Genomic DNA, 56,925 nt, shown 5'->3' with positions numbered 1-56,925 from the left:
TGCGTGTGGGCCCGGGGCTGGAGGCTGGCTCGCAGCTCGGTCCGCTGATCGACGACGCGGCCGTGGCCAAGGTCGAGGCCCACATCGCCGATGCCTGCGCGCAAGGTGCGCGCGTCGCCCACGGCGGCGGGCGGCATGCGCTGGGCGGCCACTTCTTCCAGCCCACGGTGCTGGTCGGCGCCACGCCAGCGATGGCCGTCGCACGCGAGGAGACCTTCGGCCCGCTGGCGCCGGTGTTCCGCTTCGACACCGAGGCCGAGGCGCTGCAGATGGCCAATGCCACCGAGTTCGGTCTGGCGGCCTATGTCTACAGTCGCGATGCCGCACGCCTGTGGCGCGTGTCGGCCGGGCTGGAGTCGGGCATGGTGGGCATCAACTGCGGCCTCATCTCCAACGAGGTGGCGCCCTTCGGCGGGGTCAAGCAGAGCGGCCTGGGCCGCGAGGGCTCGCGCCACGGCATCGACGAATTCGTGGAGATCAAGTACCTCTGCTGGGACGGGCTCGTGCCCGCGGGCGGCTGAGGGCGCAGCCCGACCACGACAACGACCGACAACGACGGAGACACACCATGACAGCCCACCCTTCCCTTCTTCGCCGCTCGCTGCTGCTGGGCCTCGGTGCCCTGGCCTGCGGGCCGGCGCTGGCCCAGTCGCAGGCCATCAAGATCGTCGTGCCCTTCCCTCCGGGCGGCGTGACCGACGTGGCCGCCCGCGCGCTCGCCGAGCGCATGTCACGCCTGCTGGGCGAGACGCTGATCGTCGAGAACCGCCCCGGTGCCGGCTCGCGCATCGGCATCGATGCCGTGGCACGGGCGGTGCCGGACGGGCGCACGCTGCTGTTCACCAACACCAGCTACAGCATCCTGCCCATCGTCGATCCGACGGCGCGCTACGACCCGACGCGGCTGCTGGCGCCCCTGGCGATGGCCGGCACCTACGGCCTGCCGGTGGTGGTGAGCAACAAGCTGCCGGTGACCGACCTGCAAGGACTGATCGACTATGCCCGCAGCCACCCGGGCAAGCTCAGCTACGGCAGCGCCGGCCAGGGCAGCGGCACCCACTTCGGCGGCGAGTATTTCAAGCTGCTGACCGGAACGAACATGGTGCACGTGCCCTACAAGTCCACCGCGGCCGCGGCGGCCGATGTGGCCGCGGGCCTGCTGGACCTGACCTTCGATGCGGCGTCCAAGGCCTATGCGGACGCCGGCAAGGTGCGCATCATCGCGGTCACCGGTTCGCGGCGCGACCCACGCCTGCCCAACGTGCCCACGGTGGCCGAGTCCGGGCTGCCCCGGTTCACGCTCGACTCCTGGGTCGGGCTGCTGGCGCCGCAGGGCCTGCCGCAGCCCGCGATGGAGCGGCTGCAGCGGGCGGCGGCCACTGCCCTGGCCGATCCGGGCCTGCGCCGTACCCTGGAAGACCTGGGCCTCAATCCCGCCAGTGGCGAGCCGGGCCAGCTGGGCCGCGCCATCGCCGAGGACATGACGCTCTACCGGCGCATCGTGGCCGAGGCCAAGATCCGGATCGAATGAGCGATGCGCAGGCTGCCCGGTCCTGCGCGCCGCCGCGCCCCGGGCGCCGACCGCTCATTCGGCGGTGATGTGGTTGTCCTTGACCACCTTGGCCCAGGCCCGCGCGTCCTCGTCCAGGAACTTGCGGAAGGCCTCGGGGCCTTCGCCCACGGGCGTGAGGCCGTAGTCGATGAGCTTGGCGCGGAAGGCCGGGTCGGCCATCACCTTCTGCGAGGTGGCCAGCAGCGCCGCCTGCACGGCGTCGGGCGTGCCCCTGGGCACGAAGATGCCGTGCCACGAGTCGCCGACGAAGCCGGGGTACAGCTCGGCGATGGCGGGCACGTCGGGCAGGCCCGCGATGCGCTGCGCGCTGGTCACGCCCAGGGCCCGCACCTTGCCGGCGCGCACCTGCGGGATGGCGCCGGTGCTGGCGTCCAGCGCCACGTCGATGCGGCCGGCGATGACGTCGGGCACGAACTGGTCCTTGTAGGGCACATGGGTCATCTTCAGGCCCGCCTGGTTCAGCCAGCGCGCCAGCGCCACATGCGTGCCCTGGCCGATGCCGGCGCTGGCATAGCTGAGCGCATCGGGGCGGGCCTTGGCCTCGCGCACCAGGTCCTGCAGCGTGCGGTACTTCGAGTCCACCGAGGTCACGAGCACATAGGGCACCGACAGGATGCGCGTGACGGGCACGAAGTCCTCGGCCTTGTACGGCAGCTTCTTGTAGACGTAGGGGTTGATCGAGAAGGTGTTGTTGACCGTCCAGAGCAGCGTGTAGCCGTCGGCCGGCGCATTCGCCACGGCCTGCGCGCCGATGATGGTGCTGGCGCCCGGGCGGTTCTCGACCACCACCGGCTGGCCGGTGAGGCGGGTGAAGCCCTCGCCCCACAGCCGCGCGATCACGTCGGGCGAGACACCCGGCGGGAAGGGCACGACCAGCTTGACGGCCTTGGTGGGATAGGGGGACTGGGCCAGTGCCGCGGTGGGCAGGCCGACGGCCAGCAGGGCTGCCGCGGCCAGGGCGCAGTACTGGCGGCGGGAAGGTGTGGAAAGGCGCATGTGTGTTGTCTCGGATGGTTGATTGAAGAGGCTGCGCGGCACGGCGGCGCGGCGGCGGGCGAGTCGACGCCCTTCGACCCTTCGGCAAGCTCAGGACAGGCCAAGCTCAGGGCGAACGGGGGTCGATTCAGGCCTTGATGTCCAGCCGCTTCACCAGCGGCGGAAAGTCGGCCATGTCCTGCCGGATCAGCGCCTCGAAGGGCGCGGGGCCGCCACCCGCCAGTTCCCAGCCGTTGACCTGGGCGCGGGCCTTCATCTGGGTGTCGGCCAGGGCGGCGTCGAGTGCCGACGACAGTCGCGCGATGACGGCGGCCGGCGTGCCCTGCGGCACGGCCAGGCCGATCCAGAACGACGCATCGAAGCGCGGAAAGCCGCTCTCGATCAGGGTGGGCACCTCGGCCATCGAGGACAGCCGCCTCAGGCCCGTCTGCGCCAGGGGCACGACGCTGCCGCCCTTGAGCGCCGGCTGCGCCGACGCGAAGTCCAGCAGCGCCAGCTGCACCTCGCCCGCCATCAGGCCGGTGATGAGCGGGCCGGAGCCTTTGTAGGGCACGTGCACGAGGTCGATGCCGGCCAGCGCCTTGAACTGCTCCAGGGCGATGTGGTTGGTGGCGCCGATGCCGGCGCTGCCGTAGAAGAGCCGGCCCGGCTGGGCCTTGGCCGCGGCCACCAGCTCGCGCAGGCTGCGCCAGGGCGAGCGCGCGGGCGTGGACAGGATGCCGACCGCCCGCAGCGCCAGGCCCACCGGCACCAGGTCGCGCGCGGGCTGCACGGTGGCGCCCTGCTGCACCAGCGGCGCAATGATGTGGTTGGAGCGCGAGGTGACCAGCACCGTGTAGCCGTCGGCCGGCGCGGCGGCCGCGGCGGCGGTGCCGATCAGGCCCGCGGCACCGGGCCGGTTGTCGATCACCAGCGGCTGGCCCAGGTTGGCGCGCAGGCTCTCGGCCAGGAAGCGCGCCACGATGTCCGAGGGGCCGCCCGGCGGCTGGGGCACCACCAGCTTGATGGGGCGCTGCGGGTAGGCGCCCTCTTCCGCTGCGGCCGTGGCCGTCGGAAAGGCGAGCGGCAGGGCGAGGGGCGCGAGGCCGGCGAGGAAGTGGCGGCGGGTGGATGTCATGGCAATGTCTCCTTGTCGTTCTGGCTCAGCGTGCGGCGGCTGCGGCGGTGCGCCCGCCCAGCGTCTCGGCCACCCAGTCGGCGATGTAGGCGCCGGCATTGGCCGAGTTGTCGAAGCTGGAATGCTGGGCGCCGCCTTCGCGGTCGGTGAAGACCTTCAGCTCGCGCTTCGGACTGTTCACCAGTTGCGCGTAGGTGCGCTCGGCCCACTTGAGCGGAATCTGCGAATCCTTCTGTCCATGCGTGACCAGGAAGGGCACGCGGATCTTCTCGACCACGCCGTCCAGGTGCACCTGCTCGGCGATGCGCATGAAATCGTTCATGTCCTTCGCGCCCCAGACCCAGCGCACATGCTCCCAGTAGTGCGGCACGGGAAAGCTGCCTTCCTTCTCCAGCCGGCGCTTCTGCACATCGCGCCAGTCGTGGTTGGCGCCCCAGACCACGCCGCAGGCAAAGCGCGGCTCGAAGGCCACGGCGCGCGGGCAGTAGTAGCCGCCCAGCGACACGCCCTCGCAGCCGATGCGCTGCGGGTCGATGTCCTCGCGCGCCTGCAGCCAGTCGACCACGCGGCTGGCCCAGTGCTCGGCGTCGAAGCGGGCGGTCATGCCGTGCAGGCGCAGCGCCTCGCCGGTGCCGGGCTGGTCGAGCACCAGCGAGGAGACGCCGCGCTGCGCCAGCCAGTGCGGCAGGCCCACGCGGTACTTCATCTCCTTGGTCGAATCCAGGCCGTTGAGCTGCAGCAGCACCGGCGCGCGGCCGGACACGCCCTGGGCGCGCACGTACAGCCCGGCGAGCACGCCGCCCTCGTAGGGAATCTCCACGCGCTCGCAGTTCTCGCCCGCCAGCGCGATGCCCCGATCGAAGGTGTCCAGGAAGCGCCGGTACAGCGCGGCACGGCCCGGCGCGCCATGGGCCTGGAGCCGCTCGGCGGTGATCAGATAGGTGGCCGCGCGGCCCAGCTTGTCGCCGGCCGAGATGAGGCGGCCGCGGGCCTCATCCTCGGCCGCCAGTTCGCACAGCCGGTCGGCCATGGCCTCCCAGCTGTGGCGGAAGGCCAGCGTGGCCGCCGCATCGGGCTGGCGTGCCGCGTCCTGCAGCGGGGCGCACATGGCCTCGATCTCGCCGATGCGCGCGCCCATCTCGATGGCGAGGTCGACCGAGAGGTTCCAGACGTAGTTGGTGGGGAAGTACTTGAACATGGTTGCCTGTCTCCTGCCTCTTGGATGAGGCCTGCTGTAGGGATGGTCGGCGCGCGGGTCAGCTGCCGTCCGAGATGAGCGTGCCGCCGTCCACCACCAGCGTCTGCCCGGTGATGAAGCCGCCGGCCGCCGAGGCCAGCATCACGGCCACGCCGGCCACCTCGTGCGGCTCGCCGACACGGCGCAGCGGCGTGGTGGCCAGGCGCCGGGCCATGAAGGCGGCGTTGGCCATCAGGCCGTCGGCCAGGGGCGTGCGGATCAGGCCCGGTGCGATGGCGTTGACGCACACGCCGCGCGGACCCCACTCCACAGCCAGGTTGCGGGCCATCTGGGCCAGGGCGGCCTTGCTCAGGCCGTAGAGTCCGATGGCGCCGTTGCCGCGCAGCGCGGCGATGCTGGCCATCAGGACCACGCGGCCATGGCCGCGTGCGCCCATGGCCGGCACCAGCGCGGCGCACAGCGCATGGGCACTGGCCAGGTTGACCTGGAACACGCGCGCCCAGTCCTCGGCCGGCACCGCCAGCAGCGGTCCGGCCGGGCCCTGCATGCCGGCATTGCAGACCAGCAGATCGATGCGGCCGAAGGCGGCCTGGGCCTGTTCGGCCAGGCGCTGCACCTGCGCGGGCTCGGCGAGGTCGGCGGCCACGGCGTGCACGGCAGCGCCGAGCGACGCGCACTGGGCGGCCACCTCGTGCAGGCCGTCGCCCTCGCGGTCAGACAGCACGAGCCGCGCGCCGTGCTGCGCATAGGCCAGCGCAATGGCCCGGCCCAGGCCGCCGGCCGCGCCGGTGACGAGGGCTACCTGCCCGTCCAGTGCGAACAGGCGCGGTGCCGGCGAAGCCTCACTCAAGCTTCACCCCCACCTGGTGGATCACCTGGCCCCAGCGTGCGGTCTCGGTGCGGATCAGTTCGGCGAATTCGGCACGCGAGCTGGGCGCGACGATCAGGCCCAGGTCGGTGTAACGCTGCACCACGTCGGGCGCGGTCACGGCCTTGACCAGCTCGTCGTGCAGCCGGTTGGCGATGGGCTCGGGCGTACCGGCACGCACCACCATGCCTGTCCAGCCGGGGATGTTGAGCGCGGGCATGCCCAGCTCGGCGATGGTGGGCACCTGCGGCAGCTGGGGCAGGCGCTTGTCGCTGCCCACCACGGCCAGGGCGCGGGCCTTGTTCTCGCGCACCAGCGGGATGGCGCTGGGCGACACGTCCAGCAGCGCGTCGATGTGGCCGGCCATCAGGTCCTGCACGGCGGGGGCGCCGCCCTTGTAGGCCACATGCGTGAGATTGCCCTTGATCTGGCCGCGCAGCATCTCCATCCAGATGTGGGGCTGGCTGCCCATGCCGTAGGAGCCGTAGTTCAGGCCTGCGCCGCCAGCCTGTGCGGCGCGCACGAAGTCGGCAAAGCTCTGGTAGGGGCTGGCGGTGGGCACCAGCAGCACGGTGGGTGAGACCAGCAGCCGCGTGAGCGGCATGAAGTCCTTGAGCGTGTCGTAGCTCAGCTTGGGGTACAGCCCTGCGTTCATCGAGAAGGGCCCCAGGTCGCCATAGAACAGCGTGTGGCCGTCGGCCGGCTGCTGCTTGACGAAGTTGGCGCCGATCTGACCGCCCGCGCCGGGCCGGTTGTCGATGACCACCGGCTGGCCCAGGCTGGCCGACAGCTTCTGCGCCAGCATGCGCGACAGCGCGTCGCCGAAGCCGCCGGCTGGATAGGGCACCACCCAGGTGATGGGGCGCGAGGGAAAGCCGGCCTGGGCGTGGGCGGCCGTGCCGGCCAGGCCCAGTGGCGCGGCGGCCAGGGCCGCGGCGCCGCGCAGCAGCGTGCGCCGGGTGGGATGGGCGAAGGGCGAGGCGGAATCGGTCATCGAAGAAGGTCTCCTGAACGGGGGTGCTCAAAAATCGTGGGGATCGCCGGCCGGGGCGAGCGCCCGGCGCACCAGCGCCCGTGCATCGCCGTCGTCGCGCAGGCCGAGGGCGCGGGGAATGCGGTCGTCCAGCGGCGGATAGCGGCCGAACACGGCCTCCACGGCCGGCTGCGGCGCATGGCGCACCAGGGCCCGGCCGTCCACGCCGAACTCGGCCGACAGCGCCTGCACGATGTCGTCCATCGACAGGTGCAGCACGGGCAGCGGCCAGGCGCGGGCCGGGTCGTCACCGACCGGCATGGTGGCGGCCTGAACCAGGTTCCAGGCGCAGCGTCGCGCCGACATCCACCAGGCCGTGGCCTGCGGCCCCACGGGCAGCGTGATGGGCTCGCCGGCCGCCAGCGCATGCAGCAGCTCGCTCATGAAGGCCGACACCAGGCCCGAAGGCGCGCGCGGCCGGGCCACGATGCCGGGCAGGCGCAGCGCGCGGCCATCGAGCCGGCCGCGGCGGGAGAAGTCCGCCAGCAATACCTCGCAGGCCAGCTTGTGGGCGCCGTAGGCCAGCGGGGGCCGCAGCGGCGTGTGCGGCGTCACCACCTCGGGCAACGCGCTGCCGTAGACAGCGATGGTGCTGGCATAGACCACGACGGGCGGCGCATGGCCGGCGTCGGCCGCGGCCAGCGTGTCGAACAGGTCCAGCGTGGTGTCGAGGTTGACGCGGCGGCTCAGCGCCGGGTCGGCCTCGGCCGCACCGCCGGGCACGGCCGCCAGGTGGAAGCACACGTCGGGCGCGAGGGCGGCGATGCGCGCCAGCACCTCGTCGCTGCCCAGGTCGCCTTCCAGCCCGAGCACGCCGTCCGGCAGCGCGCCCAGCCGCTGGTCTGCGGCGGCCAGGGTGTCGATGCGCTGGCCGCCCATCTGGCCCTGGCGGTGCAGCAGCGCGAGCACATGCGCGCCGATGAAGCCACCGGCGCCAGTGACCAGGATGTTCATCGGGGCATCCTCCCGCGCGCCAAGGCAGCGGCCGGCGCGCCATCGCCGGCACGGGGCGTGTCGCCCTCTCCCCTCGCGGGAGAGGGCCGGGGAGAGGGGGCGGCAGCGCGCGCGGGGTGACAGGTTGTCGCGGTGGACGAGCCCCCTCTCCCCAACCCCTCTCCCACGAGGGGAGAGGGGCTCACGGCAGCGCTTCGGGCAGGACGCTTCACCTCAATCCTCGAAGATCGCCACGGCCCGCGTCCAGCCCGCCGAGGCGCCGCGGATCTTGTGCGGGAAGCAGCAGATGGTGAAGCCGTGGCCGGGCAGCGACTCCAGGTTGTGCAGCTTCTCCAGGTGGCAGTAGCCGATGTCGCGGCCGGCCTTGTGGCCTTCCCAGATCAGCGCGGTGTCGCCGGTCTCGGCGATGCGCTGCGCGGTGTACGAGAAGGGCGCGTCCCAGCTCCAGGCGTCGGTGCCGGTCAGGCGCACGCCGCGCTCCAGCAGGTACATGGTCGCTTCATAGCCCATGCCGCAGCCGGTGTTGACGTAGTCGGGCTGGCCATAGCGGCTGCCGGCGCGGGTGTTGACCACCACGATGTCCAGCGGCTGCAGCACATGGCCGATGCGGGCCAGCTCGGCCTCCACCTCGGCCGCGCTCACCACATGGCCGTCGGGCAGGTGGCGGAAGTCCAGCTTCACGCCGGGGCGGAAGCACCAGTCCAGCGGAATCTGGTCGATGGTCATCGACGGCCGGGCGCCGCCGGCCTTGGCGTCCTGCGTGGCATGAAAGTGCCAGGGCGCGTCCAGGTGCGTGCCGCTGTGGGTGGTCAGCGTCACCCATTCGACGGCGGCGGCCTGGCCCTGGGGATAGTCCTCGGCGCGCGTGCCGGGGATCAGCTGCAGGAACTCGGGCAGCGTGTCCTGGTGCGTCTGGTAGGTGATCTTCGGCGCCAGCGGCGGCGGGTCGGAGAGCACATCGTTTTCGAGGTAGATCGACAGGTCGACGAAGCGGGGCATGGCGGTGGTTCCTTCAGGCGGTGGGCGGCAGGGCCTGCACCACGCGCTGGTCGATGGCACCGAACACCGGTGCGCCCTGCCATTGCGCTTCCATGCGCACCCGCTCGCCGAAGTGCAGGAAGGGCGTGCGGCTGGCGCCGTGTTCGATCAACTCCATGGCGCGCCGCTCGGCGATGCAGGCCGAGCCACGCTGGCCCCCCGCGTTGGAGACGGTGCCCGAGCCCACGATGGTCCCGGCCGTCAGGCGGCGCGTGAAGGCCGCATGCGCGATCAGCTGGTCGAAACCGAAGTTCATCTCGCCGCCGTTGGGATGGCCGAAGCGCTCGTCGCCGCGCATCACGGTCAGGTCCAGGTGCACCCGGCCGTCCCGCCAGGCCTCGCCGATCTCGTCGGGCGTGACGGCCACCGGCGCGAAGCTGGAAGAAGGCTTGGCCTGGAAGAAGCCGAAGCCGGTGCGCATCTCGCGCGGGCCGAAGCCGCGCAGGCTCACGTCGTTGATCTGCACCAGCAGGCGCACATGGCGCAGCGCCAGCGCGGCAGGACAGCCCAGCGGCACGTCGCCGACGATCACGCCGAACTCGCCCTCGAAGTCGATGCCGTGGGCCTCGTCGGGCAGCGGCAGGTCGTCGTGCGGGCCCAGCAGGTCGTCGGAGCCGCCCTGGTACATCAGCGGGATGCGGTCCGAATCCGGCGCGGGCTCGATGTTGAAGGCCTTCTCCATCAGCCGGGCATGGTTGAGGAAGGCCGAGCCGTCGCACCACTGCGGCGCACGCGGCAACGGCGCGGCGGCCTGGGCCGGGTCGAAGGCGAAGGCGCCCTCGGCCGTGCCGGCATTGAGCTGCGCGTACAGGGCCAGCAGCGGTGCCTCGGCCTCGTGCCAGCGCTCCAGCGCGTCGAGCAGGGTGGGCGCGATGGCCGCGACATCGACGGCCTGCCGCAGGTCGCGCGAGACGACGACCAGCCGGCCGTCCTTGCGGCCGTTCTTGAGGGTGGCGAGTTTCATGCGGGAAAGTCTTCGTTCCAGTGGATGGGGGCCTGGCCGGCCACGGGGGCGCGGAAGCTGGGCAGGGTGGTGCCGCGCAGGCTGCCGAGGTAGACGGTGCGCAGGTCGGGGCCGCCGAAGCTCAGGCTGGCCATCCAGGGCGCCAGCGTGCCGTGGGCGGCGGCCATGATCTCGGGCGTGAGGGTGCGGGCCTCGAAGTGCGCATCGAGCGCGCGCGTGGCCTCGGCGTTGCCGTCGTCCAGCAGGGTGAGCAGCTCGCCGTCGGGCGTGATGGCCACCAGCCGGTCGGTCATGATCAGCGTCACCCACAGGTTGCCGAACACGTCGAAGGCGAAGCCGTCGGGAAAGCCGGGCAGCCGGGCCGGGCCGTAGACCTCGCGTTCGCCCAGCGTGCCGTCGGGCCGCACGCGCAGGCGCGAGATGCGGCGGGCGTTGCTCTCGACCACGTACATCCATTCGCCGGCGTCGTCCAGGCGGATCTCGTTCGTGCCCTCGAAGCCGTCGGCCACGATGCGTGCGTTGCCCTGCAGGTCGAACAGCGCGATGTAGCCGTCGGTGGCGCGGGCGTTGATGGAGTCGGTCCACGGCTGCATGCGCGTGGTGACCGTGAGGTAGAGCCGGCCGTGGCGGTCGCGCAGCGGGAAGTTGGCCTTGCCCAGCGGCTGGCCGTCGATGCGGTCGAACAGGCGGCGCACGCGGCCCTGGCGGTCCATCACCTCCACCGCGTCGGTGCCCCAGTTGGCGATCAGCAGCTCGCCGTTGGCCAGGAAGGTCATGCCGTTGGGCAGCGAGCCTTCGCTGCGCACATAACGCTGGTCGAAGTCGATGGCGTCCGGCTGGGCCGGTGCGGCCGGCGCCAGCAGTTGCTGGCTGCCGTCGGGTGCGATACGCATGGCGCCGCCGCGGGCGTCCGCCGCCCACACGGTGCCGTCGCGCTGGCACAGGATGCATTCGGGCCGCTGCAGGTCGCGGCCGACATGGCGGATGGCGGCGCGGTCGACCTGCCAGCCGCGCAGGGGGTTGTCTCGGGTCATGGGGAATCTCGAAGCGGGCCGCAGTGTGTTTCGGCGCCGCCACGAAGACCAACAGATTCGGCCGATGCCAGCCATCGGCCGGCGCGATGGATCGGCCCCCGCCATATGCGTGCGCAGCCCGGGCCCGCCTTCGCGAGGCGCCTCCTTATGATCGGCGCCCCACCGGAGACGACCTGCATGCGCTACCAACGCATCGACCTCAACCTGCTCGCGGCCCTCGACGCGCTGCTGGCCGAGCGCAACGTGACCCGCGCCGCCGAGCGGCTGCACATGACGCAGTCGGCGATGAGCGGCGTGCTGGCGCGCCTGCGCGACTATTTTGGCGACGCCCTGCTCGTGCCCGTCGGGCGCACGCTGCAGCTCACGCCGCGGGCCGAGGCGCTGATCGCGCCGGTGCGCCAGATCATCCTGCAGGTGGATGCCACGCTGGGCGTGCAGCCCGAGTTCGATCCGGCCACGGCGCGGCGGCACTTCACGGTCATCGCCTCCGACTACGTGGTGCAGGTGCTGATGGCCGAGGCCCTGCGCCGCATCGCGCAGATGGCGCCGGGCCTGAGCTTCGACGTGCGGCCCACGCATGCCGCCATGGCGCAGGACCTGGACCAGGGCCGCGTGGACCTGCTGGTCACACCCGCGCACCTGACGCTGGCCGACCATCCGCAGGAGCTGCTGTTCGAGGACACCTACCACGTCGTCGCCTGTGCGCAGAACGACGCCTTGGCCGATGGCATCAGCGCCGCGCAATATGTGGAACTCGGTCATGTTGTCTACCAGGCCGACCTGGGGGCCAACCCCTGGTTCGAGCAGTGGTATGCCAACGAGCATGGCGGCAACCGTCGCGTCGAGGTGGTGGCCCACGGCTTCCTGCTGATGCCGCGCTTCATCGTGGGCACGCGGCGCATCGCCACCATCCAGACGCGGCTGGCCCAGCAGTTCGTACAGGCCATGCCGCTGCGGCTGCTGTCGCCGCCCATGCCCACGCCGCGACTGACCGAGGTGCTGCAGTGGCACCGCCTGCGCGACGACGACCCCGGCGTGCGCTGGGTGCGCGAGCAGATCGTCGCCGTCGCGCAGCAGATGCCGCCGGTAAGCTGAACGCAGGCTGACCATCCGGGGCGCGGCGGCCCCGCCTGCGCGGTGGATGACACGGGCTGGCCGTCTGGCCTACGCCGCGGGCGCGCCCGGGACGACGCGGCGATGCGTGAGGCGGTCCGACGCTCGTGCGATGACCCGAAGTTCCACCGATCCCCAAGAACCCATGGCCGCCGGCGGCTGGCAGTCGCTGAAGGCCGTGGCCCGCTACACCCTGGAAGAAGGCAACGTCGCGCTGATCACGCGTGCCCTGCTCCAGCAGAACAAGACGGATGGCTTCGCCTGCGTCAGCTGTGCCTGGGCCAAGCCGGCCGAGCCCCGGGTGGCCGAGTTCTGCGAGAACGGCGCCAAGGCCACGGCATGGGAGCTGACCTCGCGTCGCCTGTCGCCCGAGTTCTTCGACGCCCATCCGGTGAGCGAGCTGCGCGGCTGGTCGGACCATGATCTCGAAGCCGGCGGGCGGCTGACCGCGCCGATGCGCTACGACCGGGCGACCGACCGCTATGTCGAGGTGAGCTGGGACGAGGCCATCGCCGACATCGCGGCCCGCCTGCGCAGCCTGCGGGCCGAGGACCCGACGTCCGCCGTCTTCTACGCATCGGGCCGCGCCTCGCTGGAGACCAGCTACGCCTGGCAGCTGTTCGCGCGGGTCTACGGCAACAACAACCTGCCCGACAGCTCGAACATGTGCCACGAGAGCACCTCGGTCGCGTTGCCGCAGAGCATCGGCGTGCCCATCGGCACGGTGCACCTGGAGGATTTCGCGGAGGCCGACTGCCTGCTCTTCGTGGGGCAGAACCCCGGCGTCAACAGCCCGCGCATGCTGCATTCGCTCAAGGAGGCGCGCGAGCGGGGTGTGCCGATCATCAGCTTCAACCCGCTGCGCGAGTCGGGGCTGGTGCGCTTCATCGATCCGCAATCGCCGACGCAGATGCTCACGCCGGCCTCGACCACGGTCTCGACCCAATACCTGCAGGTGAAGGTGGGTGGCGACCTCGCGGCCATGACCGGGGTCGCCAAGGCCCTGCTGACGGCCGCGGCGGCCGGCGGGCAGGGCCTGGACCACGAATTCATCGCGCAGCACACGCACGGCTTCGATGAATTCGCGGCCTGGGTGACGCAGCAGTCATGGGAAGACATCGAGCGCGAATCGGGCCTGCCTCGCGCGGCACTGGAGCGCGTGGCCGCCACGGTGGGCGGCGCCAAGTCGGTGATCGCGGTCTACGGCATGGGCCTGACGCAGCACCGCCTGGGTGTGAAGAACGTGCAGATGCTGTGCAACCTGCTGCTGATGGGTGGCCACATCGGCCGTCCGGGTGCGGGCATCTGCCCGGTGCGCGGCCACTCCAACGTGCAGGGCCAGCGCACCGTGGGCATCACCGAAAAGCCCGAGCTGGCGCCGCTGGACCAGTTGGCCCGGCAATACGCCTTCGAGCCGCCGCGCGACAAGGGGCGTGACACGGTGGGCGCTTGCGAAGGCGTGCTCGACGGCAGCGTGCGGGCGATGCTCAACCTCGGCGGCAACCTGCTGCGCTCGGTGCCCGACAGCACGCGGCTGGAGCCGGCCTGGGCGCGGCTGGCGCTCACCGTGCATGTGGCGACCAAGCTCAACCACACGCACCTGGTGCCGGGCGAGATGAGCTACCTGCTGCCGTGCATCGGCCGCATCGAGATCGACCGGCAGGCGGGCAAGGAGCAGCGCGTGTCGATGGAGGACTCCACCGGCTTCATCCACGCCTCGCAGGGCGTGGGCGAGCCGGCAGACGCGCGGCTGCGCTCCGAGCTGGCCATCGTCAGTGCGCTGGCGCAGGCCGCGGTGGGCGATGCCGCCCAGGTGCCCTGGGCCGAGTGGCGCGAAGACTATGCCCGCGTGCGGGCGGCCATCGAAGCCACCTATCCGCAGATCTTCCACGGCTTCGAGACCCGCTTCGTGCAGCCCGGCGGCTTTCCCAAGCCCAATGCGGCGCGCGAGAGGGACTGGAAGACGCCCACCGGCAAGGCCAACTTCATCGTGCCGGGCTCGCTGGTGGCCGACCCCGATGCGCCCGGCCGTCCACCGCAGACCCTGCGCCTGATGACGGTGCGCAGCGACGACCAGTTCAACACCACCATCTACAGCCTGGACGACCGCTTCCGCGACGTGAGCGGCACGCGCCACGTGCTTCTCATGAACGAGGCCGACATCGCCAGTCATGGCCTGCAGCCCGGCCAGCGCATCGACGTGCGCACCGCCGTGGACGACGGCGTGCCGCGCGAGGTGCGCGGCCTGACCGTGCGCGCCTACGACATCCCCGAAGGCTGCGTGGCCGGCTACTACCCCGAATGCAATCCGCTGGTGCCGCTGTGGCATCACGCGGAAGGCAGCCATGTGCCGGCCTACAAGTCGGTGCCCATCCTCGTCCAACCGGAGACCCTTGCCCCATGACCCCACCCGCCGCCGCCGTCACGCCCTTGCCCTATCGGCCCGAGTTCGAGCAGACCGAGGAGGACGAGCTGCAGACTGCGCGCGAGCTGGTCGAGACGATGATCCAGGTCGCACAGAAGGTGCACCGCGACGAGGGCCATGCCTATCGCAGCGTGCATGCCAAGTCGCATGGCCTGCTGCGCGCCGAGGTCGAGGTGCTGGACGGCCTGCCGCCCGCGTACGCCCGGGGCTTGTTCGCCACCGCCGGGCGCTACCCGGCCGTGATGCGTCTGTCGACGCCGCCGGGCGACCTGCTCAGCGACAAGGTGTCGACGCCGCGCGGCGTGGCCCTGAAGCTGGTGGGCGTGCCGGGCGAGCGCATGGAAGGCTCCGAAGGCGAGGTGACGCAGGACTTCATCATGATCAACGGGCCCGTGTTCAGCACGCCCAATGCGAAGAAGTTCCTGGGCAACCTCAAGCTGCTGGCCGCCACCACCGACCGTGCGCCCAAGGCGAAGGAGCTGCTCTCGGCGGCCCTGCGCCGCGTGGAGAAGACGCTGGAGGCCGTAGGCGGCGAGAGCGGCGCGCTCAAGGCCATGGGCGCGCATCCGCTCACGCATCTGCTGGGCGAGACCTTCTTCACCCAGGTGCCGGTGCTCTACGGCCGCTACATGGCCAAGCTGCGCATGACGCCGGTGTCGCCCGAGCTGCTGGCGCTCAAGGACCAGGTGCTGGACATGGGCGACAGTCCCAACGCCATCCGCGACGCGGTGGTCGAGCACTTCCGCACGCAGGGCGGCATCTGGGCGCTGCAGGTGCAACTGTGCACCGACCTCGACACGATGCCGATCGAGAACGCGACGGTCCAGTGGCCGGAGGACCGCAGTCCCTACGTCACGGTGGCCCGCGTGATGGCCGGGCCGCAGAACGCCTGGAGCGAAGCGCGGGTCAAGGCCGTCGACGATGGCATGGCCTTCTCGCCCTGGCACGGGCTTGCGGCGCACCGGCCGCTGGGCTCCATCATGCGGGTGCGGCGCATCGCCTACGTGGCCGCCGCGGCATACCGCGAGACGGGCAACCGCACCTCGGTCGCGCAACCCACCACGCTGGACGGTCTGCCCGACTGAGGGCGAAGACTCGGCGCCGCGGGTAGCGGCGCGGTCACCGCATGCGCCGTGACGCTTCGGCCCAACCCGAAGCATCTGCCCGCACGCGGCGCCTACGCTCGGGGCACTTCATCAGTTCGAGTGCCCATGACCCTCACCTGCTTCATCCGCTACGAGATCGACCCCTTCCAGAAGGAGGCCTTCCGCCTCTATGCCTAGGCCTGGGGCCGCATCATTCCCCGCTGCGGCGGCCAGCTGCTGGGCTACTTCCTGCCGCACGAGGGCTCCAATGTCGAGGCCTGGGGCCTCGTCGCCTTCGACAGCCTGGCCGCCTACGAGGCCTACCGCGCCCGCCTGCCCGACGATGCCGAGGGCCGCGCCAACTTTGCCTATGCCCAGCGCGAGCGCTTCATCCTGCGGGAGGAGCGGCGCTTCCTGGAGGTCGTGCCGGAGGCCTGGCTGCGGCCGGCCGAGCTGCCGCAGCCTGCCGTTGGAGCAGCAGCATGATCGCCGTCATCTTCGAGGTCGAGCCGCAGGACGGCCGCACGGACCAGTACCTGCAGATCGCCGCAGGGCTGGCGGCTGAGCTGCGCGGCATCGACGGCTTCATCGCCGTGGAGCGCTTCCAGAGCCTGTCCGTGCCCGGCAAGCTGTTGTCGCTGAGCTTCTGGCGGGACGAGGACGCCGTGCGGCAGTGGCGAAACCAGCCTGCCCACCGCGGCGCGCAGCAAGTCGGGCGCGGCGGCCTGTTCCGCGGCTACCGGCTGCGCGTGGCCCAGGTGCTGCGGGATTACGGACTCGATGAACGTGCCGAGGCGCCGGCGGACTCCGGCGAGGCGCACCCCATGCACCACGCGCACGACGCCGCGCGCTGAGAAGATCGCAGGATGACCTCCCCCACCGACGAACCCCGCATCGCCCGGGTCGCGGCCCAGATCGCCGAGCCCGCCCGCGCCCGCATGCTGACCTACCTGATGGGCGGCGACCTAGGGATGCGCTTCACGAATGCGCGCGCCGTGGGCATCTGCGGACTCGGGCGATCTGCGTCGTTGCAAATGCTCGCAATAGCTGGGCTATTGCTGCGCTTTGCGCCTCGCAGCTCATCCCGATCCGCAGCGCCCACTTGCCGCTCGATTCGTGAAGCGCATCCCTGGCCAGCGCCGGCGAGCTGGCGCGCGCGGCCGGCGTGGCGGCGTCCACTGCGAGCGGCCACCTGGCCCGGCTGGAGGCCGAAGGCCTGGTGACGGCCGAGGTGCGCGGCCGTCACCGTTACTTCCGGCTCGCGGGCGAGGACATCCTGCGCGTGCTGGAGGCGCTGGCGCTGGTGGCCGAGCGTGAAGGCCACGCACGGGCCTGGTCCAGCCCGGCGCGGCTGCGCCTGCGCTGTGCGCGCAGCTGCTACGGTCATCTGGCCGGCCGCCTGGGCGTGCAGATGCTGGACGCGATGCTGCGGCAGGGCTGGTTGCGCAGCGTGCCGGGCGGCTACGGGCTGACCGCGGCGGGCGGTGAGGCGCTGGTGGCCATGGGCGTGAAGCTGGACGGGCTGGAGGCCAAGCCGGCCGACGCCGCCATCGCCAAGCCATGCCTGGACTGGTCGGAACGCCGCGACCATCTGGCGGGGCCGCTGGCCAATGCGCTGCTGCGCCATTGCCTGGACGCCGGCTGGCTGCGCCGACGCGACGGCGAGCGCTCGCTCGCGGTCACACCGCCCGGTCTGCAGGCCCTGGGTCGGTGGATGACGGTGCCCGAGACTTGAGCGTGCGGCCGTCGGGGCGACGTGGCGCCGCAGCGTCGTGGCGAGCCGTCAGGCGATGTCCTGCGCCGGCACGGGTGCGCTCATGCCGACCGCCATGCGGTTCCAGCTGTTGATCTGGGCGATGGCCCAACTGAGCTCGACGATCTCCTGCTCGCTGAAATGCGCGCTCAGCTGGTCGAAGACCTCGTCGTGGCCTGCGTGGCCATCGGGCAGGTGCGTCAGGGCTTCGGCCCAGGCCAGCGCGGCGCGCTCCCGTTCGGTGTAGAGGCGCGCGTCGCGCCAGGTGACCAGGCTGTTGATGCGCTGCCAGGGCTCGCCCAGCTTGCGCAGGTCGCGCACATGCATGTCGAGGCAGAAGGCGCAGCCGTTGATCTGCGAGACGCGGGTCTTGATCAGCTCGATCAGTACCGGGCCGAGGGAGGACTCGGCCAGCGTGGCGCCGGCGGCGATCATGGCCTGGTAGGGCCTGGGCGCGATGCGCATCCAGGAAAGGCGGGGTTGGGCGTGCAGGGTCATGGCGGTCATCTCGAAGAGGGGTGGAACACACCCTCAAGACGAGCGGGAGACGGCCCCTGTGACAGCGGCCAGCGGCCGGCCCAATGCGGCGGCGATGCGGGCCAGCTTGTCGGGATTGCGCTGGGTATGGACGACCTGGATGCGCCGACCGTCGGTCTGGAAGGTCTGGGCCGATTCGAGCGCCTCGTCGATGAAGCGCAGCACGCTCCATTGGCCGCTGAGCACCGCCACCTCGTAGCGCACGCGTGCGCCATGGCGCCGGTGCACGGCCCAGTAGAGCTGGGCGATGCGGCGCGATCCCACGAGCGGAACGCCGAAGCTGGGCACCTTGCCGCCGCCGTCGCTGACCAGCTGCGCATCTTCGGCCAGCAAGGCCTGCAGGTCGGCGAACTGACCGCTGGCAGCCGCGTCGGCGAAGCCGCGCAGCAGGCGCAACTGGTGCTCGGGCGGCACATGATGGCGGGGCCGTGCGTCCTGCAACTGGGTGCGGGCCCGGTGCACGATCTGCCGGCAGGCGGCCTCGCTCTTGTCCAGGGTGCGGGCGACCTCGTCGTAGCCCGCATCGAAGACCTCGCGCAGCAGGAAGGCCGCGCGGGCCTCCGGGGCCAGGCGTTCGAGCACCGCGAGGAAGGCGACCGAGAGGTCGTCGGCCCGTTCCAGCAGGGCCTCGGGCGAGGGCGCGGCCCCGTCGGCCATCAGCGGCTCGGGGAGCCAGGTGCCAACATAGCGCTCGCGCTGGTGTTGGGCACTGCGCAGCCGGTCGATGGCCAGGCGCGTGGTGATGGTGACCAGCCAGGCCTCGGCGCTTTCGAGCGCATCGTGCGGGCTGGACTGCCAGCGCAGCCAGGCGTCCTGTACCACGTCCTCCGCCTCGGCGGGCGAGCCGAGCATGCGGTAGGCGATGCCATGCAGCCGGGGCCGCAGGCGCATGAACAGGTCGGTCGTGTCGCTCATGTCCGGCAGACGGATGGGCCGGGCCGTTTGTGACAGGTCGTGGCGAGGGCGCTGCCGAAAGGATGCGCTCAGCGGCGGGGAAGCACGTCGCGATGGGTGCGGATCGCGTCCTCGAAGGCGGCGGCCAGCGTGTCGCACTCGGCGTCGCCGAAGGGCAGCGAGAGCGCGATCATCCCGCGGCGGGCCATGAAGATGCCGCGTTCGAGCAGAGCGAAGAAGACGAGGTCCTTGGCGCGGCCGTCCGTGCCGGCCAGGTCGGCCGGCGAGTGCACCGGCCGGGCCGTGGCATGCAGCGTCATCAGCGAGCCGAGACCAGTGAACTGCATGTCGACGGCCTGGTCCGCCAGCGTGGCGTTCAGGCGCTCGCGCAGCGCATCGCCGCGGCGGTTGAGCGCATCGAGCGCCTCGGCCGTGAGTACCTGCGTCAGCCCGGCCAGGCCGGCTGCCATGGTCAGCACGTTGTTGTTGAAGGTGCCGGCATGGGCCAGGGCATCGGGCCGGCGCGGGTCGAAGGGGGCCATGACTTCGGCCCGGCCGCCGAAGACGCCGAAGGACAGGCCGCCGCCCAGGTACTTGCCGGCGGTGGTCAGGTCGGGCGCGATGTCGAGCAGCGCCTGGCGTCCGCCGAAGGACAGGCGCGAGGTCATGACCTCGTCGAAGATGAGCTGCACGCCGTGGGCGGAGGCCAGGGTGCGCAGGCCACGCAGGAAGGCGGGATCACCCGGGATCGTGCCGCCGGCGCCCAGCATCGGCTCGACCAGGATGGCGGCCACATCGGGCCCATGGGCGGCGAGCAGCGCCTCTACGCTGCCCAGGTCGTTGTACCGCGCGAAGACGAAGTCGTGCGGCACGTTCATGGGCGAGGGGCCGCCGCCGAAGGTCAGGACGCCGCCGTGGTACGCACCCTCGAACACCATGACCTTGCTGCGGCCGGTGTGGGCCTTGGCGGCGGCCAGAGCCAGCAGGTTGGCCTCGGTGCCCGAGTTGGCGAAGCGCAGCAGCGCCATGCCGGGGAAGCGGCGCTGGATCTCGCGGGCCAGCGCCGCCTCGCGCGCCGTGTGGGAGGAAAGGTTCAGACCTGCCGACAGCGCCTCGGCGATGGCTGCGCGGATCTGCGGGTTGGAGTGCCCGTAGAGCGCTGCGGTGAACTCCCCCAACGCATCGAGATAGACGTGACCGTCCTCGTCCCACAGGCGGCAGCCCTCGCCCCTGCTCATCGCGAGCGGAAACGGTGGGTGAAAGAGCACGCTTCGCGTATTGCCGCCGGGCATGGCGGTGGCGGCTTCGTCGAGCAGACGGCGGCTGATGGGGTTGTTGGCCGCGTAGCGGTCGATGGCGGCTTCGAGGGATTGGGAGAGGGCGTCGGTCATGTCGGGCGCAAAAACGGTGTCGGGGCGAACGGATCATCTCAGGTCGCAAGGGGTGCACGCTCGCACAACTCGGCCTCATACCGAAGGATTGGCCCTCAGCTCGCGGCTTGATCGTTCTGCTGCCGCGACGGCTCGTCGGCGCCCTCCTCCCGCTTGATGAAGCTGATCTTGCCGTTGGGTTCAAGCACGGCCCATGCCACCTCGCGCATCGATGCGATGCCCGCCAGGCGCATCTCGGATTCGATCTCCGAGCGCGTCAGGCGGTCACGGCGCAAGCTGTGCTGCAGCAGGCGGCCATGTTGGATGAGAACTCGCGGCTCGCCCTCCAGAAGCCGTTCGGCCTTGGGGGACAGATAGGAGGCCCAGCTCAGCACCACACCCCAGAAGGCGAAGGTGCTGATCGCCAGCGTGGCGCCGGTCAGGCTGAAGTCGTTCTGCGTGATGCCCTGCTGGATCAGGTCGCCCACCACGACCATGACGATGAATTCGAAGGGGGTCATCTGTCCCAGTTCGCGCTTGCCGAGGACCCGCACCAGCAGGTATACGACCGCGAACATGGCGGTGGCGCGCAGGACGACTTCCATCAGGGCAGCACCCGCAGTCGGCGCGGCGCACGCACCAGGACACGTTCGCCATCGCGCAGTTCGAGGTCGCCTTCGAGGACGCCATGCAGGCGCGGGTTGACCTGGGCCGCGATCTTGATGCGCATCTCCTTGCCGGCGCGAAGCGGGCCGAAGTCGAAGGTGTAGGCCTCGCCGTCTGCGCTTTCGGACTCGGGCTGAGGGACCATCGCGTTGACGGTGATCTCCCGCCACAGGCCGACCGGTACCGCCAGGGTGAGCTTGCCGATGTCCGCGCCGGCCTTGACGTGCAACCGCGTCTCGAAGAAGTCGCCGGTGCGGATCACCACGGGCATCTCGACATCAAGGGTGTGGGACGGCGTGTCGCTGCGGTACGTGTCGCGGTCCATTCCTGCATGACCGAGGAGGCCCGATACGCCCAGCAGCAGCACCCCGCCCAGTACCAGCAGTGACAAGGGGCTGGCATGCCGGACCAGTCCTTTGTGCGGCAATGTGTGGGCCCGGACGATGCCGTCAGGCGCCCGGGTCATGGGCAGCGGGTTGTTTTCTTGGGACATGGATGCGGGTGGTTACCGCGGGTGATCGTCCCGGATTGGGGAGGTTTGTACGTCAGCGGGCGTTGACGGGCCGTGCCAGCCATCGGTGGGGGAGCCGGCAGGGTGCCCAATAAATAAGTTAACGGCAAACCTAACACCACATCAAGCCAGCCTCCAATCCAGGAGACACTTCGACCGTTAACTTATTTTCTGTGGCGTCTCCCCTCCCATGATCGACACGTCCCTTCCCCCGATCTCCGTGGACTTCCAGCATGCCTTCGAGGCATGGGCTGCCGACCAGCAGGGCGCCGGCGTGCTGCGCAAGCCAGGGGCCCACGAGGTCTACCGCGCGATGTGGGAGAGCTTTGCCACCTGGTGCATCGGCCAGTCCCCCGCCGTCCGGCTGGACACCGTCGACCCGCGCGACCTGCATGCCTTCCAGGCGGCGCGTTATGGGCGCAAGGCGTCGGACCAGTCCCTCTCGCCCCGCTACGCCCTGCGGCTGATGCGGCTGATCGAGCGGGTACTGGCCCACCATGCCAGCCGCACCGGCCGCCGTCCCAATCGCGCCCCTGCAGACTGGGTCCGCGCGAATCCCCAGGTGCGCTATGCCGAATCGCAACAGGCCGACCCGCCACCCGAGGTGCTGACGCCCCAGGAGGCCGGGCAGCTGCTGACCCACCTGTCCGCCGCTCGGCCCCGCCCGGGCCAGGACCTCGCCGCCCTCGCCAGCCTGCCCTGGCAGGAGGTGCGCAACCGCGCCTCCGTCGCGCTCCAGTTGGGTGCCGGGCTGGCGCCCAGCGACGTGCGCGCGCTCACCCTGGCGTCCCCCGTGATGAATGGCGTGGGACCGAAGGCCCGCACCTGGAAGCTGCGCGTGCCCGCGAACGGCACGATCCGGGCCCGCGAGACGCCGGTCGCGCCCTGGGCGGCCGAGTTGCTTCACCATTGGCTGGAAGTGCGCGCGGCCTCGCGCATCGCTGGCGAGTTCCTGTTCCCCTCCACCCGCACCGGCAAGCCGTGGCTGGCCGATTCGCAGTACCAGTGCGCACGCAAGGTGCTCGAAGCCGCCGGCGTGGCAGGACGCGGCGGCGCCGGCGGCTCGTTCCGGCTGCGGCACACCTTCGCGCTGCGGCAGTTGCGCCGCGGCACCCGGCCCGAGATGGTTGCGCGATGGATGGGCGTGGAGCCGGGCGAAATGAAGCGGTACGACCGCGTGCTCCCGGACCCCGAAGTCGTGGTGTGACGCGCAGGCGCGCGCCCCAACGCCAGGGCAACCATGGTGTCGATGCCAAGGGTCGAAGCCGATCGCAGACCGCATCGCCATGCCGCATGAAGGCGCCCTGGCCCGGGAGCGGGCGCCGCAGCTCCCCGCGTATGACGACAGCCCGGCCGGGCGATGACCGACAGCGCAGCGGCCGTGTCGGCGGCAACCTCGTCGGCGTGTACCTCCTGCGCCGTCGACGCGTGCCCGCCGGGCCGCGGGATGCGGCGCCTCATCGCGAAAGGCTCCCATGGCACGCATCACCGGCGTCCTCTTCCTCCTGCTCGGCCTGGCGCTGGCTGCGGCCGGCGTCTGGCTGCTCACCCTGGGCGGCAGCGCCTACTACCTGATCGCCGGCGCGGTGCTTGCCGTGACCGGCATCCTGCTGATGCGGCGGGCCGCGTCGGCGCTGTGGCTGTATGCCGCCCTGCTGCTCGGCTCGGCCGCCTGGGCCTTGTGGGAGGTGGGGCTCGACTGGTGGCCGCTGGCCGCGCGGCTGGACGTGCTCTTCGTGCTCGGACTCTGGCTGGTGCTGCCCTGGATGCGCCGGGCGCTGTCGCGCGACATCGCACGCCCCCGGCCGCTGGAACGCGGGCTGCGGCCGAAGATCGTGGCGTCGCCCGCGAGCGCGGCGGTGGGTCGCGGCAGGGCGGCACTCGGACTGGTGCTGGTGGCGTCGGCCGCGCTGGCAGTGGCCTCCTGGTTCCGCGCGCCGCATGCGGTCGACGGCGAGCTGCAGGCCGCAGCGGCCGCGGCGGCGCAGCCGCCCTCCCCTGCCGTCCCGCCCGGCGAATGGCATGCCTACGGCCGGACGGGCGAAGGCCAGCGCTACTCACCGCTGTCGCAGATCACGCCGGCCAACGTCGACCAGCTGAAGCTGGCGTGGGAGTTCAACACCGGAGACCTGCGCGGCCGGCCGGGCGATCCTGAAGAGACCACCTTCGAAGTCACGCCCTTGAAGATCGGCAACCGGCTCTTCCTGTGCACGCCGCACCAGTCCGTCATCGCCCTCGACGCGACGAGCGGCAAGCAGCTGTGGCGCTTCGATCCTCAGATCGCGGGCGACCTCGCGCTGCAGCACCTGACCTGCCGGGGCCTTTCGTACCACGCCGCGTCGGTGGCAGAGAGCGCCATCGAGACGGCGGCACAACCCGCAACGGAGGCCGCCACCGCACCTGCGCCGGCACGTCCCGGCGCCGGCACCGCGGCCAACCCGGCCCCGATGAGTGCCCCCACCGGCGAAGACTCGAAGCAGGAGGACAGCCATCCCGCGACCCAGCCCCTTCCGGTGGCCGCGCGCCAGGGACCCACGGCGCCCAGCTGCCCCGCCAAGCTCTTCATGCCCACCGCCGATGGCCGCGTGATCGCGCTCAACCCTGAGAACGGTGCCGTGTGCGCCGACTTCGGTCGCAGCAGCGGGCAGATCGACCTCTGGCGCCACATGCCCAACGTGCGGCCGGGGGCGTACTACTCGACCTCGCCCGTGGTGGTGACCGAACGGCTCATCATCGTGGGCGGCACGGTGCTGGACAACGCGTCCACCAAGGAGCAATCGGGCGTCATACGCGCCTTCGACATCCAGACCGGCGACCTGGTCTGGAACTGGGACTCGGGCAATCCGGACGACACCGCACCCCTGCCCCCGGGCCGCACCTACACGCCCAACTCGCCCAACAGCTGGTCGATCTCGTCCGTGGACGAAGCCCTGGGCATGGTCTACGTTCCCATGGGCAACCAGCCGCCCGACCAGTGGGGCGGCAAGCGCAGCGAGGCGGTGGAGCGCTACTCGTCCTCGGTGGTCGCCCTCGACCTGGCGACCGGCCGGGTGCGCTGGCACTTCCAGACCGTGCACCACGACCTGTGGGACTACGACGTGCCCTCGCAGCCCACGCTGATCGACCTGGACATCGGCGGCCAGCGCGTGCCGGCACTGGTGCAGCCGACCAAGCAGGGCGAGCTCTTCGTGCTCGACCGGCGCACCGGCCAGCCGCTGCTGCCCGTGACTGAACGGCCCGCGCCGCAGGGCGCGGCCGAAGGCGACCACACCGCGCCCACGCAACCCAAGTCCGCCCTCTCCTTCGAGCCGCCGCCGCTGGCCGAGCGCGACATGTGGGGCGCGACGATGTTCGACCAGCTCGCCTGCCGCATCGCCTTCCATCGGCTGCGCTACGAAGGCCGCTTCACGCCGCCGTCGGAGCAGGGATCGATCATCTACCCGGGCAACTTCGGCGTCTTCAACTGGGGCGGGATCGCGGTCGATCCGCAGCACGGCTGGGCCTTCACCACACCGACGTACCTGGCCTTCGTGTCGCGGCTGGTGCGCCGGCCCGACGACACCACGCTGATGGTCCAGGACGGCGGGCCGCCCAAGGGCTCCCTGCCCGCGCTCAATGAGAACTTCGGTGCGCCCTTCGCGGCCTCCATGAAGCCCTTCATGTCGCCCGTCGGCCTGCCCTGCCAAGCGCCGCCCTGGGGCTATGTGGCGGGTGTGGACCTGCGCTCGGGCCAGCTGGCCTGGAAGCACCGCAACGGCACGGTGCGCGACCTGTCGCCTCTGCCCCTGCCCTTCCGCATGGGCGTGCCCGGCATCGGCGGCCCGATGATGACGGCGGGCGGCGTGGCCTTCTATTCCGGCGCGCTGGACAACTATGTGCGGGCCTACGACGTGCGCAGCGGCCGCCAGCTGTGGGAAGACCGCCTGCCTGCGGGCGGCCAGGCCACGCCGATGAGCTACACCGGTGAGGACGGCCGCCAGTACGTGCTCGTGGCCGCGGGTGGTCACGGCTCGACGGGCACCAAGCCAGGCGATGCGGTGCGCGCCTACGCCCTGCCCGCCGCCACGCGGTCGCCGTAAGTCAAAGGGGTCGGCGGTCCGGCCCCGGGGTCCCACGCCGGGGCATGAATCGTCCGACGGAGAGGGCGGACTGGCTGCCTAGTCTGGACGAAGGCCGGCGCTTTTCGGCGCCGCCCTTCTTTCAGAAAAGGACCTTCATGAACCGCCAACAAGCCACCCGTCTGCATGTCCTGGGCTTTGCCGCCGCGCTCGCCCTCGGCCCCGCACTGCTGCCCAACGCCGCCGCCCAGCAGGCGCAGACCTCGCCCACCGCACCCGCGGCGCCCCAGCCGCCCGCGCAGCGGGCCACCGCCCAGAAGACGCCCGGGGTCGCAGTCGCCGACCAGCGCATGATGCGGGACCTCGCCCAGGCCAACCTGGCCGAGATCGAAACCGGCCGCCTGGCGCAGGAGAAGGCCGGCAGCGAGGAGGTGAAGCGCTTCGGCAGCCAGATGGTGGAAGACCATCAGAAGGCGCTTTCCGAGCTGCAGGAACTCGCCCGCGGCAAGAACGTGGAGCTGCCGACGGAGCCCGACGCCAAGCACAAGCTCGTCGCCACGGGCCTCAAGGCGTTGAGCGGCGAGGCCTTCGACAAGCAGTACATCCGCATGGTGGGCGTGACCGACCATCGCCAGACGGTCGAGAAGCTGCAGCGGGTGGAGCGCGAGACCGGCGACAACGACCTGCGTGCGTACGCCGCCAAGACTCTGCCGGTGGTGCAGAAGCACCTTCAGCATGCCGAGGGCCTGCACGGCGCTCAGGCGCGCAAGTGATCGGCGGCCGCGTCCGCTGCATTCATTGACGGTGCCTGCGCACGGACCCGGTGCTGGCGCAGGCGCTGGGGGGATGCGGCCTGCAGCGCCTGCCGCTGCGGCTCGGGCATGCCGACGCTGCAGTGGTGCAGGAGCCGCTTGATGGCCTTGTAGACACCTCCTCGGCTCAGCCCGACGACGCGGCCGTCGCGTACATCAAAGATCAAGGGAAGTTCCGCGTTCACTTCGTCGCACGGATCGGCCGGGCGGCCCATCGTGCGCAGCAGCGACTGCAGCTGCGCGACCAGGGCGGCCGGCACCGCCAGCATCGCATCCTGTTGCGCCGCCCTGCGCCTGCCGCGCCGCTGCCCTTGCACACGCAGTCGCCACGGTGTGTCAGCAGCGTCGGCGGCCGCGGGTGGAACGAGATCCGCACAGCGAGCGCGGGCCAGGGCGCCGGGTTGGACGTCCGTTTCCTGCAACCATGCTGCTACGCGCCGGGCGCGTACCAGGCCCGGCGTCGCCGGAACCCTGAGGGAGGATTGCTGGACATCCAGCGCCATGGGCTGGGCCGCGCTCGGCGTGGAAGCGTCGGACGCCCCTCCCCCGCCCTCTCCCCGAAGCCCGCCGGATGGATCGTGCGTCAGATAGCCGGAGTCGTTCAGAAATCGGAACAGCGCCCGCAACACGGCGATGCAACGCTGCAGCGCGGCGCCGCGCAGGGGACCTTCGAACGGCCGCCAGAGGGGCGACCAGCGCTCGTGGTGACGCGGACCGCACCATTCCGGGGGTGGTGAGCGGACGAACGCGACGTATGCGGCGCAGTCCTCCTTGTCCAGCGAGGACAGCGCTTTTCCTTGGGCCAGGACTGCCCACAGCAGCAGGCGCTCGGCTTCCTTGCGGTAGGCACGCCGCGTCTCTTCGGCGGGCACCGCAGCCTCGCCGCCGCCCGTGCGGCGGCAACGGCCCTGAAGCCAGACGGCCACTGCCTCCAGGTCGTCGGCCGCAGCGATCCGGCAGAGGGCCAGCGGTGCGCGGAAGCGCCCGGTCCTGCCGCGCAGCGGCTCGGGCACCACGAACTTCTCGAGCGGACGCAACGCGGTCGCAGGGGGCACCACGGGCTGCAAGGCGGCGCGACCCACGCGAGAGATCGGCGCGAAGGCGTGGGGGCCCAGCGCCAGACCCGTCTCCTGCTGATGGACACGCAGCCACTCGACGATGCGCGCCGCCTTGGTGGGACCGACGGCCGGCACGGTCGTCCACCATCGCACGCCGACGGCCTGGATGCGGTCCGCCACGCTGCGCAACGTGGGCATGCCCGCCGCCGCGACGCGCTGAGCCAGGGCGGGCGCGAGCCAATCCTCCACAGGGTCGTCGGCCCTGGGGGCGCGGGAGGCCAGCCCCTCCAGCCACGAGAGCGCCTCCAGCTGGCGGTCCACCAGCCGCCGGCGCTTGGACTGCTGACGACGGTCCTCCGTCTCGGCACCCCAGGCTTCCTCGAAGGCGGCGAGCTGGTCCTCCAGCGAGAAGTCTTCGAGCCCGCGTTCCAGCGCGAACTCTTCCAGGGTCGGACGGACCCGTTTGGCGTCGGGGAGCCTGCTTGCGTCCATGAGCACCAGGCGGGCGGTGCCCGGACGCGCATGGCGGCGCGCCGCCGCCGCCAGCTCGTCCCGGTAGGTGTTGATGACACGGCGGATCAGCCGCTCGTCGACGCGGTCTTCCTCGCCCTGCATGTAGCGCGACCATGCCTGCCGCGCATCGATGCCCTGGATGACGGCGCGCATGAAGGCGAAATGGCCGCGATGCAGCGCCCGCGGCTTCGCAGCGGGTGCGGAGACGGGGGCAGCCTTGGAGGCGCGAGCGGGCGTCATGGGTGGGAGGGTGGTGGCCTGAGGGCGGCATGGGACCGACGTCGTGGAGCGCACGTGCTGCCTTGGACGTCACTCAGCTTCTTCCGGTTGTAGAACCGGAAGCCGGAGCTTGGTCGGCGCGCTGAGTTTATTACCAATACACGGTTTTTTGGAGGTTTAGCGCCGACTTCTTCTCCGAAGACCTTCTGATTCCTTGGCAACTGGTTGATCGACAAGGACTTTTTGCATTGGATATGGGCAGTCGAGCGCGCCCCCACCAGACGGCGTCTGGGAGTGGCGAACCATCGGTCGGTGTAACAGGGGCACGCTGAGCGCGCGAGCGGCCTCCTGGAAGCAGCAGAGCCACGGGTCCGCGGCTGGAGCGGGGCGCGGATGGTCATTCGTTCCTTGGCGCCTTGGACAGGCCCGAATCGATGGAGCGATCCTGCCCCGGCGCATCCACGTCTCGCCGTGGCGAAGTCGGCGCGGCCCGCCTCCGAGGTCACTGGAATGCCGGGCTCCTGATCGGCACGCCTGCCCTGCCCTGCCCTGCCCTGCCCTGCCCTGCCCTGCCCTGCCCTGCAGATCAACAGGATCTCAGGATTCCCCCCTTCCGAGTACAAGCCCATCCCGGCTACGAATTGCGGCGGGTGCTCAATCAGAGGAAGGCGTACCTATGCGGCGCATGGCCGAGAGCAAGTGACATCGGCAGGGTTGAACCCTGCCTGCAGACGATTTCCGACAGCTTTGAGACGGCGTCGACGGCGCACGCCGAGCGCCCGGCAATGGATGCCAACGTTCTTGCGCCGACAGACGAGCGCGCCTCAGCAGGGCGGGTGCCCGACCTTCGAGGGGTGAGTCCCGCCCCCGAGTGTTTGAGAGGATGAGATGAACTCGGTCAGCAGTCGGTGTAGCAACAGTGCAGCGCAAGCGTGGGCGTCTGGCAAGGCTTCTGACCTAGACCGTGTGCGATGCCGGCGCAATTCGGACGCAGGGTCAGGGCCTGCCGCGTTGCAGGGGGAGATGGGGCGCGGGGACGAAATGGTGATGCGAAGTACCAGACCTGTGTACATGCATCGGCGGAGCGCCGCGCCATTGCCAGAGAGGAAGAATTCGGGAATCTGGGGACACAAGGCGGAGGGTGGATGAACACCCTCCTCCAAGTGGTCATGGCCCCGGCACCATGACGCTCAAATGGTGGTGTTGAACGGTTCAACACCACCGCGCGCGATCAGTCTGCCTCGAGTTGCGCGTTCAACCAGTCGATCAGCGCCGCTTCACGCGCCGGTGTCAGAACACCCGGGTCGAAGCGCAGCGTCATTCGGCCGGTCGCGTCCGCAGCTAGCACAGCCCCCTGCCCTGCCCTGCCCAAGCGCCGTTCAGCCGGGGTTGTTGAACGGTTCAACACCTTGTCGGCTTGGCCCAGTAGGGCGTCGAGCACCTGCTTGGCATTCAACGCCACCTTGCTGGCTTTCAGTTCCTTGGCGCGTGCGACAAGGCCTTCGGGGTCCCGCTGCAGCACTTCGCTGAGCGGCTGTGCCCAACGGAACTGCACGTCGAGAGGCGACGGAAACGCCTCGACCACTGCATCGGGCAAACGGGCCAGCGCAAGGCTCTTGGAGATCAGCGAGAGATCGACGCCCACCGCTTCGGCGAGCTTGCGCTGGGACGGGTACAGCCCGTTGTCGAGCGCCCGCCGGTACATCATGCCCTGCTCCCAGGCGCTGAGGTTCTTGCGGGCGCGGTTCTCGCGCTCCATGGCCTCGAACAGGCCTTTGTCGTCGATGTCCGCAATGATGGCCTGGACGGGGATGCCCAGTTCCAGACAGGCGCGATGTCGACGGTGGCCAAACACGAGCTCATAGTCGGCCGACGGATCGGTACCTACAGCCAGCGCACGGACACAGACAGGCTGCACGTTCGTCCCGCTCGACGCGATGTCCGCCTTCAACTCCTCGAAGGCCTTGTCGGCAAGCGCGTTGGCATGCCGGTTCGCCCACCGGGAAGCGCGGATCCGCCGGGGATCCAAAGCCTTCATCGGCACCGCACCCTCGAAGGCGCGCAGCTTGAGCTTCAGCTCTTCCGCCTCTTTCACCGCCGCCGACTGCGATGCCATGAACACCGCCATGGACCCGGGCGCGGTCTTGGGTCGCGCCTCCGGGTTGGGGGCGCTGGCTGCGGATGGCGCACCCGTGGGGCTGACCGGCAGTTCGCGGGGCTGGTCGTCAACGGACGGGGCCGCCGGCACCGCAGGCGGCATGCGAAAGGGCGGCAGCTGGATCAGGCTCGCCTTGGCTGCAAGCTTCTTGCTCATCGACGACCCTCCTTAGGCGAGTTGACCGGGGGTGTTGAACCGTTCAACACCCCGGCCTGCCCGTTCCACACGGCGCGGACTGACCCTTCGATCTGCCCAACGAAGCTGTCATAGGCGTCCCGTGCACGTTTGAAGGTGCGGGCGCTTCCGTCGTAGCGGGACACGTCGTACACGGTGCCGAACTCAGCACTGGCCACTCCGGTGACGGCGGTCTTGGGAATCTCCACGGGGAGCACCTTTTCCGCATAGGTCTGGCCGATCCATTGGCGGATCACCGTACTGGCGGCGTCGGCCGAATCGACCCGGGCCAGCAGCACATGGATGAAATCGAAATGCTTGTCCAAACCTCGCTTGGTGAGCAGTTCCCCGGTCAGGTCGGAGAAAAGGCTCCAGAACTGCGAGGCGGAAGCAAAGTCGAGGGCATTCGGCGGCAACGGCATGATGATGCCGTTGGAGGCCATGAAGGCATTGATGGTCGTGTACGACAGGGCAGGGGGGGTGTCGATCACGATCACGTCGTAGTCGCCACGCACGTCGTCGATGCCGAGGTCCAGCACCCGCCAGAACTCGAAACCGGGCTCCTGCGTCTGCCGCGCAGGGAGCGCGAACTCTGCACCGAACAACACGGGCGCGGCAGCCACCAGGTCGATGCCGTCCCAATAGGTGGAGCGGATCGCGTACCGAATCGAGGTCTCCGTTCCCATGGCCAGAGGCAGGATGGTGTCCTGTTCCTCGACTTCCGTGTCTGGGAGGATGCCGAACAGCGTGGTCAGCGAACCTTGAGGATCGGTGTCGATGACCAGCACGCGATGCCCCAGCAGCGACAGGCCTTGCGCCAGGGTGACGGCCGTCGTCGTCTTTGACACGCCGCCCTTGAAGTTGCCGATGGAAATGGTCACGGCTTCGGCACCCTCGGGCCGCAGGCGGTCCTTGCGGTACTCGCGAACCCACTGACGCGCTTCGGCCAGCGTGAACTCCCGTCGGCTGCCCGATGCGTTGAGCCGCCCCGCCGGCAGGTCGCCTTTGCCTAGCCGGTGCGAGATCGAGCCTTTTTCCATCTCCAGCAAGCTGGCCAGCTGGGAGAGGCTGAACATGGGGGCTTCTTTGCGGGCAGTGGGCGCCAACATGGCGGAGCGAATCTGCTCCATCATGGCAACCGCGCGCTCGGCCTGCGCGGCAATGTCTGACAGGCTGATGGGCCTAGGGGCTGGAAGGGGGGAAGATGCCATATGAAACTCCTGATCGCTCGAGTTTACCGAGCCGCTTGACGGAATTCCGTGAAATGGCTGGAAAAACGTCAAGGCCACCGCATCTGCGGTGTGATTCGATTTCTGGGGGTTAGATTGCCTTTAGGAAAGACTCTAAGTCCTTCAATCCCTTTAATACCTTTAGCATCGAGAAAACCCAATGGTGACAAGCACTTGGCGCCTAAGACATGCAGGGATTCGGGACGATACGGCGACGGATCGGGAGCTGAGAGCCAGGGAGACGGGAGAAGACGGAGACTTTTCGGTAGTGAGGGTGCGTGTTTTCATGAGTCCGCGAGGTCCCGGCGAGGCGGGCTGAGGTGAGTGTTTTCAGGAAAGAAGGGCGGGCCATCGCTCCGTGGGCCTCCGTCGAGGCGCGTGGCGCCGCTTTGTGGTGCGCTGTGGAAGAGGGAAGGGCTCTCCAGGGCCGAAATCGGGGCGGCGCGCCGTGCCCAGGTGGCTGCGCCCGGACTCCTTCAGCCGGTCATCCCGAAAACTCTCCGCTTGCGCCTGTGTGAGCGGGGCGCAGCGCCGGTTTCACGTGAGAGTTTTCAGGAACAGGATCCGAACGCTTTCAGGTGAAAGGCCCGATCACCTCTCGCGTACATTACCGTCCATGGCTCGAACCCTCCGGACTCCCGACACCGTGCGCGCCCGTGCTTCCGCGGGCGGCGGCGGTCCGGCCGTCTCCGACGACGTGCAACTGCTGCGCAAGGCCGTCAACACGCTGGCCATCGTTCCCAAGTCGACGCGGATCACCACCCTTGGACGCAAGAGCTACAACGTGCTCCTGTACCTGGCGCAGGAGCAGGGGATGGAAAAGGACGTCTTCCGGACCCCGCTCGACTCGGTGGTCCGCGGCCTGGATTTCGACAGCAACGACCATGCGCTGATCAAGAAGCACCTGAGGGCCATGGTGTCCACCACCGTGGAGTGGCAGTCGCCCACGAGCGGGGAGGGCGCGGCCTGGAACGTCAGTGGCCTGCTGGCCCATGCGCGACTCAGCAAGGAGCGGGGCCAGGTCTGGGTCGAGTGGTCTTATGCGGTCAACCTGAAGCAGGAACTGCTGGACCCGAGCGTGTTCGCGCGGCTTCGGCTCGAAGTGATCAGCCAGTTGCGCACCCATGCGGGCGTGGTGCTCTACGAGATCTGCACCCGCTACAAGGACATCGGCCGGACGGCACGACAGCCCTGGCGCTGGTGGTACCCGGTGCTCAGCGGCAATCCCCACACCGAGAAAACCGACCGCCTCGAATACCGGATCTTCAAGCGCGACACCCTCAAGCCGGCCATCGCCGAAGTCAATGCGATCACCGATCTGGAGATCGAGCTGGTCGAGCACAAGCAGGGGCGCTTCATCGACGAGATCCAGTTCCACATTGGCCGGAAGAAGCAGTCGGCGCTCACATTGGCCCGCGCGCCCGCGCCGGTCGACATGGTCGCCGTGAGCCGCGCCATCGCGCTGGGAGTGAGCGAGGAAGCCTTCGAGCAGATGGCGGCGGGCTGCGACGAGGCCGCGGTGCGCTCGGCGCTCGACGTGCTGGAGCGCCGGGTGAACACGGCCTATCCCGAACCGCTGCGGGATCCGGCCCGCTATCTCAAGGCGTTGCTGGCGCGGGGCAGCGACCAGGTCGATGCTGCGGCGCAGGCCGCCGCAGCCCATCCTGCCGCAGCGGCGCTGGCGGCGCGCGAGCAGCAGTCGCAGCGTCGCCAGCGCTGGCAGGCGGAGTGGATTCGCCGCGCCAACGAGCGTTGCCTGTCCGCCATCGAGCAACTGTCAGAGGAAACCCAGCACGAGCTGGAAGGCCAGCTGATGCTCGCCTTGCAGGGCCGCGGCGCCCACCCGTCCATCATCAAGCGGCTGGGTTCCAGCGGCTGGCAGCATCCGATGGTGCGGCAGGAGATGCTGCGCTTCTTCGGCGATGCGACCTTCGGCCCCGGCTGGGACAAGCCCAGCGCCGAAGACCTGCTGGAGATCGCGACCGAGATGGGCGGCGACGAGGAGTGATGCCGGCACGGCCCGGCAGGGCAGACCGGTGAGCGCCGACGTCAGCCGGCGCGGACCGCTGCCGTGTCCGGCGCCCGGGCCAGATCCTGGTTGCGGGCGAACTCCGCCGCCGTCCAGTCCACGAAAGCGCGGACCTTGGCACTCAGGTGGCGGTTGGGCGGATACACCACATGCACCGGCAGGGGAGGGCATTCCCAGTCCGGAAACAACTCCACCAGCTCGCCCCGCGCCACGTAGGGCGCGGCGATGAAGCGCACCATCTGCGCCACGCCGAAGCCGGCGAGCGCTGCCTCGGTGTAGGCATTGCTGTCGTTCACGGCAAGGCGGGCGGGGCCGGTTACCTCCAGCGTCTCGCCATCCTTGTGGAACTCCAGCGGATAGACCCGGCGCGAGTTGTGCGAGAAGAAATTGATGACGTGCTGCCGCCCGCGCTCCAGGTCATGCGGCGTGCGGGGCACGCCGTAGCGCTTCAGGTAGTCGGGCGAGGCGACCGTCATGAAGGGCAGGGTGCCGATGCGCCGCGCCACCAGCGACTGGTCGCCGATCTCGCCGCCGCGGATCACCACGTCCACGTTGTCGCCGATCAGGTCGACCGGACGATCACTGACGCCCAGGTCGACCTGGATGTCGGGGTACTGGTCGCAGAAACTCTGCAGCCGCGGGATGAGGACGAGCCGCGCCATGGCGGTGCCCACGTCCACGCGCAGCCGGCCCGAAGGCGCGGCGTTGCTGTTGGTCATGCTCGACTCCAGCTCGTCGAAGTCGCTGAGCAGGCGCGCGACGCGCTCGTAGTAGGCCGCCCCGTCGGGCGTGACGGTCACGCGCCGCGTGGTGCGATTGAGCAGCTTGACGCGCAGCCGCGACTCCAGCGACTGGATCTGCTTGGTCACGGTGGCCTTGGGCAGGCCGAGCGAGTCGCCGGCGCGGGTGAAATTGCCCGCCTCCACGACACGCACGAACACCCGCATGGTCTGGATCTGGTCCATGGATCGATGTGCGAAAAGGGCTGACATCCCGCGCGCGCGGGATGCGGCAGGCTGGCGATGGCCAGTCCGCCTTGTGGCCCCGCATTCTGTGCGGCAACCAGCCCTCCATTGTTGCTGCGCGGGAAACAGAGTAGGGGCATCGGCACGGTCCGTGCAAGCGGCGGGCGTTCGTATAGTTCGATCCACGCCGCACCCTAAAGACTCCCCACGTCCGATCCGAAAGGCCTGCCATGAGCACGAATCCCCAAGCCCCAGCGTCCGCCGCCACTTCCCCGGCCGGCGGCTGCGCCGTGGCGGAGGAGGACCTGCACATCGACCTGCCCGGCGGCGAGCCCGTGAAGGCCCGCATCTACGGCGAGCGTGTCAAGGGAGCGGCGGTCATGCCGCTGGTGCTGCATTTCCATGGCGGCACCTTCGTCTGCGGCGACCTGGACAACGGGCGCAACGTGGGCCGGCTGCTGGCCGCTGCGGGTGCGCGCGTCCTGTCGCTGGCCTATCCGCTGGCACCCGAGCATCCCTTTCCCAAGCCCATCGAGGTGGGCTTCGCGGCCCTCGAATGGCTCTACAAGCAGCGCGTCAAGCTGGCGGGCAAGGGTGCGCAGATCTACCTGGCGGGCGAGGAGGCCGGCGGCAACCTTGCCGCTGCGGTGGCGCTGGTGGCCCGCGACCGCGGCCACCCGCCGCTGGCGGGCCAGATCCTGCTCTCGCCCATGCTGGACCCTTGCGCCGGCACCGCTTCGCTGCGCGAAGCCTCCTGCGCCGATGCGGCCTGCAAATGGGCCACCGGCTGGCAGCAATACCTGCGCCGCCCCATGGATGCCACGCATCCCTACGCGGTGCCCGGTTCGGCCCTGCGACTGACCGACGTGGCGCCGACGCTGGTGCTGGTCGGCCCCGACGACCCGATGCGTGACGAGGCCCTGGCCTATGCCAAGCGGCTGCGCGCCGCCGGCATCGACGTGGTGGCGGAAGTGCTGCCCGCCACCTCCCAATGGCCCGAGGCGCTGTACCAGCCCGATGACCCGGGATGTCCAGCCTGCGGCGTGGCCGCGCGGCAGAGGGTCATGGCCTTCTTCGAGGCCCGGCGCGCGGCGGCGGCCACGCCGCCCAGCTGATCGGCGTGCCGACGGCGCCGCTGTACGGCGCTGACCGATCACCCCCTAGCGACTGCGCTCGCGGCCTTGCCCGGCCGCGCGGGCCGTGCTGCGCCTGCTGAATTCGCGCACACGCCACTTCTTCTGCCACGCCCATGCCGCCTGCGCCACAAGCGCCGGGCTGGCCCCTGCATTCCTTCGATCCGAAAGAAAGACCTCCATGTCCCACCTCGACAACACCTCCGCGGCCGCCGCGTCGCCCACCCGCCGCCGTGTGTGGCCCGCCATCACCAGCCTCACCGCCGTGCTCGCCATCGGCGCCGGTGTGCTGGGGGTTCCCGGCCTGCGCGCCGAGGCCAGCGACACGCCCGTGCCCGCGGCTCCCCCTGCCACGCCCGTGACCGTGGCCGCCGTCGAGTCGCGGCCCGTCAGCGCCTGGGACGAGTTCTCGGGCCGCCTCGAAGCCGTCGAGCGCGTCGAGGTCCGCTCGCGCGTGGCCGGCGCCGTGCAGGCCATCCACTTCCGCGAAGGCGCGCTGGTCAAGCAGGGCGAACTGCTGCTGACCATCGACGCCGCGCCCTACCAGGCCGAGGTTCAGCGCGCCGAGGCGCAGGTGGCCTCGGCCCAGGCCCGCGCCGCCTACACCCGCAGCGAGCAGGAGCGCGCCCGCCGGCTGTACGGCGAGCAGGCCATCGCCCAGCGCGAACTGGATGAGCGCCTCAATGCCGGCCAGGAAGCCGAAGCCAACCTGCGCGCCGCCCAGGCCGCGCTGCAGAGTGCCAGGCTGAACCTGTCGTACACGCAGGTGCGCGCACCCGTGGCCGGCCGCATCGGCCGGGCCGAGGTGACGGTGGGCAATCTCGTGCCCGCCGGCCCGGGTGCGCCGGTGCTGACCACGCTGGTGTCGGTGAGCCCCATCTATGCCAGCTTCGATGCCGACGAGCAGGTGGTGGCCCGCGCCTTGAAGGCTTTGCCCGGCGGTGCCAGTGCGCGGGGCCAGCTCGCCAGCATCCCGGTGCAGATGGGCACTGCCGCCACCGACGGCACGCCCTACGAAGGTCGCCTGCAGCTGATCGACAACCAGGTCGATGCGCGCAGCGGCACGGTGCGGGTGCGCGCCCGCTTCGACAACGCGGACGGCGCGCTCATTCCCGGTCAGTTCGCCCGCATCCGCATGGGCCGGGCGGGCGAGAGCCGTGCGTTGCTGGTCAGTGAGCGGGCCATCGGCACCGACCAGAGCAAGAAGTTCGTGCTGGTGGTGGGCGAGGGCAACAAGACCGAATACCGCGAGATCACGCTGGGTGCGCCCGTTCAGGGCCTGCGCGTGGTCAGCACCGGCCTGAAGGCTGGCGAACGTGTCGTGGTCAACGGCACGCAGCATGTGCGGCCCGGCATGGTCGTGGCGCCCACCGAGGTGCCGATGACGGCCGCCAGCTCGGCCGGTGCCGAGCGCGTCGCCTCGCGCAGCTAAGGCATCACGCCGCTGACGCATCGCGCCGCACGCGGCGCGCTTCCTCTCTTTCCGCTTCCAAGTCGCCACCGTGCGCAGCCCCCGGGCTGCGCGCGGGGGATCGCTTCACCCCGCCACCAGGAGTTGGCGCCATGAATCTCTCCAAGTTCTTCATCGACCGGCCGATCTTTGCCGGCGTGCTGTCGCTGCTGATGCTGATCGCCGGGCTGATCGCACTGCGCGGCCTGCCCATCTCCGAGTACCCCGAAGTCGCGCCGCCGCAGATCGTGGTGCGCGCGCAGTACCCCGGCGCCAATCCCAAGGTCATTGCCGAGACGGTGGCCACGCCGCTCGAAGAGCAGATCAACGGCGTGGAGGGCATGCTCTACATGAGCAGCCAGGCCACCACCGACGGCGTGATGACGCTGACGGTGACCTTCCGCCTCGGCACCGACCCCGACAAGGCTCAGCAGCTGGTGCAGAACCGCGTGGCCCAGGCCGAGCCGCGGCTACCGGAGGAGGTGCGCCGTCTGGGCCTCGCCACCGTCAAGAGCTCGCCGGACATCACGATGGTGGTGCACCTGGTGTCGCCCAACAAGCGCTACGACATCGACTACCTGCGCAACTACGCGGTGCTCAACGTCAAGGACCGCCTGGCCCGCATCGAGGGCGTGGGCCAGGTGCAGATCTGGGGCGGCGGCGAGTACGCCATGCGCGTGTGGCTCGACCCGCAGAAGATGGCCCAGCGCGGCCTGGCCGCCGGCGACGTGGTTTCTGCCATCCGCGGGCAGAACATCCAGGCTGCGGCCGGCGTGGTCGGCGCCTCGCCGGGCCTCTCGGGCGTGGACCTGCAGTTGTCGGTCAACGCGCGTGGCCGCCTGGCCAATGAAGAGGAGTTCGGCGACATCATCGTCAAGGGCGGCACCGCCGGTGAGCCTTCGACGCAGGTGGTGCGTCTGCGCGACGTGGCCCGGATCCAGTTGGGTGCGGCCGACTACTCGCTGCGTTCGCTGTTGGACAACGACCCGGCCGTGGGCATCGGCGTCTTCCAGGCGCCGGGCTCCAATGCGCTGCAGATCTCCGAGCAGGTGCGCCGCACCATGGCCGAGATCCAGAAGGCCATGCCCGAAGGCGTGGAATACCGCATCGCCTACGACCCGACGCAGTTCGTGCGGGCGTCCATCGAATCGGTGATCCACACGCTGCTGGAGGCCGTGGCGCTGGTGGTGCTGGTCGTCATCCTGTTCCTGCAGACCTGGCGCGCGTCCATCATTCCGCTGCTGGCCGTGCCGGTGTCGGTGGTGGGCACCTTCGCCGTGCTGCACCTGCTGGGCTTCTCCATCAATGCGCTGTCGCTCTTCGGTCTGGTGCTGGCCATCGGGATCGTGGTGGACGACGCCATCGTGGTGGTGGAGAACGTGGAGCGCAACATCGAGGCCGGCCTGACCCCGCGCGAGGCCACCTACCGGGCCATGCGCGAGGTGTCCGGGCCCATCATCGCCATCGCGCTGGTGCTGGTGGCGGTGTTCGTGCCGCTGGCCTTCATCTCGGGCCTGACGGGCCAGTTCTACCGGCAGTTCGCCGTCACCATCGCCATCTCGACGGTGATCTCGGCCATCAACTCGCTCACGCTGTCGCCGGCCCTGGCGGCCCTCCTGCTCAAGGGCCACGACGCGCCGCGCGATGCGCTCACCCGCGGCATGGACCGGCTGCTGGGTGGCTTCTTCCGCGGTTTCAACCGCCTGTTCCACCGCGGCAGCGAAGGCTATGGCCGCGGCGTGCGCGGCGTGATCTCGCGCAAGACGCTGATGCTGGCCCTCTACCTCGCGCTGGTCGCACTGACCTTCGGCCTCTTCAAGGCCGTGCCCGGCGGCTTCGTGCCCACGCAGGACAAGCAGTACCTGATCGGCTTCGCCCAGCTGCCCGACGGTGCCACGCTGGATCGCACCGACGACGTGATCCGCCGCATGGGCGACATCATGAAGAAGAACCCCAACGTGGAAGGCACGCTGGCCTTCCCGGGCCTGTCGATCAACGGCTTCACCAACAGCTCCAACGCGGGCATCGTGTTCGCCATGCTCAAGCCCTTTGACCAGCGCAAGGCGCCCGAGCAGAGCGGCGCTGCGGTGGCCGGCCAGCTCAACCAAGCCTTCGCGGGCATCCAGGACGCGTTCATCGTGATGTTCCCGCCGCCGCCCGTGGCGGGCCTGGGCACTACCGGTGGCTTCAAGCTGCAGCTGGAAGACCGCGCGTCCCTCGGCTACGAGGCCATGGACAAGGCCGTCCAGGCCTTCATGGCGAAGGCACGGCAGACACCGGAGCTGGCGGGCATGTTCACCAGCTGGCAGGTCAACGTGCCGCAGCTCTTCGCCGACGTGGACCGCACCAAGGCGCGGCAGCTGGGCGTGCCGCTGACCGACATCTTCGACACGCTGCAGATCTACCTGGGCAGCCTGTATGCGAACGACTTCAACAAGTTCGGCCGCACCTACAGCGTGCGCGTGCAGGCCGATGCGCCCTACCGCGCGCGGGCCGAGGACATCGGCGCGCTCAAGGTGCGCTCGTCTTCGGGCGAGATGATCCCCCTGTCTGCCCTGATGAAGGTCGACGCGAGCTTCGGCCCCGAGCGCGCCATGCGCTACAACGGCTATCTCACGGCCGATGTCAACGGCGGCGCCGCACCCGGCTATTCGTCGGGCCAGGCACAGGCGGCCGTCGCGCGCATCGCCGCGGAGACGCTGCCGGCGGGCATCGACTTCGAATGGACCGACCTGACCTACCAGGAGATCCTGGCCGGCAACTCGGCGATGCTCGTCTTCCCGCTGGCGATCCTGCTGGTCTTCCTGGTGCTGGCCGCGCAGTACGAAAGCCTGACGCTGCCGCTGGCCATCATCCTGATCGTACCCATGGGGCTGCTGGCGGCGATGACCGGCGTGTGGCTCTCTGCGGGGGACAACAACGTCTTCACGCAGATCGGGCTGATCGTGCTGGTGGGCCTGTCGGCCAAGAACGCGATCCTGATCGTGGAGTTCGCGCGCGAGCTGGAGTTTGCGGGTCGAACGCCGGTGCAGGCGGCCATCGAGGCCAGCCGGCTGCGTCTGCGGCCCATCCTGATGACCTCGCTGGCCTTCATCATGGGCGTGCTGCCTCTGGTGCTGTCCTCCGGTGCCGGCGCGGAGATGCGCCATGCCATGGGCGTGGCCGTGTTCGCCGGGATGATCGGTGTGACGGCCTTCGGCCTCTTCCTCACGCCCGTCTTCTACGTGGCGCTGCGCCGCCTGGCCGGCAACCGGCCACTGCGGCAGCACGGCCAAGTGCCCGCCCATGCCGACGACTTCGTCTCGGCCGAGCATCCCGCCACGCCGGGCCATCACGGCGGTGGTGGCGGTGGCCTTGCAGCCCTGCCCGCGGCACCGCGCGGCGCTCACGAATGACGCCCATGCATTCCTTGTTCACGAGGACAACGACCATGACCCACACGCATGCACGCTCGTCGAGCGCACCGTCGACGATGGATACGACCATGAACCGCGCCGCGCAGGCCCGCCCCATCCTCGATCGCCTCCAGCCGTTCGCGCTGAGCCTGTCGAAGCGCCGCACCCTCGTTCCGCTGCTGGCCGCCCTGGTGCTCGCCGGCTGCGCCACCGCACCTGCGGAGTTACCAGCCGTCCCCACGCCTGCCCGTTTCAAGGAGGCGCTGTCCGTCACGCAGACCACGACCGAAGGCCGCTGGACCGAGGCCGCCGCCGCCGAGGCCCAGCCCCGCGGCGAATGGTGGAAGGCCTTCCAGGACCCGGTGCTCGATGCGCTCGTGGCGCAGGCGGCCGAGGCCAATACCAGCCTGCAGCAGGCGGCGGCCCGTGTGCGGCAGGCGAGGGCGCTGCTGCGCAATGCCGAGGCCGACCGATCGCCGCGGCTCGGCCTGGGAGGCGGCGCCACGCGTCAGCGCGGGCTGGACCGCAACCAGTCCACCCAGCCTTCCACCCTGCTCAACGCCGGCCTCAGTGCCTCGTGGGAGCTGGACCTGTTCGGCCGCCTGTCGCGCCTGCAGGATGCTGCCGCGCTCGACGCCCAGGCGCGCGAAGCCCTTCTGCAGAGTACGCGCCTGATGGTGCAGGCCGAGGTCGCGCAGACCTACCTGGCCCTGCGCGCCGCCGACGAGGAGCGCGCCCTGGTGCGCGACGGCGTGGCCGCCTACCGCGACACGCTGCGCCTGACGCAGCGCCGCGAGCAGGCCGGCGACGTGGCCGCGCTGGACGTGGCGCGCATGCAGGCCGAGGTCTCGGCCAACGAATCCGAGGCCCTGGCCCTGGACCGCCGCCGTGCGGAGCTTGAACATGCGCTGGCCGTGCTGGTCGGCCGTGCGCCGGCGGACTTCGGCATCGGCGTCGATCGCTGGCAGACCGCACTGCCCGTGGTGCCGGCGGGCGTGCCCTCCACTGTGCTGTTGCGTCGGCCCGATGTGGCCGCGGCCCAGGCGTCGGTGCTGGCCGCGCAGGCCCGCGTGGGCGCGGCGCAGGCGGCGTACTTCCCGGACGTCGCACTCACGGCCGGCGGTGGCTTTGCCTCGCCAGAGCTGGGCGACCTGTTCAAGTGGTCGGCGCGTTCGTGGGGCGTGGGTGCATTGCTGTCGCTGCCGCTGCTCGATGGCGGCCGCCGTGCCGCGGGTGTGGAGCAGGCGAGCGGCGTGCTCGACGAGGCGGTCGCGGCCTATCGCGCGCAATCGCTCGATGCCTTCCGCGAGGTGGAGGACCAACTCTCGGGCCTGCGTCTGCTGCAGCAGCAGGCCGCTGCGCAGGCCACGGCCGTGGAGGCCGCGGCGCGGGCGCTGCAGCTGTCGGACACCCGCTACCGCAATGGCTACATCAGCCAGCTCGATGTGCTCGATGCACGCCGCAGCGAGCTGCGCAACCGGCGGCAGGCGCTGCAGGTGCGCTCTGCGCAGTACCAGGCCACGGTGGCGCTGGTGCGGGCGCTGGGCGGCGGATGGGGCGCTGCATCTGTGGCTGTGCAGTCGTCGTCGACGGCGGCCGCCACGGACATGGCGGCTGCGGCTTCGATGAAGAAGGACGGTTCGTAGGTCCCGAGTCGCACCCGCGCCGGATCACTGCGCCGCTGCCGGCGGAGCGTCGTCGCTCAACGCACGGTGTCGGGCGCGGTCTCGGCTTCCAGCTGCGTCAGCCAGTGCAGCGCCTCGAACCGCGAGCTGCCGCACATCTCGGCCGAGGGTGCCAGGCCGCCGCAGCAGGCCGGGCGCTCGGGCTGGCCGAAGATGCGGCAGCGGTTGTCGTCGGCGAGCTGGATGCAGCGCACGCCCGCGGGCTTGCCGTGCGGCATGCCGGGAATGGGGCTGGAGATGGAGGGCGCGGTGCAGCAGGCACCGCAGTCGGGGCGGCAATCCATGGCGGGCACTGTAGTGGACGCCGTGAACCACGGGCTGGCGCAGGGCGGGCCGTCCGGCATCGGACGCGTCACAGCCCGGCGGAGAGCTTGCGTGCCGCGTCCTCCAGGCCACCCAGGATGCGGTCGGCCAGCTCGGCCGGAAAGCCCGCCGGCAGTTCGCCGTGGACGGCCGCCACCACGCCCGGCGTGAGCATCGCGGCCGCCTCGATCAGCGCCTCCACGCCGCGGCCGTCCGCCGCCCGCACGCCGTGGCGCTGGCCGAGCGCGACCCAGTGCCGCGGCAGGATCTCCCGCAGCTTCCAGTGCGCGTTGCGGCCACGCACCGCCATGGCCATGCGCGCCTTGTGCGCCGAGATGGCGCCCGGCCCTTCGCCGAGCACGGGCCACGCCGACAGCACGTCGTACAGCGGCGTGAGCTGGTAGCGACCGCCCGGCCGCAGGAACAGGCTGAAGTTCTTGGCATGGCCGTCGGTGGCGCCCAGCATCCAGAACAGCAACTGGGCGAGGAAGAAGGTGCGGCGATCTTCCTCGCGTGTCAGCGAGCCATCGAGCACGCCCATGATGCGGTCGATGCCGGGCCCGCCGTCGGCCTCGTACTTGGCGTCGGGCGGCGTGCCGGTCGCCTGGCAGAAGTCCTCCTGCGGCAGACGCAGCAGTTGCTGCGCTCCGTCGGGGGCCGTCCACCAGCGCCGGTCGAAGCGCGCCACGGCCAGCACCCGCATGTCCTCGAACTGCAGCGGCTGGCAGTCGGCCACCGGCAGGCCGAAGGCGCGCAGGATGCGTGCGCACAACCATTCGTTCTCCACGGAGTGGCGCATGTCGATCTTCATGCCGCCGACCAGGCCGAGCGGCAGCTTGAGGATGTGCGTGGTGGGCGTGCTGCCCTGCGGCAGGCACCAGTGGCCGTCCTGCAACAGCAGGGCGGTCTTCTCCTGTGCGCCGGCGATGGAGATTCGCAGGTCGTCGGCGTCGGCGGCGAGTCCCAGGGGTGTGGCAGCAGTGGCGCTGCGCAGGAGGGCCGCGACGCGCGCCTCGCTGAGCGCTTCGGCCTGGATGAGGCGGGCGTTGCCCGAGGCTTCGCCCTCGGGCAGCAGCTCCAGCGCCCCGACACAGTCCCGCCCGATGCGTGCCAGCAGATCGAAGGCGTCGGTGCTGCCCGTGCCGTGCCGCCGCGCGATGCGCTCGCGGATGTCCCGGCTGTCGGGCAGCAGATTCTCGAAATAGGCACGCACCTTCGGGCCGCGGTGCGGGGCGTTGCCGGGCGTGAAGGGCAGGGACAGCGACACCGGACGGCCTTCGGGCGACCGGGTCCATGCGGCGTCGTACTGCAGCGTGTCGGGCGCGTGGGGCGCCAGGCTCCAGGTGCCGACGAAGGCGCCGTTCATCCAGAGGCCCAGGGCCCGGCGGTGGGAGCGGCGGCCCATGACTACCAGGCGGGCGAATCGCCCTCGGCCGCGCGAAGGGGCGCTTCAGGCTCGGACGGCATGAGCACCATGTCCGCACCCAGGATGTGCAGCACCGACAGCAGCCGCGCCGCGCCCATGCTCTCGGCATTGCGCTCCAGCGCCGAGTAGGTCTGCTGGGTCACGCCCAGCCGCTGCGCCATCTGGGCCTGCGTCAGCCCGCCCTGCTTGCGAAGCGCACGCAGCAGGCCAGGCAACTGGTCGGCGGTTCGGACAGTGAAGGCGGGCATACAGGCTATGGTCTGTTATTCAGATTAACGCATTTGAATGCGTAAAACAAGTTTACAGCGTTTGTGCTGTTCGACGACGGGGCGTGGCCGTCCGCTGCGTCGTCCCGATGTTCCCAGGTGCGTCCAGCCGGGCAGCCGTGCGTTCGCGCAGGTTCTCGAACATGTCCACGATGCGCTGCAGGCCGTCCTCGCCGATCAGCCAGGGTATGCCGCTGCCGGGCTTGCGCCGAAGCAGCGTGAGCACGGCGCTCTTCTGGGTCATGGCGAGCGGACGCAGCCGCACCCGTGGCGCGGCCAGCAACACGCAGCTCGCGGGCACCAGTGCCACGCCCAGTCCGGCACCCACCAGGTCGAGCACGCCGTGCACCGTGCTGGCCTCGTAACGGATGCGCGGCGAGAAGCCCGCTTGCGCGCACAGGTGGATCGCCTGGTCGAAGTAGGCCGGGCCGCGGTGGCGCGTGAAGGCCACGAAGTCCGCTTCGGCGTATTCCCGCAGGTCTGCCGCGCCACCGCGCGGCGTGCGATGCGCCGCAGCCACGGCGACGCAGAAGGGGTCGAGGATGCGGGCCACGGTCGCGATGCGCGGGTGGCGTGTGTCGGCGCGCGCGATGCCCAGGTCGATCTGGCCGCTGGCCAGGGCATCGATCTGCTCGCTGCTGATCATCTCGCGCAGCTCGAACTGCAGGCCAGGATCGTCCGCACGCAGCGCGGCCAGCAACTGCGGCAGCACGGTGCTGCCGGCCGAGGGCACGAAGCCCAGCGAAAGCCGGCGGGTCGGCGTGGCGCCGGCGATCCATGCCCGCAGTCCACCCACCCGGTCCACCAGCGCCCGCGCCTCGGGCAGCAGCGCTTCGCCGGCCTCGGTCAGGTGCACGCCCTTGGGGTGGCGAACGAAGAGGGGTGTGCCCAGTGCCGCTTCCAGCTGGCGGATCTGCACCGAGAGCGGCGGCTGCGCGATGAACAGCTTCTGCGCCGCGCGGCTGAGGTTGCCGGCCTCGGCCACGGCGATGAAGTAGCGCAGATGGCGCATCTCGATGTTCATGGTGTCTCCATACCTCACAGGTATGGGCAGCATAGCGAATCGGTGCTGGACGTATTGCCGGGCGGCACCAAGAATCCGGCCGACGCTGCTCGTTGCGAAGCGGCCCGAACGGAGACACACCGATGACCATGAATCGAATCCTCGCCCTCGCCCTCTTTCCCTTGTTGACGCTGCATGCCGCAGCCCAGTCCTGGCCCACCAAGCCCGTGAAGGTGGTGGTGCCCGCGCCCGCCGGCAGCTCGCTGGACTTCATCGTGCGCACACTCGGCAACCGCCTGAGCAGCCGCTGGGGCCAGCCGGTGATCGTGGACAACAAGCCGGGTGCCGGCGGCATGCTGGGCATGTCCGCCGTGGCCAAGGCCGCACCCGATGGCTACACGCTGGGCATCGGCTTCAACGGGCCCATCGCCTTCGCGCCCTTCATGTACAAGCAGATGGCCTACGACCCGGTCAAGGACTTGGCGCCCATCGTGATGACCTCGTCCCAGCCCAATGTGCTGGCGGTGCCGGCCAGCCATCCGGCCAGGACGGTGCAGGAGTTCGTGAGCTGGGCACGTGCCCAGCCCAATGGCGTGGCTTATGGTTCTGTCGGCGCGGGCAGCTCCTCGCACCTGACCATGGAGCTGCTGCGTACCACGGCGGGCTTCGAGGCCACGCATGTGCCCTTCAACGGCTCGCCGCCCGCGGGCATCTCCCTGGCCTCGGGCGAGACGCAGGCCCTGTTCACCGTGGCGCCGGCCCTGTTGCCGCTGGTGGCCAGCGGGCGCATCCGCCTGCTGGCAGTCACCAGCGCCAAGCGCATGGAAGGCATGGAGCAGCTGCCCACCATCGCCGAGTCTGGCTATCCCGGCTTCGAGGCGCTGGCGTGGAACGGCCTGTTCAGTGCGGCCGGCACACCCGCTGCCGTCGTCGCCAAGGTCAATGCCGACGTCAACGCCACCTTGAAGGAGCCCGAGGTGCAGGCCGCCTTCGCCAAGCAGGGCCTGGTGCCGGGCGGCGGCACGCCCCAGGCGCTCGCCAGCTTCATGGCGCAAGAGCGCAGCAAGTGGGGCGCCATCATCCAGAAGACCGGCATCCGCCTCGACTGATGCCAAGGAACCCCCGACCATGCAAGCCCTGAGAAAGACCCGCGCTGCGGCCGGACTCGAACTGGTGGAGGTGCCCGCGCCACAGCCCGCCGATGTGCGGGACGGCGAGGTGCTGGTGCGCGTGCACGCCGCCGGCATCTGCGGCAGCGACCTGCACGTCGACGACTGGACCTCCAGCTACACCTTCATCGCACCCTCGCTGCCCGTGACCATCGGCCACGAGTTCGTGGGCGTGGCACAGGCCGGGCCGCTCGCCGGCCGCCGCGTGGTGGTGCGGCCTTCGGTGACCTGCGGCGTGTGCGCGGCCTGCGCCGCCGGCGAGTTCGACCGCTGCGAGCAGCGCCGCGGCATCGGCATGACGCGCGACGGCGCCTTCGCGGCCTGGGTGCGCGTTCCCGAGCGCAACTGCGTGCCCGTGCCCGATGGCGTGAGCGACGAACTGGCCGCGCTGACGGAGCCGCTCACCATCTCGATGCAGGCCCTGCGCATCGCCGGCGACGTGAAGGATGCGCGCGTGCTGGTGATGGGCCCGGGCACCATCGGCCAGGGCATCGCCGCACTGGCGCGGCGGGCCGGCGCGGCGCAGGTGGTGGTCAGTGGCTTCGACGATGCCGTGCGCCTTGAGGCGCTGCAGCGCATGGGCTTCACCCAGCAGGTGGACGTGGCCCGCGGCAGCCTGGCCGAGGGCGTCGCTGCGTTCATGGACGGCCAGCGCTTCGACGTGGTGTTCGAGGCCACCGGCGTGCCCGAGACCATCCAGGAGGCGCTGCCGCTGCTGCGCCGCAATGGCGTGGTCGTGGTCACGGGCATCCATGCCCGCCCGCTGACGCTGGACCTCACGCCCCTGGTGCGCAACCAGCACCAGCTGCGCGGCTCCTTCCGGCCGCCGGAGTCGGACTGGCCGCTCGCCCTCGACCTGATGCAGGAACTCGCCCCGGTGCTCGCGCCGATGGTGAGCCATGTTCTGCCCCTGTCGCAGGCGGCCGAAGGTTTTGCCTTGGCGCATGGCAAGAAGGCCTGCAAGGTGCTGTTGGCGCCGGAGCCCTCGGATGGCTGACGGGTTCGCGGGCGCCGGCGCGCTGCTGGCGCTGTGGAACGACGTCGACCCGGAAGTGGAAGCCGCGTACGAGGACTGGCATGCCAACGAGCATGTGCCCGAGCGGCTGACGGTGCCCGGGATCCTGGACGCACGACGCTATGCGGCCATGGCGCCGGCATTGCGGCCGCTCTACCTCACGCTGTACGCCCTGGCCTCGGCCGAGGTGCTCGACAGTGCGGCCTACCGGCATCTATTGGCCCATCCCACGCCGGCCAGTGCGCGCATGCGGCCACACCTGAGGAATGTCGCGCGCTGGGTATGCCGGCTGCACCACGTGGCGCCGGCGTGGCCGGAAGGACCGGTGCATGTCCGTACCTCCGGCGATGCCGCGACGATGCCGACGTCTGCGTCGCCATCGCTGCTCGTGGCCGAACACCTGCCGCAGGCACCGGGCCTGCCGTGGATGGCGCCGGGCCAGGCCTCCAAGGTCGAGGGTCGCTGGCTGATGGTGCGCGATAGTGCCTCGGCGCCATTGGCCGGCGACGAGGACCGCTGCCGCCCCTTGCCGTTGCGGCGCGCGCGAATAGCGCATTGAGCGTCCACCGCCGCCAAAGCCCCTGAGCCGCGCCGGCCTTGTGCGGGCCGTGCCGGGACGCTCGCTAGACTGGCACGAGATGACCAGCGACTCTTCCGAGCCTCCCAGTCCGCGGCTGGCCTTCGCCAGCTGCTGCGTGCCACGCACGCGTGCCTTCCCTGATCCTGCTGCCTCGCCCTGCCGCACCTCGCCGAGGGGTGCGCTGCATGCGGCATGCCTGCACTGCCCAGGCGCGCAGGGGCACCGATGATCGAACTCTTCATCGACCCGGCCGTCTGGGCCGGCCTGCTCACGCTGGTGGTGCTGGAGATCGTCCTCGGCATCGACAACCTGATCTTCATCGCCATCCTGGCCGAGAAGCTGCCGCCCCACCAGCGGGACCGCGCGCGCGTCATCGGCCTCTCGCTCGCGCTGGTCATGCGCCTGGGCCTGCTGTCGGTGATCTCGTGGATGGTCACGCTCACGCGGCCGCTGTTCGCCCTCGGGCCGCTCTCGTTTTCGGGGCGCGACCTGATCCTGCTGTTCGGGGGCCTGTTCCTGCTGTTCAAGGCCACCTCCGAGCTGCACGAGCGGCTCGAAGGTGCCGAGCACCAGGTGGCCACGAACCCGGTCTATGCGGGCTTCTGGCTGGTCGTCGCGCAGATCGTGGTGCTCGATGCCGTGTTCTCGCTCGATGCCGTGATCACCGCCGTCGGCATGGTCAACGACCTGCCGGTGATGATGGCCGCCGTCGTCATCTCCATCGGCGTGATGCTGCTGGCGGCCAAGCCGCTCACGCGCTTCGTCAACGCGCATCCCACGGTCGTGGTGCTGTGCCTGAGCTTCCTGCTCATGATCGGCCTCAGCCTGGTGGCGGAGGGTTTCGGCTTCCACCTGCCCAAGGGCTACCTGTATGCGGCCATCGGCTTCTCGATCCTCATCGAGCTGCTCAACCAATTGGCGCGGCGCAACCAGGCGCGGCAGCAGGCGCTGCGGCCCTTGCGCGAGCGCACGGCCGAGTCGGTGCTGCGGCTGCTGGGTGGCGGCCGGCGCCTGCAGGCGGCCGCCGTGTCCGATGGCGATGCACATGCGCGGGCCGATGCCCCGGCGTTTGCGCCGGAGGAGCGCCACATGGTCAGCGGCGTGCTTTCCCTCGCGGAGCGCACGGCGCGCAGCATCATGACGCCGCGTTCGGATGTGTCCTGGATCGATCTCGAGGAGTCGCCCGACGCAGTGCGCGAGCGCCTGCTGGGCTCGCCGCACAGCCTGCTGCCGGTGTGCCGCGGCAGTCTGGACCAGGTCGTCGGCGTCGGACGGGCGACCGAGTTGCTGGCGGCGCTGGTGGCGCAGGGCCGCATCGACGAGCAGGGCGCGCACATGCGTGTGCCGCTCTACTTGCCGGAGAGTGCCAGCGTCACCCACACCATCGACGTCCTGCGCAAGGCCAAGGGCCAGCTGGTGCTGGTCAATGACGAATACGGGCTGCTCAAGGGCCTGCTCACGCCCTTCGACGTGCTCGAGGCCATCGCGGGCGAGTTTCCCGACGAGGACGAGTCGCCCGAGATCGAGCGCCTGGGGGCCGGCGCCTGGCGTGTCGCCGGCACGGCCGACATCCATCAGCTGCAACGCATGCTGGAAACCGAAGGTCTGGTCAGCGAGGACGACAGCTACACCTCGTTGGCGGGCTATCTGCTTTCACGGCTGGGCCGCATGCCGGCCGCCGGCGAGGTGCTCGTCCACGACGGATGGCAGATGCAGGTGCTCGATGTGGAGGGCCAGCGCATCCGCGCCGTCCGCATCGAGCTGGCGGCGGAGGGGACGCAGGCTCAGGTGGCCTCGGCCTGACCCGCATTCGGGTCGGCCGTCTTCTCCAGGTACGCGTACAGACCCAGCGCGATGGCCAGCGGCAGCAGGTAGTACAGGGCGCGGTAGGCCAGCACCGCGCCCATCAGCTTGCCCTGCGGCACCGTGCCCGACAGCAACGCCAGGTACACAGCCTCCAGGACGCCGAGCCCGGCGGGGATCGGCACGCACACGCCCACCACCGATGCGGCCAGCAGCACGCCCAGCACATGGGCATAGGGCACGCTGCCGCCCAGCAACAGGTACATCAGCGTGCCCATCAGGCACCAGTTGCCCGTGGACAGTGCCAGCTGCACCAGGGCGAGGCGTGGCGTGGGCAGGTGGACCGACTTGCCGCGCACCTTCCAGGTGGCGCCGTGCCAGCGCAGGCAGGCCAGCAGATAGGCCACCGGCAGCAGCATCAGCCCGATGCCGATGACCTGCAGCATGCCGTTGGACAGCGGCACCGAATCGGGAAGGTCCAGCATGCCCGACGCAAAGAGGCCGCCCGCGACGAGCCCGTAGCCGAGCCAGTTGGTGCTCAGGCTCATGGCGATGATCTGGCCCACCTTGGTCTCGTCCAGCCCGTCGCGTGCATAGAGCCGCGCGCGCAGCGCCACCCCGCCGACCAGGGAGCCCAGGTTGAGGTTGAAGCCGTAGCTCGCCACGGCGATGGCCCAAGTCCGCATCACCGGCAGGCCATGCCGGGTGTGATGCCGTCCGGTGAGATCGAAGCAGCCGTACAACGCGTGGCTGGCCAGCGCCAGGATCGAGGCCTCCAGGAGAACGGTGCCGGGATAGCGCTTGAGCGCCGCCCAGGCGCCGGCCCAGTCCACCTTGTGTGCATGCGAGATGAGCATGGCCAGCACCAGAAGCCCGAGTGCAGGTACCGCCCAGCGGCGTACCGTGGGCCACAGCCGTGCCCAGCGGGATGGATGCGCGGGCGCGCCTAAGCCCTTCGTCGTGTGTTCCGCGGTGCGGGAGGAAGAGCGGTCGATCAGCACGGGCGCCTCGGTATCTTGCATCGCCTCATGGTGGGCATGGCGCATCTCGCCCGACGTCGGCGCCGGACATCGGCCGCTGTAGGCGGCCCGGAGGCGCCCGCAGAAGCTGGCCCGGATCCTGCTTGGAGAAAGCGGTCTCCTCGCAGCACCCTTGCTGCGACTTCGCCCGGCGGCTTTTGGGCCGACCGGGCTTTTTCATGGGCGGTCGGCCGGCGTGAAGGCAAGGCGGTGCCGACAGTGGTTCCACCCGTCGGCACGCGGGGGATCTCAGGAGCGTGGAGCGACCTTGTCCAGCGCCTGCAACAGCGTGCGGCGGTCGTCCGCAGCGCGGCGGGCCAGGGCGGCGACCTCCTGATGCTCGGCCGTCTCTGCCGAGTCGGTGAACACGCGCACCTGCTCTTCCAGCAGTGCCCGGACGGTGCGCACCATGTCGCGGTCGAAGGTGGCGCCCTTGCTCTCTGCGACCCGGTCGACCAGGCGACGCGAGACTTCCGACATGTCCAGCGGCAGGTTGGTCTTGTGGCGCTCGGCGTAGTCCGTCATGTCGCGGTAGAGCGCGTCGGACTTCTTCTCCAGCGATGCGGCCCACTCGCGCAGGGCCGGCTTCTGGAAGCGCCGCTGGCCCAGCTTGCCGATCTCGCGGTCGCGCACGATGAGTCCGCCGGCGGAGCGCAGGAACACGCGGTCGCCATTGCTCATGTCGCCACGCAGCGTGGCCTCGTCAGGGTCCTTGCTGTTGGGCTGGGCATGAGCCAGCGGCATGGTCAGGGCCGTGCAGCCGGCAAGCAGGGCCGACATCAGCAGCCGGCGTCCGCGCTGGTGACCGATGGGAAGCAAAGAGGTGGAAGACTGGCGCATGGAATCGATGAAGTGAGGTCGCATTGCGTCCAAGCATCGCCCCCGCCGATGCGGCATCACCTGAGCCTTCTCGCCCAAGATGCGTAGGACCGTCCAGCATGAGTCCGGTGATCATGTCCGACGTGTGGCCTGTGCGGCCGTGCCTGCCCCTGGCGATGGGCGATTCCGGGTCCCTCAGGGCGGCGACGCCGCCGCCTGCCGTCCGAGCCACTCGCGGAACGCCCGCAGCGGCGGATAGCGCAACTGACTGCTGGCGCAGGCGAGGTAGTAGCTGCCGGCGCTGCCGCAGCGCAGATCGACGGCCGGCACCAGCTCGCCGCGGTCGAGCTCCGAGCGGACCAGGAACTCGGGCAGCAGGGCCACGCCCAGCCCCGCCGAAGCGGCCTGGGTCACGGTGGCGAACTGGTCGATGCGGGTGCCCGCCTCGTCGCCGGGCGCAAGGCCTTGCGCGGCGAACCAGTCCGCCCAGGCCAGGGGACGCGAGTTCAGGTGCAGCAGCGGCGCGGCCCGCAAGTCGGCCGCTGCCGCAAAGCCGTAGTGCGCCTTGAGGGCGGGCGAGCAGGCCGGCACGACGGTCTCGCCGAACAGCAGATCGAGTTCGGCCTGCGGCCACTGCGCATGCCCGTAGTGGATCGCCGCATGCACGCCCTCCGCGTCCAGGTCGAAAGGGTCGAGCCGCGTCACCAGGTTGAGCGTGATGCCGGGGTTGGCGCGCATGAAGTCGGGCAGCATCGGGGCCAGCCAGCGCGTGCCCACGGTCGGCAGGATGGCCAGGGTCAGGGTGCCGGCCCCCGGGTCGGCTCGCAGTTGCAGCGTGGCATTGCCGATGGTCCGCAGCGCCTCGCGGATCTCCAGGGCGTACATCTCGCCGGCGGGCGTGAGCCGCACCGTCTGGCGGTCGCGCGTGAAGAGCTCCACGCCCACGGCGTCTTCGAGCGCGCGGATCTGGCGGCTGATGGCGCTCTGGGTCAGATGGAGCTCGTGCGCCGCCGCGGTGAACTTCTGCAGGCGCGCGCAGGCTTCGAAGGCCACCAGCAGGCCCATCGATGGAAGATATTTACGGGAATTCATGAGCGCGCGTGACCGATGGGCGGGATGCGGGCCAGCCATCGGCTCGTCTGCCGAGCGGCCGCAAGAAAAGCGCGACGCCTGCAGGCATCGCCGGGATCATTCTCAAACGGAATGACCATCTTCCAAAACATTGATTGACGTCAAGGTGCGGTTTTCAAGACCATGCGCCCCCGACCTGCCCGCACGCCGCGGCGCCATGCCCCGCATGACGCGCCGCGGCCGACGGGGCTTCCGCCCCGCCGATGGGGCCCGAACACGGAGACTCCCTCTTTTGACCCGCATCCTCTCGCGCAAGCATTTCCTGGGCGCTGCTGCCCTGGCCGCCACCACCCTTCTGCTGCCCACCTGGGCCCAGGCGCAGGCGGGCGGCTACCCCGCCCGGCCGATCCGCCTCGTGGTGCCCTTCGCGCCCGGCGGCAACACCGACATCCTGGCCCGCATGGTGGGCCAGGGCCTGACCGAAAGCCTGGGCCAACCTGTGGTCGTGGACAACGTGTCGGGGGCCAATGGCTCCATCGGTGCCAGCCGCGTCGCCACGTCCGCGGCCGATGGCTACACGCTGCTGTTCGGCACCGCCGGCACGCAGGCCATCAACCAGAGCCTGTACAAGAACCTGAGCGAGAAGAACCTCGACGACTACGAGTACGTCGCCATGGTCACCTCCATCCCCAACGTGCTGGTCGTCAGCGACAGCAAGGGCGCACCGAAGACCGTAGCCGAGCTGGCGGCCAGCGAGAAAGGAAGGCGCGAAGGCCTGAACTACGGCTCGCCGGGCACCGGCTCCACCGTGCACCTGTCCGGCGAACTCTTCAAGACCGCCACCAAGCTCAACCTCGTGCATGTGCCCTACAAGGGCAGCTCCCTGGCCCTTACCGACCTCTTGGGCGGGCAGATCGACTTCATCTTCGAGAACGTGACGCCGGCGCTGCCCTTCATCCAGGGCGGCAAGCTGCGCGCCCTGGCCGTGACCTCGGCCGAGCGCATTCCCGTGCTGCCCAACGTGCCCACGATGAAGGAGCTGGGCTATGCCAACTTCGTGACCGCGACCTGGAACGGCGTGCTGGCCCCCAAGGGCACGCCGGCCGCCATCGTCAAGCGCCTGGAAGAGGCCACGCTCAAGGTCGCGGCCAGCCCCGAGTTCAAGGAGCGCGTCACCGCCCTGGGCGGCGAGGTGAAGCCGCTGGCCGGTCCGGCCTTCCGCGACTTCGCCCGCAGCGAGTACCGCCACTGGGGCGCCATCATCAAGGACGCCGGCGTTCCCCGGCAGTGAGCCGCGCCGCCCACCCCGCTTTGCAGGACGACGCCGACGCATGACGACGCTCACCGACACCCTGGCCGCCATCGTGGGCCCCGCCCATGTGCTCACCGGCGCCGATCTCGACAGCTATGAACAGGACTGGCGCGGCCGCGTGCGGGGCCGTGCCCTGTGCGTGGTGCGCCCCGCCACGGCGGACGAAGTGGCGCGCGTGGTGCGTGCCTGCGCCGCCGCCGGCACCAGCCTCGTGCCGCAGGGCGGCAACACCGGCCTGGTGGCGGGCTCTACGCCCGACGCCACCGGCACGCAGGTGGTGCTGAGTCTGCGTCGCATGAATGCCGTGCGGGCCATCGATCCGCAGAACATGACCTTCACCGTCGAGGCGGGCTGCATCCTGCAGACGCTGCAGCAGGTGGCAGACGAGGCCGGCTTCCTGTTTCCGCTGAGCCTGGGCGCCGAAGGCAGCTGCACCATCGGCGGCAACCTGGCCACCAATGCGGGCGGCACGCAGGTGGTGCGCTACGGCAATGCCCGCGAACTGTGCCTGGGCCTGGAGGTGGTCACCGCGCAGGGCGCGCTGTGGGATGGCCTCTCTGGCTTGCGCAAGGACAACACCGGCTACGACCTGCGCGACCTCTTCATCGGCAGCGAGGGCACCCTGGGCATCATCACCGCGGCCACGCTCAAGCTGCATCCGCGGCCTGCCGCGCAGCTCACGGCCTGGGTGGCGCTGGCGTCGCTCGAAGACGCCACGGCGCTGCTGGGCCTGGCGCACCGGCACCTGGCGGCCGGGCTCACGGGCTTCGAGGTGATGAACCAGTTCGCGCTCGGCCTGGTCGACCGGCACTATCCGCAACTGCGCGTGCCGATGTGGCGCGAGCATGCCTGGTGCGTGCTCATCGAGCTGTCGGACAACGAGTCCGAGGACCATGCGCGCGCGCAGTTCGAAGGCCTGCTCGAGACCGCCTTCGAGCAGGGCCTGGCGGCCGACGCCATCGTGGCCGAGAGCCTCAAGCAGGCCCACGACCTCTGGCACATCCGCGAGAGCATCACGCTCGCGCAGGCGGAGGAGGGCGTCAACGTCAAGCACGACATCTCGATCCCGGTGTCGCGCATCCCCGACTTCGTGTGCGAGGCCGATGCCGCGCTGGCTGCCGGCGTGCCCGGCGTGCGCTTCGTCAACTTCGGCCACCTGGGCGACGGCAACCTGCACTACAACATCCAGGCGCCCGCCGAGGGCGACGCCCGGGCCTTCGTGGCCGCGCACGAGGCGACGATCAGCACCATCGTCTACGACACCGTCAGCCGCTTCGGCGGCTCGATCTCGGCCGAGCATGGCGTGGGCGAGCTCAAGCGCGAGAAGCTGCCCCACCACAAGTCGCCCGTGGCGCTGCAGCTGATGCAGGCCATCAAGCAGGCGCTCGATCCGCAGCAGCTGCTCAACCCGGGCCGCGTGCTGGCCCGCACGCCCTGAGGGCTTGCGCCCTCCGCATTTCCGCATTCCCCGCTTTCCAGACGCTTCCACCATGTCCTCCTTCGTCAGTCCGGACCAGGTCCGCGACCGCTTCTCGCAGTCCATGTCGGCCATGTACAAGACCGAGGTGCCGCAGTACGGCGCCCTGCTCGAACTCGTGGCGCAGATCAACCAGGCCACGCTCGACGCGCAGCCCGCGCTGCGGCAGTCGCTCACGGAGGCCGGCGAGCTGCACCGCCTCGACGTGGAGCGCCACGGCGCCATCCGCCTGGGCACGCCCGAGGAGCTGGCGACCATGCGGCGCATCTTCCGCGTGATGGGCATGTTCCCGGTCGGCTACTACGACCTCTCCGTCGCCGGCGTGCCCGTGCATGCGACCGCCTTCCGGCCCGTGAGCGACGAGGCACTGCGGCTCAACCCCTTCCGTGTGTTCACCTCGCTGCTGCGGCTGGAGCTCATCGCCGACGCGGGCCTGCGCGCGCAGGCGCGCGACATCCTCGCGAAGCGCCGCATCTTCACGGACGAGGCCCTGGCACTCACGGCGCGCTTCGAGTCCGAGGGCGGGCTGAGCGAAGCGCAGGCCGATGCCTTCGTGCGCGAGGTGACCGAGACCTTCCGCTGGCACAGCGAGGCCACCGTGAGCCTCGACACCTACCGCCAGCTGCATGCCGCGCACCGCCTGGTGGCGGACGTGGTGTCGTTCAAGGGCCCGCACATCAACCATCTGACGCCGCGCACGCTCGACATCGATGCGGCCCAGGCCGAGATGCCGCGCCGCGGCCTGGCCGCCAAGGACGTGGTCGAAGGTCCGCCGCGCCGCCGCCATCCCATCCTGCTGCGGCAGACCAGCTTCAAGGCGCTGGAAGAGACCATCGTCTTCACGCAGGGCGGCGACGCCGGCTCGCACACCGCCCGCTTCGGCGAGATCGAGCAGCGCGGCATGGCGCTCACCCGCAAGGGCCGCGCGCTCTATGACCAGCTGCTGGCCCAGGTGCGGTCGATGGAAGGGGCCGGCAGCGCCGCGGCCGACTACGGCCAACGGCTGGCCGCGGCCTTCGCGGACTTCCCGGACGAGCCGGAGGTGCTGCTGGACCAGGCGCTGGCCTTCTTCCGTCATCACGTGGCGGACGAGGCCGGCTTTGCCGCGCGCGCGGCGAGCGGCGCGCCCTTCGACCTGGCCGCCCTGCGCCGCGACGGCATCGTGGGGGCGCGGCCCATCGTCTACGAAGACTTCCTGCCCGTGAGTGCGGCCGGCATCTTCCAGTCCAACCTGGGCGGGGAAGAGCAGAAGAGCTACGCCGCCAATGCGGCCCAGGCCGCCTTCGAGCAGGCCCTGGGCGCGCCGGTCGCCGACGAGATCGCGCTGTACGAAGCGAGCCAGGCCGCCTCGGTGGAGGCGCTGCGGGTCCGCTACGCGGAACTGGCGGGCGACGGCGCACGCTGAGCCCGGCGCCGATCGGTTGATGGCCGACGCCGGCCTATCGGGGGGCGTGGCGTCGGCGCTGCCCCTGCTCTCGGGCGGCGGCGGGGCCCGACAGGTCATTCGGCGGACTTCATGTACCGCTGCAAGGTGCGCGGATGCACGCCCATGCGCTGCGCGACCTGTTCCAGGGGCTCGTGCTGCAGCTCGAGCAGCAGCGCGTCGAGCTGATCGTCGGAGAGGGCGCGAGGCCGGCCGACGTGGCTGCCGCGGC

47 protein-coding genes and 1 pseudogene (1 of these 48 only partly in view) are annotated in these 56,925 nt (G+C 70.4%); 23 read left to right on the top strand and 25 right to left on the bottom strand.

The genetic code is table 11. From position 1 onward, the window contains the following. Positions 1-521: the 3' end of an NAD-dependent succinate-semialdehyde dehydrogenase gene (locus L0984_RS23145; RefSeq protein ID WP_234196702.1), read on the top strand. It extends 973 nt beyond the left edge of the window; only the last 521 of its 1,494 coding nucleotides appear in the window; its start codon lies off the left edge, out of view; its stop codon occupies positions 519-521. Between the two features lie 47 nt (positions 522-568). Then, positions 569-1,531: a tripartite tricarboxylate transporter substrate-binding protein gene (locus tag L0984_RS23140; RefSeq protein ID WP_234196701.1), complete on the top strand. Its 963-nt coding sequence runs from the start codon at positions 569-571 to the stop codon at positions 1,529-1,531. A gap of 54 nt (positions 1,532-1,585) precedes the next feature. On the opposite strand, the gene L0984_RS23135 is transcribed toward L0984_RS23140, so the two are convergent. The 9 genes from L0984_RS23135 to L0984_RS23095 all read right to left on the bottom strand — a co-directional run bounded on the left by L0984_RS23135 (position 1,586) and on the right by L0984_RS23095 (position 10,775). Continuing rightward, entirely contained in the window at positions 1,586-2,569 is a 984-nt protein-coding gene (locus L0984_RS23135; RefSeq protein ID WP_234196700.1) for a Bug family tripartite tricarboxylate transporter substrate binding protein, read from the bottom strand. 127 nt (positions 2,570-2,696) lie between these two features. Then, on the bottom strand, positions 2,697-3,686 hold the full coding sequence (locus L0984_RS23130) for a Bug family tripartite tricarboxylate transporter substrate binding protein (protein ID WP_234196699.1): 990 nt from the start codon (positions 3,684-3,686) through the stop codon (positions 2,697-2,699). Between the two features lie 25 nt (positions 3,687-3,711). Next, positions 3,712-4,884 (bottom strand): alpha/beta hydrolase family protein, encoded by a 1,173-nt coding sequence (locus L0984_RS23125; RefSeq protein ID WP_234196698.1) that lies wholly within the window; start codon positions 4,882-4,884, stop codon positions 3,712-3,714. Positions 4,885-4,942: 58 nt separating this feature from the next. Further along, positions 4,943-5,734 carry an SDR family NAD(P)-dependent oxidoreductase gene (locus L0984_RS23120; protein WP_234196697.1) on the bottom strand — a complete coding sequence of 264 codons (792 nt, stop codon included), beginning with the start codon at positions 5,732-5,734 and terminating at the stop codon, positions 4,943-4,945. Next, complete coding sequence (locus L0984_RS23115; protein WP_234196696.1) at positions 5,727-6,746, bottom strand: Bug family tripartite tricarboxylate transporter substrate binding protein; 1,020 nt, start codon at positions 6,744-6,746, stop codon at positions 5,727-5,729. The genes L0984_RS23120 and L0984_RS23115 overlap by 8 nt, the downstream gene beginning before the upstream one ends. A gap of 27 nt (positions 6,747-6,773) precedes the next feature. Then, a complete protein-coding gene (locus L0984_RS23110) occupies positions 6,774-7,739 on the bottom strand; it encodes an NAD-dependent epimerase/dehydratase family protein (RefSeq protein WP_234196695.1) in 966 nt (321 codons plus the stop codon). A gap of 213 nt (positions 7,740-7,952) precedes the next feature. Next, positions 7,953-8,738, bottom strand: a complete 786-nt coding sequence (locus L0984_RS23105; RefSeq protein WP_234196694.1) for a cyclase family protein — start codon at positions 8,736-8,738, stop codon at positions 7,953-7,955. 13 nt (positions 8,739-8,751) lie between these two features. Then, the gene (locus L0984_RS23100) at positions 8,752-9,741 is read right to left on the bottom strand and encodes a fumarylacetoacetate hydrolase family protein (RefSeq protein ID WP_234196693.1); all 990 of its coding nucleotides are present in this window, start codon (positions 9,739-9,741) and stop codon (positions 8,752-8,754) included. After that, the gene (locus L0984_RS23095) at positions 9,738-10,775 is read right to left on the bottom strand and encodes an SMP-30/gluconolactonase/LRE family protein (RefSeq protein ID WP_234196692.1); all 1,038 of its coding nucleotides are present in this window, start codon (positions 10,773-10,775) and stop codon (positions 9,738-9,740) included. Before L0984_RS23095 ends, L0984_RS23100 begins: the two co-directional genes overlap by 4 nt. Before the next feature lie 177 nt (positions 10,776-10,952). On the opposite strand from L0984_RS23095, the gene L0984_RS23090 reads away from it, so the two are divergent. The 6 genes and pseudogenes from L0984_RS23090 to L0984_RS23065 all read left to right on the top strand — a co-directional run bounded on the left by L0984_RS23090 (position 10,953) and on the right by L0984_RS23065 (position 17,133). Further along, positions 10,953-11,870, top strand: a complete 918-nt coding sequence (locus L0984_RS23090) for a LysR family transcriptional regulator (protein ID WP_234196691.1) — start codon at positions 10,953-10,955, stop codon at positions 11,868-11,870. A 130-nt stretch (positions 11,871-12,000) separates the two neighbouring features. Next, positions 12,001-14,292, top strand: a complete 2,292-nt coding sequence (locus tag L0984_RS23085; protein WP_234196690.1) for an FdhF/YdeP family oxidoreductase — start codon at positions 12,001-12,003, stop codon at positions 14,290-14,292. Beyond that, positions 14,289-15,398, top strand: coding sequence for a catalase family protein (locus L0984_RS23080; protein WP_234196689.1), 1,110 nt, complete (start codon positions 14,289-14,291; stop codon positions 15,396-15,398). The genes L0984_RS23085 and L0984_RS23080 overlap by 4 nt, the downstream gene beginning before the upstream one ends. Before the next feature lie 126 nt (positions 15,399-15,524). Then, positions 15,525-15,884: pseudogene (locus L0984_RS23075) on the top strand (NIPSNAP family protein). Beyond that, the gene (locus tag L0984_RS23070) at positions 15,881-16,252 is read left to right on the top strand and encodes an antibiotic biosynthesis monooxygenase family protein (RefSeq protein ID WP_234196688.1); all 372 of its coding nucleotides are present in this window, start codon (positions 15,881-15,883) and stop codon (positions 16,250-16,252) included. The pseudogene L0984_RS23075 and the gene L0984_RS23070 overlap by 4 nt, the downstream one beginning before the upstream one ends. 275 nt (positions 16,253-16,527) lie before the next feature. Next, positions 16,528-17,133 (top strand): helix-turn-helix domain-containing protein, encoded by a 606-nt coding sequence (locus L0984_RS23065; protein ID WP_305079923.1) that lies wholly within the window; start codon positions 16,528-16,530, stop codon positions 17,131-17,133. A 48-nt stretch (positions 17,134-17,181) separates the two neighbouring features. Here L0984_RS23065 and L0984_RS23060 read toward each other — a convergent pair whose 3' ends face one another. The 5 genes from L0984_RS23060 to L0984_RS23040 form a co-directional block, all read right to left on the bottom strand. Beyond that, entirely contained in the window at positions 17,182-17,649 is a 468-nt protein-coding gene (locus L0984_RS23060; RefSeq protein ID WP_234196686.1) for a carboxymuconolactone decarboxylase family protein, read from the bottom strand. A gap of 33 nt (positions 17,650-17,682) precedes the next feature. Next, on the bottom strand, positions 17,683-18,603 hold the full coding sequence (locus L0984_RS23055; protein WP_234196685.1) for an RNA polymerase sigma-70 factor: 921 nt from the start codon (positions 18,601-18,603) through the stop codon (positions 17,683-17,685). 68 nt (positions 18,604-18,671) lie between these two features. Further along, entirely contained in the window at positions 18,672-19,973 is a 1,302-nt protein-coding gene (locus L0984_RS23050; RefSeq protein ID WP_234196684.1) for an aspartate aminotransferase family protein, read from the bottom strand. A gap of 95 nt (positions 19,974-20,068) precedes the next feature. After that, the gene (locus L0984_RS23045) at positions 20,069-20,557 is read right to left on the bottom strand and encodes a DUF421 domain-containing protein (RefSeq protein ID WP_234196683.1); all 489 of its coding nucleotides are present in this window, start codon (positions 20,555-20,557) and stop codon (positions 20,069-20,071) included. Next, on the bottom strand, positions 20,557-21,111 hold the full coding sequence (locus tag L0984_RS23040) for a hypothetical protein (RefSeq protein ID WP_234196682.1): 555 nt from the start codon (positions 21,109-21,111) through the stop codon (positions 20,557-20,559). The genes L0984_RS23045 and L0984_RS23040 overlap by 1 nt, the downstream gene beginning before the upstream one ends. A gap of 208 nt (positions 21,112-21,319) precedes the next feature. Here L0984_RS23040 and L0984_RS23035 point away from each other — a divergent pair, with 208 nt between their 5' ends. The 3 genes from L0984_RS23035 (at position 21,320) to L0984_RS23025 (ending at position 25,960) form a co-directional block, all read left to right on the top strand. Next, complete coding sequence (locus tag L0984_RS23035; RefSeq protein WP_234196681.1) at positions 21,320-22,336, top strand: tyrosine-type recombinase/integrase; 1,017 nt, start codon at positions 21,320-21,322, stop codon at positions 22,334-22,336. Positions 22,337-22,604: 268 nt separating this feature from the next. Then, positions 22,605-25,208, top strand: a complete 2,604-nt coding sequence (locus tag L0984_RS23030; protein ID WP_234196680.1) for a membrane-bound PQQ-dependent dehydrogenase, glucose/quinate/shikimate family — start codon at positions 22,605-22,607, stop codon at positions 25,206-25,208. Positions 25,209-25,345: 137 nt separating this feature from the next. After that, positions 25,346-25,960, top strand: coding sequence for a DUF4142 domain-containing protein (locus L0984_RS23025; RefSeq protein ID WP_234196679.1), 615 nt, complete (start codon positions 25,346-25,348; stop codon positions 25,958-25,960). Here L0984_RS23025 and L0984_RS23020 read toward each other — a convergent pair. The 3 genes from L0984_RS23020 to L0984_RS23010 all read right to left on the bottom strand — a co-directional run bounded on the left by L0984_RS23020 (position 25,945) and on the right by L0984_RS23010 (position 31,332). Continuing rightward, positions 25,945-27,810, bottom strand: coding sequence for a phage integrase family protein (locus tag L0984_RS23020; protein WP_234196678.1), 1,866 nt, complete (start codon positions 27,808-27,810; stop codon positions 25,945-25,947). The two genes, L0984_RS23025 and L0984_RS23020, sit on opposite strands and share 16 nt — an antisense overlap. A 1,210-nt stretch (positions 27,811-29,020) precedes the next feature. Next, the gene (locus L0984_RS23015) at positions 29,021-30,103 is read right to left on the bottom strand and encodes a ParB/RepB/Spo0J family partition protein (RefSeq protein ID WP_234196677.1); all 1,083 of its coding nucleotides are present in this window, start codon (positions 30,101-30,103) and stop codon (positions 29,021-29,023) included. Further along, on the bottom strand, positions 30,100-31,332 hold the full coding sequence (locus L0984_RS23010; RefSeq protein ID WP_234196676.1) for an AAA family ATPase: 1,233 nt from the start codon (positions 31,330-31,332) through the stop codon (positions 30,100-30,102). The genes L0984_RS23015 and L0984_RS23010 overlap by 4 nt, the downstream gene beginning before the upstream one ends. A gap of 634 nt (positions 31,333-31,966) precedes the next feature. On the opposite strand from L0984_RS23010, the gene L0984_RS23005 reads away from it, so the two are divergent. Further along, positions 31,967-33,358: a replication initiation protein gene (locus L0984_RS23005; RefSeq protein WP_234196675.1), complete on the top strand. Its 1,392-nt coding sequence runs from the start codon at positions 31,967-31,969 to the stop codon at positions 33,356-33,358. 41 nt (positions 33,359-33,399) lie between these two features. Here L0984_RS23005 and L0984_RS23000 read toward each other — a convergent pair whose 3' ends face one another. Beyond that, positions 33,400-34,344: a LysR family transcriptional regulator gene (locus L0984_RS23000; RefSeq protein ID WP_017760940.1), complete on the bottom strand. Its 945-nt coding sequence runs from the start codon at positions 34,342-34,344 to the stop codon at positions 33,400-33,402. Positions 34,345-34,574: 230 nt separating this feature from the next. Between L0984_RS23000 and L0984_RS22995 the strand changes: the two genes are divergently transcribed. From L0984_RS22995 to L0984_RS22980, 4 genes are all read left to right on the top strand, one after another. Next, positions 34,575-35,459, top strand: a complete 885-nt coding sequence (locus L0984_RS22995; RefSeq protein ID WP_234196674.1) for an alpha/beta hydrolase — start codon at positions 34,575-34,577, stop codon at positions 35,457-35,459. A gap of 199 nt (positions 35,460-35,658) precedes the next feature. Beyond that, a complete protein-coding gene (locus tag L0984_RS22990; RefSeq protein ID WP_234196673.1) occupies positions 35,659-36,909 on the top strand; it encodes an efflux RND transporter periplasmic adaptor subunit in 1,251 nt (416 codons plus the stop codon). Between the two features lie 131 nt (positions 36,910-37,040). Continuing rightward, positions 37,041-40,322, top strand: coding sequence for an efflux RND transporter permease subunit (locus tag L0984_RS22985; protein ID WP_234196672.1), 3,282 nt, complete (start codon positions 37,041-37,043; stop codon positions 40,320-40,322). Between the two features lie 89 nt (positions 40,323-40,411). Further along, positions 40,412-41,968, top strand: a complete 1,557-nt coding sequence (locus L0984_RS22980) for an efflux transporter outer membrane subunit (protein WP_234196939.1) — start codon at positions 40,412-40,414, stop codon at positions 41,966-41,968. Positions 41,969-42,024: 56 nt separating this feature from the next. Here L0984_RS22980 and L0984_RS22975 read toward each other — a convergent pair whose 3' ends face one another. From L0984_RS22975 to L0984_RS22960, 4 genes are all read right to left on the bottom strand, one after another. Beyond that, complete coding sequence (locus L0984_RS22975) at positions 42,025-42,291, bottom strand: YkgJ family cysteine cluster protein (RefSeq protein ID WP_234196671.1); 267 nt, start codon at positions 42,289-42,291, stop codon at positions 42,025-42,027. Between the two features lie 68 nt (positions 42,292-42,359). After that, positions 42,360-43,715, bottom strand: a complete 1,356-nt coding sequence (locus tag L0984_RS22970; RefSeq protein ID WP_234196670.1) for a type II toxin-antitoxin system HipA family toxin — start codon at positions 43,713-43,715, stop codon at positions 42,360-42,362. 2 nt (positions 43,716-43,717) lie between these two features. Next, a complete protein-coding gene (locus L0984_RS22965; protein ID WP_234196669.1) occupies positions 43,718-43,984 on the bottom strand; it encodes a helix-turn-helix transcriptional regulator in 267 nt (88 codons plus the stop codon). Between the two features lie 52 nt (positions 43,985-44,036). Beyond that, positions 44,037-45,026: a LysR family transcriptional regulator gene (locus L0984_RS22960; RefSeq protein WP_234196668.1), complete on the bottom strand. Its 990-nt coding sequence runs from the start codon at positions 45,024-45,026 to the stop codon at positions 44,037-44,039. 122 nt (positions 45,027-45,148) lie between these two features. Here L0984_RS22960 and L0984_RS22955 point away from each other — a divergent pair, with 122 nt between their 5' ends. The 4 genes from L0984_RS22955 to L0984_RS22940 all read left to right on the top strand — a co-directional run bounded on the left by L0984_RS22955 (position 45,149) and on the right by L0984_RS22940 (position 49,572). Then, entirely contained in the window at positions 45,149-46,114 is a 966-nt protein-coding gene (locus tag L0984_RS22955) for a Bug family tripartite tricarboxylate transporter substrate binding protein (RefSeq protein ID WP_234196667.1), read from the top strand. Positions 46,115-46,133: 19 nt separating this feature from the next. Next, complete coding sequence (locus L0984_RS22950; protein WP_234196666.1) at positions 46,134-47,171, top strand: zinc-dependent alcohol dehydrogenase; 1,038 nt, start codon at positions 46,134-46,136, stop codon at positions 47,169-47,171. Further along, the gene (locus tag L0984_RS22945) at positions 47,164-47,748 is read left to right on the top strand and encodes a DUF4286 family protein (RefSeq protein WP_234196665.1); all 585 of its coding nucleotides are present in this window, start codon (positions 47,164-47,166) and stop codon (positions 47,746-47,748) included. Before L0984_RS22950 ends, L0984_RS22945 begins: the two co-directional genes overlap by 8 nt. A gap of 249 nt (positions 47,749-47,997) precedes the next feature. Further along, positions 47,998-49,572 (top strand): TerC family protein, encoded by a 1,575-nt coding sequence (locus tag L0984_RS22940; protein ID WP_234196938.1) that lies wholly within the window; start codon positions 47,998-48,000, stop codon positions 49,570-49,572. On the opposite strand, the gene L0984_RS22935 is transcribed toward L0984_RS22940, so the two are convergent. From L0984_RS22935 to L0984_RS22925, 3 genes are all read right to left on the bottom strand, one after another. Then, entirely contained in the window at positions 49,554-50,594 is a 1,041-nt protein-coding gene (locus tag L0984_RS22935) for a lysylphosphatidylglycerol synthase domain-containing protein (RefSeq protein WP_234196664.1), read from the bottom strand. The two genes, L0984_RS22940 and L0984_RS22935, sit on opposite strands and share 19 nt — an antisense overlap. Positions 50,595-50,840: 246 nt before the next feature. Further along, positions 50,841-51,431 (bottom strand): DUF4142 domain-containing protein, encoded by a 591-nt coding sequence (locus L0984_RS22930; RefSeq protein ID WP_234196663.1) that lies wholly within the window; start codon positions 51,429-51,431, stop codon positions 50,841-50,843. A 174-nt stretch (positions 51,432-51,605) separates the two neighbouring features. Then, positions 51,606-52,502, bottom strand: coding sequence for a LysR substrate-binding domain-containing protein (locus L0984_RS22925; protein ID WP_234196662.1), 897 nt, complete (start codon positions 52,500-52,502; stop codon positions 51,606-51,608). A gap of 271 nt (positions 52,503-52,773) precedes the next feature. On the opposite strand from L0984_RS22925, the gene L0984_RS22920 reads away from it, so the two are divergent. Genes L0984_RS22920 through hglS form a run of 3 tightly spaced genes read left to right on the top strand, consistent with a single transcriptional unit; the run spans position 52,774 to position 56,675 of the window. Next, entirely contained in the window at positions 52,774-53,772 is a 999-nt protein-coding gene (locus L0984_RS22920) for a Bug family tripartite tricarboxylate transporter substrate binding protein (protein ID WP_234196661.1), read from the top strand. A gap of 40 nt (positions 53,773-53,812) precedes the next feature. Beyond that, positions 53,813-55,231, top strand: a complete 1,419-nt coding sequence (locus L0984_RS22915) for an FAD-binding oxidoreductase (RefSeq protein ID WP_234196660.1) — start codon at positions 53,813-53,815, stop codon at positions 55,229-55,231. Between the two features lie 52 nt (positions 55,232-55,283). Beyond that, positions 55,284-56,675, top strand: coding sequence for a 2-oxoadipate dioxygenase/decarboxylase HglS (gene hglS / locus L0984_RS22910; RefSeq protein WP_234196659.1), 1,392 nt, complete (start codon positions 55,284-55,286; stop codon positions 56,673-56,675). The last annotated feature ends 250 nt before the right edge of the window (positions 56,676-56,925 follow it).

Source organism: Pseudacidovorax sp. NFM-22 (assembly GCF_021401245.1).
Classification (GTDB): Bacteria; Pseudomonadota; Gammaproteobacteria; order Burkholderiales; family Burkholderiaceae_C; genus Xenophilus.
Note: the sequence above shows the minus strand (reverse complement) of the source record. Positions and strands in the feature narration are given on the sequence as shown.

Bases quoted from the DNA above. Each gene is read 5' to 3' on its own strand.
- L0984_RS22935 (WP_234196664.1), bottom strand. From the start codon at position 50,594: ATGCAAGATACCGAGGCGCCCGTGCTGATCGACCGCTCTTCCTCCCGC.
- L0984_RS23110 (WP_234196695.1), bottom strand. From the start codon at position 7,739: ATGAACATCCTGGTCACTGGCGCCGGTGGCTTCATCGGCGCGCATGTG.
- L0984_RS22975 (WP_234196671.1), bottom strand. From the start codon at position 42,291: ATGGATTGCCGCCCCGACTGCGGTGCCTGCTGCACCGCGCCCTCCATC.
- L0984_RS22925 (WP_234196662.1), bottom strand. From the start codon at position 52,502: ATGAATTCCCGTAAATATCTTCCATCGATGGGCCTGCTGGTGGCCTTC.
- L0984_RS22970 (WP_234196670.1), bottom strand. From the start codon at position 43,715: ATGGGCCGCCGCTCCCACCGCCGGGCCCTGGGCCTCTGGATGAACGGC.
- L0984_RS23035 (WP_234196681.1), top strand. From the start codon at position 21,320: ATGATCGACACGTCCCTTCCCCCGATCTCCGTGGACTTCCAGCATGCC.
- L0984_RS23020 (WP_234196678.1), bottom strand. From the start codon at position 27,810: ATGACGCCCGCTCGCGCCTCCAAGGCTGCCCCCGTCTCCGCACCCGCT.
- L0984_RS23060 (WP_234196686.1), bottom strand. From the start codon at position 17,649: ATGACCCTGCACGCCCAACCCCGCCTTTCCTGGATGCGCATCGCGCCC.
- L0984_RS23135 (WP_234196700.1), bottom strand. From the start codon at position 2,569: ATGCGCCTTTCCACACCTTCCCGCCGCCAGTACTGCGCCCTGGCCGCG.
- L0984_RS22930 (WP_234196663.1), bottom strand. From the start codon at position 51,431: ATGCGCCAGTCTTCCACCTCTTTGCTTCCCATCGGTCACCAGCGCGGA.
- L0984_RS22950 (WP_234196666.1), top strand. From the start codon at position 46,134: ATGCAAGCCCTGAGAAAGACCCGCGCTGCGGCCGGACTCGAACTGGTG.
- L0984_RS22980 (WP_234196939.1), top strand. From the start codon at position 40,412: ATGAACCGCGCCGCGCAGGCCCGCCCCATCCTCGATCGCCTCCAGCCG.
- L0984_RS22960 (WP_234196668.1), bottom strand. From the start codon at position 45,026: ATGAACATCGAGATGCGCCATCTGCGCTACTTCATCGCCGTGGCCGAG.
- L0984_RS23000 (WP_017760940.1), bottom strand. From the start codon at position 34,344: ATGGACCAGATCCAGACCATGCGGGTGTTCGTGCGTGTCGTGGAGGCG.
- L0984_RS23010 (WP_234196676.1), bottom strand. From the start codon at position 31,332: ATGGCATCTTCCCCCCTTCCAGCCCCTAGGCCCATCAGCCTGTCAGAC.
- L0984_RS23140 (WP_234196701.1), top strand. From the start codon at position 569: ATGACAGCCCACCCTTCCCTTCTTCGCCGCTCGCTGCTGCTGGGCCTC.
- L0984_RS23105 (WP_234196694.1), bottom strand. From the start codon at position 8,738: ATGCCCCGCTTCGTCGACCTGTCGATCTACCTCGAAAACGATGTGCTC.
- L0984_RS23095 (WP_234196692.1), bottom strand. From the start codon at position 10,775: ATGACCCGAGACAACCCCCTGCGCGGCTGGCAGGTCGACCGCGCCGCC.
- L0984_RS23015 (WP_234196677.1), bottom strand. From the start codon at position 30,103: ATGAGCAAGAAGCTTGCAGCCAAGGCGAGCCTGATCCAGCTGCCGCCC.
- L0984_RS23030 (WP_234196680.1), top strand. From the start codon at position 22,605: ATGGCACGCATCACCGGCGTCCTCTTCCTCCTGCTCGGCCTGGCGCTG.
- L0984_RS22915 (WP_234196660.1), top strand. From the start codon at position 53,813: ATGACGACGCTCACCGACACCCTGGCCGCCATCGTGGGCCCCGCCCAT.
- L0984_RS22990 (WP_234196673.1), top strand. From the start codon at position 35,659: ATGTCCCACCTCGACAACACCTCCGCGGCCGCCGCGTCGCCCACCCGC.
- L0984_RS23070 (WP_234196688.1), top strand. From the start codon at position 15,881: ATGATCGCCGTCATCTTCGAGGTCGAGCCGCAGGACGGCCGCACGGAC.
- L0984_RS22955 (WP_234196667.1), top strand. From the start codon at position 45,149: ATGACCATGAATCGAATCCTCGCCCTCGCCCTCTTTCCCTTGTTGACG.
- L0984_RS23090 (WP_234196691.1), top strand. From the start codon at position 10,953: ATGCGCTACCAACGCATCGACCTCAACCTGCTCGCGGCCCTCGACGCG.
- L0984_RS23080 (WP_234196689.1), top strand. From the start codon at position 14,289: ATGACCCCACCCGCCGCCGCCGTCACGCCCTTGCCCTATCGGCCCGAG.
- L0984_RS23125 (WP_234196698.1), bottom strand. From the start codon at position 4,884: ATGTTCAAGTACTTCCCCACCAACTACGTCTGGAACCTCTCGGTCGAC.
- L0984_RS22945 (WP_234196665.1), top strand. From the start codon at position 47,164: ATGGCTGACGGGTTCGCGGGCGCCGGCGCGCTGCTGGCGCTGTGGAAC.
- L0984_RS23100 (WP_234196693.1), bottom strand. From the start codon at position 9,741: ATGAAACTCGCCACCCTCAAGAACGGCCGCAAGGACGGCCGGCTGGTC.
- L0984_RS23050 (WP_234196684.1), bottom strand. From the start codon at position 19,973: ATGACCGACGCCCTCTCCCAATCCCTCGAAGCCGCCATCGACCGCTAC.
- L0984_RS23130 (WP_234196699.1), bottom strand. From the start codon at position 3,686: ATGACATCCACCCGCCGCCACTTCCTCGCCGGCCTCGCGCCCCTCGCC.
- L0984_RS23005 (WP_234196675.1), top strand. From the start codon at position 31,967: ATGGCTCGAACCCTCCGGACTCCCGACACCGTGCGCGCCCGTGCTTCC.
- L0984_RS23045 (WP_234196683.1), bottom strand. From the start codon at position 20,557: ATGGAAGTCGTCCTGCGCGCCACCGCCATGTTCGCGGTCGTATACCTG.
- L0984_RS23115 (WP_234196696.1), bottom strand. From the start codon at position 6,746: ATGACCGATTCCGCCTCGCCCTTCGCCCATCCCACCCGGCGCACGCTG.
- L0984_RS23085 (WP_234196690.1), top strand. From the start codon at position 12,001: ATGACCCGAAGTTCCACCGATCCCCAAGAACCCATGGCCGCCGGCGGC.
- L0984_RS22995 (WP_234196674.1), top strand. From the start codon at position 34,575: ATGAGCACGAATCCCCAAGCCCCAGCGTCCGCCGCCACTTCCCCGGCC.
- L0984_RS23055 (WP_234196685.1), bottom strand. From the start codon at position 18,603: ATGAGCGACACGACCGACCTGTTCATGCGCCTGCGGCCCCGGCTGCAT.
- L0984_RS22965 (WP_234196669.1), bottom strand. From the start codon at position 43,984: ATGCCCGCCTTCACTGTCCGAACCGCCGACCAGTTGCCTGGCCTGCTG.
- L0984_RS23025 (WP_234196679.1), top strand. From the start codon at position 25,346: ATGAACCGCCAACAAGCCACCCGTCTGCATGTCCTGGGCTTTGCCGCC.
- L0984_RS22985 (WP_234196672.1), top strand. From the start codon at position 37,041: ATGAATCTCTCCAAGTTCTTCATCGACCGGCCGATCTTTGCCGGCGTG.
- L0984_RS23040 (WP_234196682.1), bottom strand. From the start codon at position 21,111: ATGTCCCAAGAAAACAACCCGCTGCCCATGACCCGGGCGCCTGACGGC.
- hglS (WP_234196659.1), top strand. From the start codon at position 55,284: ATGTCCTCCTTCGTCAGTCCGGACCAGGTCCGCGACCGCTTCTCGCAG.